Source organism: Lysinibacillus sp. NPDC096418, from assembly GCF_044762775.1.
Taxonomy (GTDB): domain Bacteria; phylum Bacillota; class Bacilli; order Bacillales_A; family Planococcaceae; genus Lysinibacillus.
Map to the genome: position 1 here is coordinate 57672 of NZ_JBIWEY010000010.1, position 57671 is coordinate 115342.

At 38.8% G+C, this 57671-nt stretch carries 32 protein-coding genes, 1 pseudogene and 1 riboswitch (2 of these 34 cut by a window edge); of the genes and pseudogenes, 23 read left to right on the forward strand and 10 right to left on the reverse strand.

Annotated features, from left to right (window positions below; translation table 11 throughout):
• A protein-coding gene (locus ACIQZG_RS10525; protein ID WP_402755137.1) for an immunoglobulin-like domain-containing protein crosses the window boundary here: on the forward strand, positions 1 to 1245 show its 3' portion. Its footprint begins 4047 nt before the window's first position; 1245 of the gene's 5292 nt are visible here — the last part of the coding sequence; the start codon falls outside the window, past its left edge; it ends in the stop codon at positions 1243 to 1245.
• A gap of 141 nt (positions 1246 to 1386) precedes the next feature.
• Complete coding sequence (locus tag ACIQZG_RS10530) at positions 1387 to 2202, forward strand: metallophosphoesterase (protein WP_402755138.1); 816 nt, start codon at positions 1387 to 1389, stop codon at positions 2200 to 2202.
• Between the two features lie 94 nt (positions 2203 to 2296).
• On the opposite strand, the gene ACIQZG_RS10535 is transcribed toward ACIQZG_RS10530, so the two are convergent.
• On the reverse strand, positions 2297 to 2695 hold the full coding sequence (locus tag ACIQZG_RS10535; protein ID WP_402755139.1) for a hypothetical protein: 399 nt from the start codon (positions 2693 to 2695) through the stop codon (positions 2297 to 2299).
• Positions 2696 to 2996: 301 nt separating this feature from the next.
• Between ACIQZG_RS10535 and ACIQZG_RS10540 the strand changes: the two genes are divergently transcribed.
• Positions 2997 to 4994: a methyl-accepting chemotaxis protein gene (locus ACIQZG_RS10540; protein ID WP_402755140.1), complete on the forward strand. Its 1998-nt coding sequence runs from the start codon at positions 2997 to 2999 to the stop codon at positions 4992 to 4994.
• A gap of 145 nt (positions 4995 to 5139) precedes the next feature.
• Here the strand turns inward: ACIQZG_RS10540 and ACIQZG_RS10545 are convergent, their stop codons facing one another.
• The gene (locus ACIQZG_RS10545) at positions 5140 to 6363 is read right to left on the reverse strand and encodes an alanyl-tRNA editing protein (protein ID WP_402755168.1); all 1224 of its coding nucleotides are present in this window, start codon (positions 6361 to 6363) and stop codon (positions 5140 to 5142) included.
• 100 nt (positions 6364 to 6463) lie between these two features.
• On the opposite strand from ACIQZG_RS10545, the gene ACIQZG_RS10550 reads away from it, so the two are divergent.
• From ACIQZG_RS10550 to ACIQZG_RS10580, 7 genes are all read left to right on the forward strand, one after another.
• On the forward strand, positions 6464 to 6751 hold the full coding sequence (locus ACIQZG_RS10550; RefSeq protein WP_402755141.1) for a DUF6509 family protein: 288 nt from the start codon (positions 6464 to 6466) through the stop codon (positions 6749 to 6751).
• A gap of 335 nt (positions 6752 to 7086) precedes the next feature.
• A complete protein-coding gene (locus tag ACIQZG_RS10555) occupies positions 7087 to 8238 on the forward strand; it encodes a VanZ family protein (protein WP_402755142.1) in 1152 nt (383 codons plus the stop codon).
• Position 8239: 1 nt separating this feature from the next.
• Positions 8240 to 9574, forward strand: coding sequence for an FAD-dependent oxidoreductase (locus tag ACIQZG_RS10560; protein ID WP_402755143.1), 1335 nt, complete (start codon positions 8240 to 8242; stop codon positions 9572 to 9574).
• Between the two features lie 11 nt (positions 9575 to 9585).
• Positions 9586 to 10059 (forward strand): glutathione peroxidase, encoded by a 474-nt coding sequence (locus tag ACIQZG_RS10565; protein WP_402755144.1) that lies wholly within the window; start codon positions 9586 to 9588, stop codon positions 10057 to 10059.
• 260 nt (positions 10060 to 10319) lie between these two features.
• Positions 10320 to 11087, forward strand: a complete 768-nt coding sequence (locus ACIQZG_RS10570) for an ABC transporter ATP-binding protein (RefSeq protein WP_402755145.1) — start codon at positions 10320 to 10322, stop codon at positions 11085 to 11087.
• Complete coding sequence (locus tag ACIQZG_RS10575) at positions 11074 to 12942, forward strand: FtsX-like permease family protein (RefSeq protein WP_402755146.1); 1869 nt, start codon at positions 11074 to 11076, stop codon at positions 12940 to 12942. The genes ACIQZG_RS10570 and ACIQZG_RS10575 overlap by 14 nt, the downstream gene beginning before the upstream one ends.
• 1 nt (position 12943) lies before the next feature.
• On the forward strand, positions 12944 to 13303 hold the full coding sequence (locus ACIQZG_RS10580; RefSeq protein WP_402755147.1) for a YxeA family protein: 360 nt from the start codon (positions 12944 to 12946) through the stop codon (positions 13301 to 13303).
• Between the two features lie 47 nt (positions 13304 to 13350).
• Here the strand turns inward: ACIQZG_RS10580 and ACIQZG_RS10585 are convergent, their stop codons facing one another.
• A complete protein-coding gene (locus tag ACIQZG_RS10585; protein WP_402755148.1) occupies positions 13351 to 14733 on the reverse strand; it encodes a sensor histidine kinase in 1383 nt (460 codons plus the stop codon).
• Positions 14734 to 14748: 15 nt separating this feature from the next.
• Positions 14749 to 15465: a response regulator transcription factor gene (locus ACIQZG_RS10590; RefSeq protein ID WP_402755149.1), complete on the reverse strand. Its 717-nt coding sequence runs from the start codon at positions 15463 to 15465 to the stop codon at positions 14749 to 14751.
• A gap of 281 nt (positions 15466 to 15746) precedes the next feature.
• Here ACIQZG_RS10590 and ACIQZG_RS10595 point away from each other — a divergent pair, with 281 nt between their 5' ends.
• The 4 genes from ACIQZG_RS10595 (at position 15747) to ACIQZG_RS10610 (ending at position 20635) form a co-directional block, all read left to right on the forward strand.
• Entirely contained in the window at positions 15747 to 16361 is a 615-nt protein-coding gene (locus ACIQZG_RS10595) for a PH domain-containing protein (RefSeq protein WP_402755150.1), read from the forward strand.
• A gap of 170 nt (positions 16362 to 16531) precedes the next feature.
• Entirely contained in the window at positions 16532 to 17839 is a 1308-nt protein-coding gene (locus ACIQZG_RS10600; RefSeq protein WP_402755169.1) for an acetamidase/formamidase family protein, read from the forward strand.
• Positions 17840 to 18159: 320 nt separating this feature from the next.
• Positions 18160 to 18645: an HPP family protein gene (locus ACIQZG_RS10605; protein ID WP_402755151.1), complete on the forward strand. Its 486-nt coding sequence runs from the start codon at positions 18160 to 18162 to the stop codon at positions 18643 to 18645.
• 514 nt (positions 18646 to 19159) lie between these two features.
• Complete coding sequence (locus ACIQZG_RS10610; protein WP_402755152.1) at positions 19160 to 20635, forward strand: hypothetical protein; 1476 nt, start codon at positions 19160 to 19162, stop codon at positions 20633 to 20635.
• A 214-nt stretch (positions 20636 to 20849) separates the two neighbouring features.
• Here the strand turns inward: ACIQZG_RS10610 and ACIQZG_RS10615 are convergent, their stop codons facing one another.
• Positions 20850 to 22034 carry a CaiB/BaiF CoA transferase family protein gene (locus ACIQZG_RS10615; RefSeq protein ID WP_402755153.1) on the reverse strand — a complete coding sequence of 395 codons (1185 nt, stop codon included), beginning with the start codon at positions 22032 to 22034 and terminating at the stop codon, positions 20850 to 20852.
• 412 nt (positions 22035 to 22446) lie between these two features.
• Here ACIQZG_RS10615 and ACIQZG_RS10620 point away from each other — a divergent pair, with 412 nt between their 5' ends.
• The 3 genes from ACIQZG_RS10620 to ACIQZG_RS10630 all read left to right on the forward strand — a co-directional run bounded on the left by ACIQZG_RS10620 (position 22447) and on the right by ACIQZG_RS10630 (position 34148).
• Entirely contained in the window at positions 22447 to 24027 is a 1581-nt protein-coding gene (locus ACIQZG_RS10620; RefSeq protein ID WP_402755154.1) for a sensor domain-containing diguanylate cyclase, read from the forward strand.
• A 552-nt stretch (positions 24028 to 24579) separates the two neighbouring features.
• Positions 24580 to 28965, forward strand: coding sequence for an S-layer homology domain-containing protein (locus ACIQZG_RS10625; protein ID WP_402755155.1), 4386 nt, complete (start codon positions 24580 to 24582; stop codon positions 28963 to 28965).
• 983 nt (positions 28966 to 29948) lie between these two features.
• Positions 29949 to 34148 (forward strand): S-layer homology domain-containing protein, encoded by a 4200-nt coding sequence (locus tag ACIQZG_RS10630; protein ID WP_402755170.1) that lies wholly within the window; start codon positions 29949 to 29951, stop codon positions 34146 to 34148.
• Between the two features lie 880 nt (positions 34149 to 35028).
• On the opposite strand, the gene ACIQZG_RS10635 is transcribed toward ACIQZG_RS10630, so the two are convergent.
• On the reverse strand, positions 35029 to 36963 hold the full coding sequence (locus ACIQZG_RS10635; protein WP_402755156.1) for an S-layer protein: 1935 nt from the start codon (positions 36961 to 36963) through the stop codon (positions 35029 to 35031).
• 100 nt (positions 36964 to 37063) lie between these two features.
• Positions 37064 to 42358 carry an S-layer homology domain-containing protein gene (locus ACIQZG_RS10640; protein WP_402755157.1) on the reverse strand — a complete coding sequence of 1765 codons (5295 nt, stop codon included), beginning with the start codon at positions 42356 to 42358 and terminating at the stop codon, positions 37064 to 37066.
• Between the two features lie 321 nt (positions 42359 to 42679).
• On the opposite strand from ACIQZG_RS10640, the gene ACIQZG_RS10645 reads away from it, so the two are divergent.
• Entirely contained in the window at positions 42680 to 43609 is a 930-nt protein-coding gene (locus tag ACIQZG_RS10645; RefSeq protein ID WP_402755158.1) for an AEC family transporter, read from the forward strand.
• Positions 43610 to 43747: 138 nt separating this feature from the next.
• A riboswitch (TPP riboswitch) is annotated at positions 43748 to 43862 on the forward strand.
• Positions 43863 to 44004: 142 nt separating this feature from the next.
• Positions 44005 to 45783 carry a phosphomethylpyrimidine synthase ThiC gene (gene thiC, locus ACIQZG_RS10650; protein ID WP_402755159.1) on the forward strand — a complete coding sequence of 593 codons (1779 nt, stop codon included), beginning with the start codon at positions 44005 to 44007 and terminating at the stop codon, positions 45781 to 45783.
• A gap of 59 nt (positions 45784 to 45842) precedes the next feature.
• Here thiC and ACIQZG_RS10655 read toward each other — a convergent pair whose 3' ends face one another.
• Together ACIQZG_RS10655 and ACIQZG_RS10660 are read right to left on the reverse strand one after the other, a co-directional pair.
• Positions 45843 to 47528: a methyl-accepting chemotaxis protein gene (locus tag ACIQZG_RS10655; protein WP_402755160.1), complete on the reverse strand. Its 1686-nt coding sequence runs from the start codon at positions 47526 to 47528 to the stop codon at positions 45843 to 45845.
• Between the two features lie 504 nt (positions 47529 to 48032).
• On the reverse strand, positions 48033 to 49538 hold the full coding sequence (locus ACIQZG_RS10660; protein WP_402755161.1) for a catalase: 1506 nt from the start codon (positions 49536 to 49538) through the stop codon (positions 48033 to 48035).
• A 613-nt stretch (positions 49539 to 50151) separates the two neighbouring features.
• On the opposite strand from ACIQZG_RS10660, the gene hutH reads away from it, so the two are divergent.
• The 3 genes from hutH to ACIQZG_RS10675 all read left to right on the forward strand — a co-directional run bounded on the left by hutH (position 50152) and on the right by ACIQZG_RS10675 (position 55505).
• Positions 50152 to 51666 carry a histidine ammonia-lyase gene (gene hutH, locus ACIQZG_RS10665; RefSeq protein ID WP_402755162.1) on the forward strand — a complete coding sequence of 505 codons (1515 nt, stop codon included), beginning with the start codon at positions 50152 to 50154 and terminating at the stop codon, positions 51664 to 51666.
• 12 nt (positions 51667 to 51678) lie between these two features.
• A complete protein-coding gene (gene hutU, locus ACIQZG_RS10670; RefSeq protein ID WP_402755163.1) occupies positions 51679 to 53349 on the forward strand; it encodes a urocanate hydratase in 1671 nt (556 codons plus the stop codon).
• Between the two features lie 302 nt (positions 53350 to 53651).
• Positions 53652 to 55505 (forward strand): SLC13 family permease, encoded by a 1854-nt coding sequence (locus ACIQZG_RS10675; protein ID WP_402755164.1) that lies wholly within the window; start codon positions 53652 to 53654, stop codon positions 55503 to 55505.
• Positions 55506 to 55545: 40 nt separating this feature from the next.
• Here the strand turns inward: ACIQZG_RS10675 and ACIQZG_RS10680 are convergent.
• Positions 55546 to 55899 (reverse strand): annotated as a pseudogene (locus ACIQZG_RS10680) (integrase core domain-containing protein); the annotation flags it as partial.
• Positions 55900 to 56177: 278 nt separating this feature from the next.
• Between ACIQZG_RS10680 and ACIQZG_RS10685 the strand changes: the two are divergent.
• Positions 56178 to 57671, forward strand: the 5' portion of a protein-coding gene (locus ACIQZG_RS10685) for a methyl-accepting chemotaxis protein (RefSeq protein ID WP_402755165.1). It continues 468 nt past the right edge of the window; the window shows 1494 of its 1962 coding nt (coding positions 1-1494); it begins with the start codon at positions 56178 to 56180; the stop codon falls past the right edge of the window.

The following is a 57671-nucleotide window of genomic DNA, read 5'->3' on the forward strand; positions in this document are numbered from 1 at the left end:
ACAGTGAAGGATAGAGTGACGTTAACTCTGCAAAGTGCGGCAGAAGCGATTGCGAAATTAAGAGAACAAGGAACAAACATAGCTCGAATTACTCTGCCTGATCAGCAGGATAAAGTGAATGAAATCCAGTTTTCGGTACCGAGGGACGTTGTCTCGATTCTGAAAAACGGTGAAGTGAATCTTGAAATTGTAACAAACAATGTCCGAATTATGATTCCTACAAGTTCATTAGAGACCTTTAATGAAGATTTATACTTCCGCCTAGTGCCGATTAAAGCAGAGGCAGAGATTTTCGACATTGAGGAACGTGCAAAAAAAGAAGTCATTGTACAGAAGAAGAATAGCACAGTTATCAACGTACTAGACCGTCCGATGAAAATTGAAACAAATATGCAAAATCGTGCGGTAGAAATCACATTACCACTACCAACAGATGTAACGCAGGAACAGTTAAATCACTTAGCAATCTTTATTGAGCATAGTGATGAAACGAAGGAAATCGTAAGTGGGAAAGTTGTAACGTTTGTAGATGGCAAATTGGGCATTCAATTTACCATTCAGAAGTTCTCAACGTTTGCTGTGCTGTATTTACCAGAAGAAATGGCAGTTGTAAAAGTGCCAGTGGAAGAATTGCCAATACCACAAGTGTATACGCAACCACCCTATATCCAAGGCTACGCAGATGGCACATTTCGACCAAATGCACAAATTACGCGTGCGCAAATGGCCGCTATGCTTGCGCGTAACTTAAGCGAGAATGATGTGCCTGTTTCATCAAAGGTGTCTTATTCGGATACAGCAGCATCATGGGCAAAAGAAGAGATTGAATATGTTCGTACACAAGGTATTATGAATGGACGTGAAGACGAAACGTTCGATCCAAACGGGTCAATCACACGTGCACAAATGGCGGCAATCGCAATTCGTTGGATTGATAAGCGATGTGCAGCAGATGAACCAGCAGCATATTGTACAGCAGATACAAAGAAACACACTTTCAATGATGTGAGTAACCAACACTGGGCGGCGCCATGCATTCAAAAAATAAGCGCATTAGGCATTATGGCAGGTGTGAATTCGTCTACATTTAATCCAGAAGGCTATTTAACACGTGCGCAGACGGTGAAAGTGTTGAATCGTTTGTTTGAACGAGAACCCAAAACAGCAAGTATAGAGCAATTCTTCTTGGATGTACCAATCGATCATTGGGCATTCAATGAGATTCAAGCTGCTGCAACTGAATAGAGCATGGCCAAGAGGCTGACGTGATACTTTGCGTCAGCCTTTTGGGTTTTCTGTGTGTTAGACTTACAATTTGATACTTTTTTGCTTATAATATAGAGAGACGTGTGTCTTAAATAGAAGCTGTGAAATGAGCGATTACGAGTGAAAAAATTATTATATATAGGCTTTTTTCTTATCTTTATGGTCGTCTTTTTGTACATAAACAATCATTGGATTGTAGTAAGTGAGCATGTTTATGAATCAGAGCGTGTTCCTTCAAGCTTCGATGGCATGCGCATTGTACAAGTATCAGATTTGCATGATGCTGTTTTTGGTAGTAGGCAGAAAAAGCTAGTGCAAAAGGTGAAGAATGCGAATCCAGATGTAATTTTTATTACGGGCGATTTAGTGGATAGCAATCGATATAATTTAGAACAGAGCTTGCAAGCAGTAAGGCAGTTTGTAAAATTAGCGGATGTCTACTATGTACTAGGAAATCATGAAGTGGCGACAAATAAGGTGAACGAAATTTATGAGGCGCTATCATCGTTAGGTGTACATGTGATGGCCAACACATCGACCGTGTTAGAGCGCAACGGGGAGCGCTTGTCGATTATTGGTGTCGAAGATCCGCTAATGGGTATGGAGACAAATGATATGCTTGCAATGGCTACTGCACATATCCCGCAAGAGCGTTTTACATTGCTGTTGGCGCATCGACCTGAAATGTTTGATGTGTATGGAGATAACAAAATTGATGTTGTATTTTCTGGCCATGCGCATGGAGGGCAAATTCGTATTCCTGGTGTTGGTGGGCTTGTAGCACCAGGTCAGGGACTATTCCCTAAATATACAGCGGGTATTTACGAGAAAGATGCAACAAGTTTGGTTGTTAGTCGGGGATTAGGGAATAGTACTGTCCCTTATCGTATATTTAACTTGCCGGAAATCGTTGTGTTTGAATTGCATAATAAATGAACAAAGCACTGCATGGTGGAAAAATTCCTATGCAGTGCTTTGTTTTTTTGAAATTGGTTATTCAAATAATAAACGTAGAAAATATTCTTCGCTTTCACTTTAAACGAGTTTTTATAATGGTCCACATCAAGAAAATGAAAAATGGCAAGGATAGGCTGAGTCCAAGAACTATTGCAATAATTATATAGAATTTTACTTTTTCGAACGGTCCAGAAATTACGATTGGATGCCCAAGCGTGACAAAAGGAATCGTTAACAAGATACTGATGAAAAAGGCCAGAAACATAGCAATGACTTTAATAGTTTGTTTGTGAAGCACCGCAGTATGCTGTGTTTTTGATTCACTAGGAATATTCGGTTCTTCTACGACTACAACTTCTAGTATCGTTGCCTCATCGCAAACAGTTTTGACAGTAGTCTCTACAATTTTGAGATGAGTACTTCTTTTCTTACTCGGTCGACGTGCGTGTTTTTTGTGATTATATGGATCCATAGGAAACCTCCTACGAAACATTGTTTTCGATGATTTATCAGAACAACATTGTAGCTTAGGTAATGCTGTATTACATATTATGATTAACAAAAAAAGTGAATAGTAATCAGGAAGTAATAGATAAATATTTAGTGGAACTACACTGTAACTCCTGTGGAAATAGTGTTAACATACATTTTTATACATTTATTTAATTCGTTGGGAAAGTTCTATTGACAACCAATTCTAATAAACCTACTCTGAAGTAAGAAGGGGAGCGCAATATTTTATCAAATTCAGATGAAAAGTGGGCAGATTGAACATGTGGATAAAAGGTATTGGTGGTAAGTTAATTGTTGCAATCATTGCACTTGTATTAGTGACTTGTGGTACGCTTGGAATATTTACATGGGTCAACAGTACAAATGCTGTAGGCGAGCAAGTGAAATCTAATTTAGAGGCAAGAGCAGAAGATGTATCGAAATACATAGAAGAACATTTCAAGTTAACATTAGTAGAGGTTGAGGCGATTGCTGAGCAACCAGCGATTCAGAGTATGAACTTTGAGGAGCAGAAAAAATATTTAAATACTCGGTTAGAAGATGGCGAGAACTATTTGAGTTTTGGGATTGTTAAAGCAGATGGTACGGCACATTATTTAGATGATACAACTGCAGATTTAGGTGATCGCGATTATGTAAAGGCTGGTTTTACTGGCAAGTCTGTTATGTCAGAACTTACGATTAGCCGAGTAACAGGTGAGCCGGTTATTTTAATCGTGTCACCCATAGATACGGTGACAGGTGAAGATGCATTGTTACTAGCTCGTATTGATGGTTATTATTTATCAGAAATCGTTGAGGATATAACGGTTGGCAATAGTGGATACGCTATTATAGTAGATGCTAAAGGTACGGTTATTGGTCATAAAAATCGTACACTAGTGAAAGAACAAACAAATTCAATTTTAGTAGCTAGTGAAACGGGTGAATCAACAGGTGAAGCGTTAGCTGCTCAAGAAATGATTGATAATACTGAAGGTTACTTTACTTTTGATACGAAGGAAACAGGCACGAATTTGATGGGTTATCATACATTAAATAATGGTTGGAAAATGGGTGTAATTGCGATTGAAGATGAAATGTTCGCTGGACTTTCACGCTTGAAAAGTAATTTTATGTTTATGACCGTTATTGTATCGATACTTGGACTACTCATTTCGTTTGCTATTTCTCGTTCGGTAAGTAGACCGATTCGCCATGTTGTACGTATTAGTGAAGGCTTATCAGTGGGGGATTTTACACAGGAGATTCCCGAAAAATATTTAAAGCGTTTAGATGAGATGGGAACTGTGACGCGGGCACTTGATCGCATGACAGATAATATGCGTGAGATGATTTCACAGGTAGAAATAGAAGCAACCGCTGTGAATGATGCATCTTGTGATTTAATGGGAGATGTCATAGCTGTTACAAAACATTCAAAGCAAATAGCGGGGGCGATTGAGGAAGTAGATCGCGGTGCACAAAGCCAAACTGTCATGTCTGAAGAAAGTGCTTCGGCAATGGAACAAATGGCTCTAGGTGTTCAAAATGTTGCAGAGGTAGCTTCTTCCGTTGCCTCAAATGCAGATTTTATTTCAGAAAAAATAAGTGAAAGTAATGGTGCTGTACAACAGTCCATTTCACGTATGAATAAGATTCAAGTCGGTACCGATATTGAGTTAGACGTTATTCGTAAGCTCGCACAAGAGTCGAAGGAAATTGGATTGATATCAAAAATGATTGCCGATATTTCTGACCAAACGAACTTACTTGCACTCAATGCATCGATTGAGGCAGCACGTGCTGGTGATGCAGGAAAAGGGTTTGCAGTTGTTGCGGAAGAAGTGCGTAAATTATCGGAGCAAACAGCAGAATCCGCTTCGAAAATTAATGTGTTAATTGATAATGTACAAATGTATACATTAGAGGCAGTGAAGGCAGCAGAGTCGGGTGAGGCAAATGTAGAGCAAGGTCTTACAGCAATTCAAGCAGTGGGAGAACGCTTTGAAGAAATGGTGAGTGCAGTAGGATCGATTGCTAGTCAAATTGAAGAATTGAATGCTTCAGCCGAGCAAATGTCTGCTAATACGGAAGAGGTCTCTGCTTCAATGGAGGAAATGGCTGCAACCGCACATGCCGCAAGTGAATATGTCCATAAGGTTAAAAATGCAACGGATGAACAAATTACGACCGTTGCCGAAATGAATAATCAAACCGTGGAACTCTCTGAAATGGCGAAACGTTTATACAACGCCGTACAGAAATTTAAATTATAAAATGGAAGAACCTTGCGAGCGATAGTTTGCAAGGTTCTTTTTTCGTTTTGTAAGATTCATGTCGATAAATATAAATTGTTGGGCGATAAATGTGGAAATGTATCTGATAAAACTCGTACTCATGTGGATAAACTCACAAATGTGGTCAAATATTATACACGCCTTGCATCTCGATCAGTAGTTGTTCAGCAGACATAGTGAACTCACCGCCACCTTGTACCATTTTGTCGCTGCCCCCACCTTTACCGTTGATGAGTGGCAAAACCTTTGCGGCAATAGATTTCATGCTTGCCTCTACTTGGGTACCGCGTGCAGCAACAAATTGCAATTTCCCCTCATTTTCTGAGGCAAGTAATACAATGGAATCAGGACGTTCAGTAGCAGTGAAACGGGCTAGTTTTTGTAGTTCTTGTACGGAACGTTGTCTGAAATGTGCAGCTAAAACGAGACTATCTGAAATAGCTAGGGCTTTTGCTTCAAAAGTAAGTAATTCTTCTTTTACATGAGTAAGTGCCTTTTCTGTCGTTTTTTGCGCCGTTAATACTTTTGTTAATGCTGTTGAGGCTTCAATTTCTGGAACACTTAATTGACGAGCAACATCGCTTAATACTGTTTTGCGCATCGAGAGTTCTGCGAGTACGCGACGGCCGCAAACGAATGAGACTCGTATATTCCCCTTCATTTTTTCGGTGCCAAGAATTTTAATGGCACTGACTTGTCCAGTAGATGTGGGATGTATACCACCGCAACCATTGTAATCATAATCTGGAATAATAACGAGGCGAATATCGCCAGTTACTGCAATATCTTTACGTAAGTTATATTCACTGAGTTCATCTTCTGTTACCCATTTGGTGTAAATCGGACGGTTTTCTAAAATAATATCATTTGCGCGAGTTTCTGCTGCAGAAAGCTGTTCTTCGGATAAGGTATCTACAGCAATATCAATTGTTACTTGCTCGCTACCTAAGTGAAAGCTTACGGTCGGTGCGTCAAATAATTCTACGAAAGCGGCTGATAAAATATGCTGACCTGCATGTTGTTGCATATGGTCAAAACGACGTTGCCAATCTAGCTTGCCGTGAATATCATCTGTTAGGGTAGCGATATCACCATCTATATAATGACGGATTTCATCGTCAACTTTTTCAACATCTATTACGGAAATACCGTTTAATGTGCCTGTATCATGCGGCTGACCGCCGCCTGTTGGGTAAAAGGCTGTATTTGATAGTACGATAAATTTTCGCCCGTCTTCTTCAATTCCTGTACGTATCACCGTTGCATTAAACTCTTGTAGCATAGCGTCTTGATAGTATAAGTACTCTTTCAATTTGAGATGCCTCCTCTTAGTACATTGTGTTTCTATTTTGTCATAATTGCTAAAGGCTGTATATGAGTTTTCAATTGACCAACGCTGAAATTGCTTTATTATTAAAAGAACAGGTCATGCTAAAGGAGCTACAAATATGAACATTACACAATTTTCAGTTGAAGAAATTTTAGACCCAACAAATATTATAGAAGGCAAACGTTACGAATTTATTTTAGATGTAGAGATCGATGAAGAAGATGAATTATATCATGAGGCTGGTATCGAAATTCGCGTCTTACTTGGTGAAAAGGATGGCGAACCATTTATCCTAAATTATTTCATCATTGAAAAAGCAGAGAACGAGTATTTGGACTTTGAGTTAGAAGATGATGAATTAGCAACGATTTTAGCGTTCTGCCAAAAGGTATTAACAAAAGAATAAGCATAATGTGGAAACCGTTTCTTTCAAAAAAGAGGCGGTTTTACACTGTTAAGGAAACTATAAATTTTATTCCTGTGGATAGCCTAGAACATAGTCGTCTAGGTTAAAGCGCTACATCCTCGAGGTCGCTTCGATTCTTCGGACGAAAGTGGGGGAACGTTTACTTTCGTTTAGGGCTCGCAAGCAGCTGTTGGATGTGAACGAGTGCTTTAGCGCATTTGTTCTTTAAGGTTTTTTTAAGTTTATTGAAATATTGTTGTTGTATTGGTTGGTTATCCTAGTAGGTGGTTTGTAAATTACAAGATACGGAAATTTTATTTGAAAGTGGTGGTTTTATGTCGGTATATACGAATTCTATTTGGGTTGCATCGATAGTGACAGTTGTACTGTCGTTTGTGTTGTTTGTACCGTGGCTTATTTACACGTATCGTAAGTACAGTTTTTTATCGCTATCGAAAACGGTTATTATGTTCTCATTTATTTTTTATTTTTTGGCAGCGCTGTGCTTAGTGATGTTGCCATTGCCGGAAACACGTGATACATGCTCGCTACAGTCAGCGAATACAATACATTATAATTTGCGTCCTTTCCAATTTGTAGCGGATATTATGGAAGATAGCGGTATTGTGCTGACAAGGCCAACAACATGGCTCTATGTGATTAAACAGCCTGCGTTTTTTCAGGCATTCTTTAATTTTTTATTGCTTATGCCATTTGGGATATACTTGCGCTATTTCTTTAATAAAAGAAAGTACTGGAAGCGTGCATTAGCACTTAGTTTTTCGTTAACATTATTTTATGAGGTAACACAAGTAACAGGGATTTACGGCATCTACAACTGTGCATATCGTATTTTTGATGTGGATGATTTAATGCTAAATACTACAGGAGCACTACTTGGCTTCTTCTTAGCACCAGTTGTGTGGGCATTGTTTCCGTCTCATGCGGCAGTAGAAGCAAAGGCTGCAGAAATGGTGGAGAAAGATATTGTTAAGCCATTATCTACTTTGCTGGCACTGGTGATTGATATGTTTATTGCACATATATTGTGGTTCATTGTGAGTGTTGTGACAGGCTATACTGACATACTTGAATTTATTGTGAAGTTCGTATTATATATCATATTATTTGGCATTGTGCCAAGCTTCACGCAAGGTGCGACACTTGGGATGAAGATGATGGGCTTTACGATGACGAGCGAGGAAAACGTAGTACGTCGATCTTGGCGAAGATGCGTGGCGATTTTAGCGACAGTCAGTATTTTTGAGGTGATTCGAATATTAGGCCAAATTAAGCTGGATATGGATTCTCCATTTTATGTACTACAAATTGTGTTAACTTTAATGGCGTTTGTAGCCTTTGTCATTCTTTGGTTAGTTATTGTCATACATGTTGTGCGTGTCATTATGAGTGGAGGGAAACGCCGCCTGTATATTGATGAGTATGCGCAATTAGTGGCGACGAGGAAAAATAAAGGAGGCGTGTAGGATGAAATACGTAATTATCGGAGGAGATGCAGCTGGTATGTCAGCTGCTATGGAAATTTATCGTAATGTACCAGGTGCAGAAATCACATCGGTAGATCGTGGATTTATTTATTCATATGGGCAATGTGGTCTACCATATGTGGTGGATGGACGGATTTCATCCACCAAGCGCCTCATTGCCAGAGATGTAGCGACATTTCGTGATAAGTATGGTATTGATGCGCGAGTTGGGCATGAGGTCGAACGGGTCGATGTAGAAAAGCAATTGGTAACTGGTACTGACTTAGCATCTGGTGAACAATTTGAAATTCAATATGATAAGTTGCTCATTGCTACCGGTGCAGATCCTGTAATGCCAGTAGAAAAAGGTAGTGATTTAGCGGGAGTGCATACGGTCAAAACAATCCCTATGTTGGAAGATTTATTGGCTGATTTAACACCGAATATTAAGCATGCGACAGTCATCGGTGGGGGCTATATTGGACTAGAAATGGTGGAAACACTACGAGCAAGTGGTAGGGAAGTGCGGCTGATACAGCGTATTGGATATTTGGCGAAGTTTTTAGATAAAGAGCTTGCTCAGCATGTCCATGATGAAGCGAAGAAGCAAGGTGTGGAGGTTCTTTTAAGTACTTCTGTGGAAGCGTTTGAAGGCAATACTCGTGTCGAACGCGTGGTCACAGATAAAGGTACATTTGATACTGATTTAGTCATTGTGGCAGTAGGAATTCAACCTAATACAAAATTTTTGAAAGATACAGGCATTGCACTAGCAAAGAATGGTGGTGTCATTGTCAATCGCCATTTAGAAACGTCCGTCGAAAATATTTATGCTGCGGGCGATTGCGCGATGCATTTCAACATCGTGAAGGAACGTTTAGATTATGTGCCATTAGGGACAACTGCGAATAAGCATGGCCGTGTAGCGGGACTCAATATGTCGGGCAAATTTGCGCCGTTTCGCGGGATTGTTGGAACATCTATTATGAAGTTTTTTGATTTGACAATAGCTACGACTGGCATTAATGAAGGAACCGCAAAAGAACTTGGCTTTGAATTCGAGGCGTATAAATTATCAGCGCGACATATTGCAGGCTATTATCCAGGGGCACAGCGGATATTCATTAAAATTGTGGTGCAAAAGCGTGACCAACGGCTACTTGGTGCACAAATTATTGGACCAGCAGGTGTCGATAAGCGGATAGATGTCTTTGCAACAGCTCTATACAATAAAATGACTTTACCAGATTTACTCGATCTTGATTTGGCGTATGCCCCACCGTTTAATGGTGTATGGGATCCATTACAGCAAGTAGCGAGGATGCATGGGAAGTGAAAGGAATCTAGATGAGTATTTATGATATCGATGTAAAATTGGAGGACGGAACACAATACAGCTTGGAGCGCTACCAGGGCCAAGGTATGCTCATAGTGAATACGGCTTCAAAGTGTGGTTTTACACCACAATTCGAAGGATTAGAAGCATTATATAAGAAATATAAGGATGGAGGATTTGTCGTTCTTGGCTTCCCGTCTAATCAGTTTAAGCAGGAAGTGGCAACGGCAGAGGAAGCAGCTGCTAATTGTCGTTTGACATATGGTGTCACATTCCCTATGCATGAGGTAATAAAGGTGAATGGTAAGGATGCACATCCCCTTTTTGACTTTGTGACATCCCATTCAAAAGGGATTCTTGGAAAGAGTGTTAAATGGAATTTTACAAAGTTTCTAGTCAATCGTGAGGGTGAAGTTGTCGCTCGATTTGGTTCAACGGATAAACCAAGTAGCTTTGAGGAAGACATACAAAAAGTATTAGCTTAAGAAGATGAAGGGTTCATGCACTGATTGTGTATGAACTCTTTTTGCTGTTTTTTGTAAGGTGGATGTCGATAATTTAAAAAAGTTGGGCGATAAAATGCAAAAGTTGTCCGATAAACCTGAGAAATGTGTCGATAAATCTCAAGAGCTTTGCGATAACGGGGGAAACAATTTAAGGTTCTTGTAAGCTTGCCACAATTTTATTGTAAGTTTGGGTGGGTATACTGTAGTCAAATGCAAAACAAAGAAGAGGTGAGCGACAAATGACTCCATTATTAAAAGTACAAAATGTAGGGAAAGTTTACGGAAAAGGCGCAAACACATTTACAGCGCTTTCGAATATAACGTTTGAAGTAGAAAAGGGCGAGTTTGTAGGCGTTATGGGGCCTTCGGGTGCTGGGAAATCAACGCTACTGAACGTGCTTGCCACAATTGATACGCCAACATCAGGTGATATCGTAATTGGTGAGGCGAATTTGGCACATATGAAGGATGCGGAGCTAGCAGACTTTCGCCGTGATAATTTAGGGTTTATTTTTCAAGATTATAATTTACTCGATTCATTAACGGTACGTGAAAATATTGTGTTGCCACTTGCGATTGCGAAAGTATCAGCGAAGGAAATTAACACACGTGTAAATAAAATTGCAGAGTTATTTGGCATTAGCAATTTACTGGATAAATTTCCTTATCAAATATCGGGTGGACAAAAGCAGCGAACGGCATCTTCACGCGCCCTTGTGACAGAGCCGCAGATTATTTTTGCAGATGAGCCAACAGGTGCGCTCGATTCAAAATCGGCCACTGATTTACTCGAAAGTCTGAGTGACTTAAATAAATCGCAATCTTCTACAATTATGATGGTGACACACGATGCGTTTGCGGCAAGTTTCTGTCAGCGTATTCTATTTATTCAAGACGGGCAGCTATCAAAAGAAATTTACCGTGGGACACAAACACGCAAGCAATTTTTCCAAGAGATCCTGCAGGTGCTAGCAGGTATCGGAGGTGAGGTTAATGACGTTATTTAGTTTAGCGCAAAAAAATATTCAGCGAAATTTATCGAATTACTTTTTATATATTGCTTCAATGGTGTTCAGTATTGTTATTTATTTTACGTTTGTCACGCTGAAATACAATGATGAAATTTCGGCGTTGACTGGCACATCGCAAAAAATCGAAGGGCTGATGTCTGCATCGGCAATTATTCTTCTGTTTTTCATTGTTATTTTTATTGCGTATTCCAACTCGTTTTTTATGAAGAAGCGGAAAAAAGAAGTAGCACTTTACTCATTACTGGGAGTACGTAAGCAAAAAATTGGCTTAATGTTATTTTTTGAGAACCTTGTCATTGGATTTATGTCACTTGTGTTAGGAATTGTTATTGGATTTTTTATGTCGAAAATTTTACTAACAATTTTAGTGCGCTTAATGGGCTATGAGGTTGTGGCAAATTTAACGTTTTCGGGACAGGCAGTACTGAATACAGTAGTAGTTTTTGCTGTTTTGTTCTTGTTTACATCGTTTCAGGGCTATCGTGTCATCTATCAATTTAAGCTAATTGATTTATTTCACGCTGAGAAACAGGGCGAAAAAATGCCACGAGCATCAATTTTAATTGCAATAGTAGGTACTATTCTTGTCGTATGTGGCTACTACACTTCGATGTCGGATATTTCCACAAGTCCTATTTGGAAGTTCTTTGGAATCAGTACGCCTTTAGTGGTTATTGGAGTAACAATTACTGGAACGTATCTATTGTTCCATAGTGTGAGTGTATTCGTGTTAACGGCGTTGAAAAAGGCGACGGTATGGTCATGGAAAGGGCTTAATTTAATTGGCGTATCTCAACTACTTTACCGTATTCGTGCTAATGCAAAGTCGCTGTCAATTATTGCGATTTTAAGTGCGACGACGATTACAGCAGGTGGTGCATCGTTTGGTCTTTACTATAATGTTGAAAATTCAGTACGCCAGGCAATGCCGAATACATTCATGTGGAAGGGCGAAGCAGTTGAATTTTCACAGAAAGACGTTATCTATAACAATGCGTTAGATGTGAAGAATTTACGGGTCGATAATGAATATTCCCTTTTTGAATACACGTTATTGAAGGAATCAGATTACAATCATTTAGCAAAATTGCAAGGTGTAGAGCGTGAATTACATGTTGCAGACGGTTCAGCAATTTTACTTGATGTTACGTATGATGAGCGCTTTTCACATGATTACACAGGAGAAAAATTTACATTAGAAAACGGGGAGTCTTTCAATGTTGAAAAAATGTACACGGAAAGTGTACTGAATTTTTCCCCGGCAGGTACAGTACTTGTCGTAAATGATCAGGAATTTACGAAGACAACCGCTGAAGACATGGTCATGCAAGTGGTTGGTATGAAAGATGATTTAAAACAGCAAGAGGTGTCCAAGGTCATTTATGATCAGCTGTCATCAGAGCAACAACAATCATTTTCAAGTGTGCCTCGAAGCTATGAAGATAGCATGGCTAGTGTAGGCTCATTACTTTTTGTGGGTAGCTTCTTAGGACTTGTATTTCTAGCAGCTACAGGTAGTATTATTTATTTTAAAATATTAACCGAAGCGGAAGAAGACCAGGCAAAATATGCGATTTTGAATAAAATCGGGGTGAGTGGCAAGCAAATGATCAAAACAATTGCAGGTCAGGTAGCTGTTATTTTCGGTGCTCCACTTCTTGTTGGAATACTGCACAGTGCATTTGCTTTAACAGCACTTTCACAGCTATTTAACATGGATATTTTAAGACCTGTGATTATTTGGATGCTTGCATATACAGCAATCTATGCAATTTACTACATTTTTACGGTGCGATCTTTTTATAAAATTGTAAAACAAGGAGAGAAATAATTTGAAAAAAGTATATATTGGGGTGGGCGCTGTCTTTATCCTATTTGTGGGAGCGTTGGTAGTATTAATGACTGTCGATTTTAATCGTATAAATAAAGATACGTACTATGTACAAGTGACGACAGACGGCGAATTAGAAGAATATAAATTAAATACTGGTAAGATTGCCGAAACTTATTGGTACGAGCTACCGTCTTACGATGAGAGTGGAAAAGAGCGAACATTGAAATTTTCTGCTACTAAAAATTTACGTAAAGATGCGTATTTAAAACTGTATGTTAAAGGTGGCAAGGGGGTATCATCATATGATGAAGTACAGTTCGATGAGATACCAACAAAAGCGCAAGAAAAGTTGAAATAATGAATGAAGATGCCCCGGAGATTTCGGGGCATTTTTTTGTGGGAAAATTAAAGTGTTGCCAAATAAATACTAACTGTAGTTCCTTCATTTTCTTTTGAGGTGATTGAAACAGTACCGTCATGCGCTTCAATAATATCTCGGGCGATGGCAGTGCCAAGACCTGTGCCTATAGTATGCTCGGTATTTGTGCCACGGTAATATCGCTCGAAAATGTGCTCAAGATCTTCTTCTGCTATGCCCTTACCGTTATCGGATATGGTGATAGAATCTGTATCGACACGGACTTTTATCTCAACATCATGTGGATTGTGTAACAATGCATTCGATAAAAAATTCACTATAGCACGTCGCATAAAATGAACGTCTATGTTATGTGTAATGGTATCTGTAGTAGAATCAAACGTTATATTTGCCTGCTCGAATTGCGGCATATTGAGTGTATCTATTACAATTTCACGTACAAGCTGCACGATATTGGTATCTTGCAGTTGCAATGGTAATTGCTGATGGCGGAGACGCATTGTTAAATTTAAATCATCCAGTAGATCCTGCATATGAAGTGATTGTTTTTCGATAATGCGTGCATAATCTGCTTGCTCGCTTTTTGTTAAATTACCTTCACGTAATAGTTCAGAATAACCACGGATAGAAGTTAATGGCGTTTTCATATCGTGTGACACATTACTAATCCATTCCTCACGCATTATTTCAAGACGTTTTCGTTCCAGGTCATGGGCAGCGAGCTCCCGCGACACATCGTTTAAAGTAGAAACAACAGGTTTATATAACCCTTTTGGCGTTTTTACTTGTGTATGCTTGCGATTTTTTAAATGCTGAATTTGTTCAATTACCGCATAAAGTGGTTTCGTCAATGCACGACCAAAAAACCAACCAATAAGCGCTGTTACTAGTAAATCAGCGATAATAATAGCTAAGCCAAACTTTCCGAGAAGCTGTAAAAAGGATGAAGGTGAAAAATTCCATACCACGCGAGACACACTTCTATCTTGAATACCGATTAAATAGTTAAATTCATTATTTCCCCCAATATAAACAGTTGTGGACTGATCGATTTCTCGGTATTTGTAAGTTTGGATTAAATCGAGAGGCGAGTAGTGTTCTAAGGCATTGTCTGGCACATTATATCCGCCAATCATGTCACCATTTTGGTTTAGCACTTGTACCCACGAGTTATGTTCCTTCAATAGCTGTAAACCATTGGCATCAAAGGAAATATCGCCATTATGATATTGAATGTATTGCTCGAATTCCCGAGTGAATTGCTCGTTATTAGCAGCTTCATGTGTTTGGAAGTTTGTTGTTTGCTGGTAAATGAACAGGCCAATAAAAATTGTTGTATTAACGAAAATTACAATGATAGCGATGGATAACACAGATAATAAAAACTGAGCAGTGAGTCTCCATTTCATAGATGATGAGCCTCCTTACTGTGCAATAATAAATTTATAGCCTAAGCCTTTAACGGTAGTGATGAAATTTGGATTAGATGGGTCGCTCTCCACTTTTTCACGTAGACGTCGAATATGGACCATGACTGTATTATCAGAGCCATAAAAATCTTCGCCCCAAACGCGTTCAAACAAAGTTTCCTTACTTAAAATTCTGTTTGGATTGTGCATGAAGCAAGCCATTAAGCCAACTTCCTTAGCCGTTAGCTCTAGCAATACGCTATCTTTATGTACTTCGGTTTCATCAGCATTCATCGAAAAAGGACCTACTTTTAGTTCACCTTTCTTTGTATCAAGAATAGATGAAGTATCTTGAGTTTGATAACCCGCTCTTCGTAACTGTGCTTTTACACGATAAGCGACTTCTTTTGGACTAAATGGTTTGGTAATGTAATCATCCCCGCCGATTGCAAGACCTAAAATTTTATCGATTTCTTCTGTTTTAGCCGACATAAAAAGCACCGGTACATGGGAAATTTCACGAATGCGACGACATAAATCATACCCTTCACCATCTGGAAGCATGACATCAAGCAACACAATGTCTGGTGATTCCCTTTGAAAGTTTGTCCATGCTTCAGAAATGGTACCAGCTGTGTGAATATATTTGAAACCTTCCTTTTGAAGGCTTACTTTTAGGAGATTAGCTAAATCCGCCTCATCATCGACGACTAAAATGATTGGTTCTTGCATATCGTTTCGCTCCATTCCTTATGATATTTGATTATAAATCAAAATTTCCTTAAATACGAAGTGTAGACATAGTCTTGAATACATCCATCTAAAGTATCTCCTTTTTATATCTAAAAAATTAAAAAAGTGCAGGCAAGCTTCGCTCAACTAGGTCATGAAGTCGTCCTCATATATCCATCAAACCACTCTCAATCAATAAAAACATATACTTTTATACCGAAATGAAACTTTTCCCAATTTAAGAACGTAGAATTAGAAATGATAATTCAGGAGGAATAGCGATGTTTAAAAAACTAGCAGCAGATGCACTTGGGCTTTCGGATATAGGAATAGTAGTACCATGCGAGGACTACGATAAAACGGATGCAGATGATTTTATCCTACACGAGATCGATGAAAAAATATATTTTTTAATTAAAACAAAGGCAGATGAATACTGCTTTACTAACCGTGCCTTGATTCATGTAGATGGTGCAAATGCGATGAGTAAAAAACGTATGCTCCGCCGCTACGATTATTCAATGCATACAATTGGTGATGTTTTTCTGGAAACAGCAGGAACTATTGATCTTGATGTCGAAATTAAGTTTACAGTAGGCAATATTCCGCTTTCTATCGACATCCATAAGCGTTTTATTGACGACATTAAAGATTTATATAAGGCGTTGCATGCCATTAGTTATGAGCAAAAGCAAAATGCCTACAAGTTAAGCGTTGCGGAGAAAAGTTTATCAATTGCGTCAGCATCACTTGGTCGAATAGGGAACGATAATATTACACCAGCGGCTTCATTCAAGGAAATCACAAGCTTTTCAAACAAATGGATGGTCGATCATAAGGATAAATATGCGAAGGAAGATTTTTCGCACATCTTTGATTTATACATCAATAATTAATCGACGTGGCTCTCTGCTTTGGAAGTAGAGGGCTCTCATTTTAGGTTCTAGTCAGACGTATTTGAAACATCTACATATGTAAAATAGAAATTACACTATTAGGAGCGTGTCGAAAAATGATAAACGAATTGCAAGAGCTTGAAAAAAATCAACCAATTGAACGTGATGAAATGACAGAGCCACCGCAAGCCGTCGAAACATTGTTCGTAAATGAATATATAGATGGCATTTTAGATCCATATCAGGAAATGCTGGGACCTGTAAAGAATGGCGGTACAATTATTGCTAATACAACGCCAGGATGCTGGGGGCCGATGATTACACCGACGATTCGAGGAGGGCATGAGGTAACGAAGCCGGTATTTATCGAAGGTGCAGAAGTAGGGGATGCAATCGTCATCAAGATCCAGTCCATTCAAGTTACTTCTATCGCTACTTCTTCAGGGCATGATGAGGCGATAAGAGATCGTTTCATAGGGGATCCATTTGTATCCGTGAAGTGCCCTGGTTGTGGAAAATTGCATCCACGTACAGTTGTTAATGGCATTGGTGCACAGGCCATTCGTTGTGCGACATGTAATACAGAAACCTCGCCATTTAAAATGACAAATGGTTATACAATGGTGCTTGGTCATCAGAGCGACATCGGAGTAACAGTGGGGCGTGAAGGTGCACGCCGCATTGCACTAGATGCAAAAAAATATATGCGTACACCTGAAAATTCTATTCAGAATCCAATTGTGGCATTGGCACCGAGTGATTTAGTAGGTGTTATGGCGAGAATGCGTCCTTTCTTAGGACAGCTTGGTACAACACCTTCAAAGGCAATGCCAGATTCGCATAATGCAGGAGATTTTGGTTCATTTTTAGTGGGTGCTCCGCATGAATATGCATTTACACAAGAGGAGTTAGATATTCATCGTACTGATGGACATATGGATATTAGTCGTGTTCGTGAGGGAGCAACAATTATTTGTCCAGTGAAGGTGCCGGGCGGTGGTGTTTATATTGGTGATATGCACGCGATGCAGGGTGATGGAGAAATTGCTGGTCATACAACAGATGTAGCGGGCATTGTGCAGCTACAAGTAAGTGTTTTGAAAAAGGTAGCGCTAGAAGGTCCAATCCTTCTTCCAAATGAAGAGGATTTACCGTATACAGCAAAGCCATTTACGAAGGAAGAAAAACGCCGTGCACGTGAATTAGCAGAGGAATATGGTGTGAAGCAAGTTGAAGATGTATTCCCAGTGTCTGTTGTTGGATCAGGAACGACGCTAAATGAGGCAACAGATACTGCGCTTGCACGTGCTGCTCGCCTGTTTGAAATGACAGTGCCAGAGGTCATGAACCGTGCTACAATTACCGGTTCGGTTGAAATTGGTCGTCATCCTGGTGTTGTGACAGCAACTTTCCAAGTACCGAAAACAATTCTAAAAAAAGCGCGTATTTTTAAGCCGGTGAAAAAACAATACGATTAATTATTTCAGCCTATTCACACTTGTGGATAGGCTTTTTTTTTTTTTTTTGTTAAGGATTTCACTGGTGGATAACCTAGGACATTATCTCTCTTTCTTTGGCTTAGTAGTGCGCAAGCAGTTGCTATATTTGGCAAAAATGCGTAATACGAAAATTGAAATCTACTAAAACATTGGTATAATAAGAGGAATATTCATAATAGACTGTAAAATGCGCATATAAGACAGAATTTAGTATATAAGGGGTGGCGATCCGTGAGAGAAGTTGCACACTTACAGGAAAAAGTGGATAAAAAAATTTACTGAAGAGATATATAGCAAAAATGTATGGTGGTGGACATGCTCCTTCCCGGACTAATTTTGCAGATGCTGTAACAGGCGCTGTAGGTGGATTGGTTTGTATTTTTTTATTGTTATGTTTGACGAATTATACAGGATCCCCATGGTTAATGGCGTCACTTGGCGGTAGTTGTGTGCTCGTTTTTGTTGTTTGGAATGCTCCGTTATCGCAACCTCGGAACATTATTGGTGGACACTTTATTTCGGCCTTTATCGGCTTGACGATGTACTCAATGTTTGGAACAAGCACGCTTTCGATTAGTTTAGGCGTGGCTTTGACAATTTTCTGCATGGCATTTATGGGTGTTATTCATCCACCTGCTGGAGCAAATCCAATCATCATTATTCTTGGGGGATATGGCTGGAGTTATTTATTGATACCAGTGCTAATTGGCGCCGTATTGATTGTTGTTTTGGGGATGCTCATTAATAATCTGCGCGGGACAAGGAAATATCCAATATTTTGGTGAGAACTTATAGCTTATATGACAAAAATGGTGGCCATTTTCTTTCCTAAAAAATATTAAAAAGAAAAAATTTTTTTGTAACTTTTTTCGAGTTGATGCGTCTACTGTTGTAGGATGCGGGAAGAACTATAGTTTACTTCGCTCCATAAGATAAATGGCACTGATGAGATTCACCATGTAATTCACATACATGTAATTATATGTTATAAATTTTCTTGAGAGATAGTATCTTAAGAGGCTGACCGTTTGTTAGCTTAGATAAATGGACATTCTACATGGCAGCGAACTCAGGCTACCAACCAAGGGAATAACTGCTTGCAGTATGTGTCGTTTGTCTACTAACAGATCGGTTGATGTAAGGGCCATCTAAGAAAGTGAGTAAATATCATTTTCTTAGATGGCTTTTATGTGTGTATAAATGTAATTATCCTTATACATATCAATTATTTTCTCGCATATTCTGGATAGAATTTGTTATATTGAAGAAAGAGTGTTGTGTAAAGGAGGCACTAGTTGTATGTTGCTGCGTTGTGATGAGCAATTATTAACTGCGTATCGTCATAATGGTGAAATGGGTGCTGAGGCGTTACTGTCGAAATGGGCGGAGGATTCAGTTAATCCACAAAATAATCCACAGATTTTTGGACAAACCTTATCACCTGATTTGTTTTTGGTTAACGAGGAAGTGGCAATGAATGTCGCGTTTTCAACTTCCCGCAAATATTGGGGGCGTGTACCTAAGGAAGCCCAAGCTTTTTTTGAAAATCAAGGCTTAGATTTAGTGTTTATGAATGAACGGTTCGATTCTTTTTTTTATTCTCAGAAAGGGAAGGAGACGTTCTTTGAGCAACTTTATGCACAGCATACAATGAGTGTAGAGCAACTAATATGGTTAATCTTTGGGAAACGCCGAGACGTAAATATACAAACAACAGAATTACAGACCATTTATTTATATAAAATCGAAAATGAATATCTTTTACACATGATCTATAAAGAGGACAGTCAATTTTGGCAGTGGCTTTTTATGAAAAAAGTTTATTCACTACTTATCCACAAACCTTTAGAACAATTAACATTTATCCATGAAATTATGCGTCATTTTGAATATTCTGCTCAAGAAAGTTATACACATGTGCATAACTTTTCGCATAATTATAAAAAAAATCTGGATAAGTGTATAACTTATGTGGATAATCAAAATCCTTCGTGTTTAGCAAAGAAGCAATTGCAATTATATCAAATTGTTGTACATTATAGGTTGGTAGAAAATGATTTTAGGAAAGTAAGGGAGCTAATTGCTTCTTTTGAAATAGAGTGGCGTTATTCGATGTATGCAATGACGGAAAAGGAAAAAGTGTTAATTGCTTATATTTTATTAAATGTTGCACATCAAGAAGAACATGCAGAGGAAGTTATTCAATACGGGGAATATTTATTAGATGATGAGCGCCTGAATAATTATGCAATTGAAATTATGTTGGAGTATAAAGAGCTTTTGCCGAATATAAAACCAACACCCCAAGCAATTGTGAAAAACTATGCAAATAATTATTTAGAAAATTTATATGCAATACTATTACAAAATTATGTGCTGACCGGAAATTACTCGAAGGGATTAAAATTGTTAAAAGAACAGGCACTTGTCTCCAGTAAGAAAATCCATGAAGCATTGGTGCAGAAGAAATATAGCGATGAACAGTTCATAGCGATTGAGTCGGCCATTCAAAAGGATATCGCGATCCAGGTGAATAATTCACTGCAACAGATTGGCGCATCGTTGGAGGAATGGCGTCGAACCTACCGTAATCCAGAGGCGCCGTATTATTTTGCTGCGCAAAGTAGTTCTTTGAATATGATGAATATCTTGAAAGTATTATTTGTTACGGAGCAGTATGAATTATTTGAAAAATTAATGGGGATGTATAAAAAATATTTGCTCGTCGATGAACATTTTGAAGAAATGCGCTTATTTATTAGTGCTTATGTATGAATAGTGCATAAAAATAATGGGATGGCTCAACTTTTTATTGAGCCATCCCGTTTCATTTTATGAATCATCACTATTTCTTGGGGATGATTTCTATTTTGGCTGGGCGTTGTCACAGGACGTGACAACGCCTTCGCTCCGCTACAATCAACGAACATTCTTAAATCAATATACTTTTTATTAATTATCTTCTCTGTCTTTTACTGACTAACCTGTTTTATTCCAAAACACCTTTTTCTTCTAATGCGGCGATTTGTTCGGCGCTATAGCCTAGAGACATTAGCACTTCCTCGTTATGTTCGCCAAGTTTGGCACCGACATGCTTATAGACAGGCTGCGCATCACCAAATTTGAAGGCAGAAGCAATTTGCTTTTGCGTTGTCCCGTCATTTTTCGGAATATCCACAATCATGCCCCTCGCTACAAGCTGTGGATGCTCACAAGCCTCTGGGAATGTTAACACAGGCTCAACGCAACCTTCGAAATCATCATTGAAAATTTCGAGCCATTCCGCATATGTTTTCGATAAAAATGCATCGTGTACAGCCTCTTTAAAGCGTGTTTGAGTATAGAATGAATCATTAAACGTATTGTCGATAAGCTCTGGTATATCGAGCGCTTCGCACAGCAGTCTACGGAATTGTGGCTCCAAACTACCTACAGAGAAGAACCGCCCGTCTTTTGTTTTATAAAAATCGTAGTAGCTACCGCCATTTAAAATTTCTTGCTCGGGCTGTGGAATACGCCCTCCTCCGATATAAGCGGAGCCATACATCGCATTAAGCGAAAATACTGCATCTGTCATGCTGATGTCTACATACTGGCCTTCACCCGTTTTTTCACGATGCAGTGCAGCAGCAAGTATCCCGATTGCCGCATGCATTGTGCCGCCTGCCATATCGGCAAGTTGAATTCCCATTGAAACAGGTTTTTTATCCTTATGGCGTGAATAGTCGAGCACACCAGCAAGTGATAAATAGTTGTTATCATGTCCAGGACGATTACTAAACGGCCCTGTTTGTCCGTAGCCTGTAATAGAGCAATAGATCAGCTTCGGATTTACTTTTTTCAACGCCTCGTAATCGATACCAAGACGTTGCATCACACCAGGTCGGAAACCTTCAATAATAATGTCATACTCTTCTACAAGTGACTGAACAATTTCTACAGCTTCCGGCGATTTTAAGTTTAATGTTAATGACTTTTTTGAGCGATTCAAATGCTGATGAATATATGCTTCACGATCCTCATCATAAGGCGGCATAATGCGTGTTAGATCAACGCGCTTGGAGGATTCCACATGAATAACGTCCGCCCCTAAGTCAGCGAAAATCATTGTTGCCATTGGTCCTGGTAATAATGCAGAAAAATCGAGAATTTTTAACCCCTTTAAAATACCCAAATCTCCTCAACCCCTTTTGTTTAGGCACCCAGCTCCAACTCTTTTAGAGAGTGTGTTGCGAATGCACTTTTCTAATATCCCCATATTATAAAAGCATATAGCAAACCATCTGTATTAATACAGAATTTATAAAATTTAACAGTATTATAACAGAATGAGCCTCTATTTGACTATGTATTTTTCATTATAATGCAAGTTATCTGAAAATTATATGTTGTAAAAATATAAAAATTTTGAATATAGCTTTTCTGTCAAATTTCAGACAACAACAATCGGTTATAAGAAAATTCTGATAATAAAATGCGAAGTTAACTCAATTTTCTATAACTTATGTTAGAAGATAATAAAATTTATTGTAGTAATGCTATGATAAAATGTATGAACGCATATAAATAGGAGATTGGGATGGATAATGGCAAAATATCAATATCTTAAGCTTAAGCATTTAATAATAGGAGTAGCATTAGTAGCATTTTTAATCACGCTTGTTAGTAGTTTATGGAGTGGCTATCGTGTGAATGTGAATACGCTAAAAGAAAATTCGCTTGAAACGAATCGTGTTTATGCACAAAAGCTTGCAGAGACGGCGAATGCATATTTAGAAGAATCGTTTCAAATACTAGGGTATAGTGCTGAGACGATAGCCGAAGAGATGGACGATAAACAGGTACTCATTGAAGAAACTGAACGCATTAAAATGCAAAATGAAATGTTTAATTTGGTAATGATTACAAATGCAGACGGACTGGTGTTATCGGTTTCTCCACCATCAATTGAAGTTCAAGGAGAGTTGTTAACCTCTGAAGGAGCGACCGAAGCGTTAGCACAAAAAGTTCCACTAGTATCAAAACCGTATGAGGGAATCACAGGGCGACTACTTATTTTTATTTCACATCCCATTTTCAACGATGCGGGTCAGTATGTCGGTTTAATTGGTGGCACCATTTATTTGAAAGAAGAAAATGTGTTTAATAAGTTATTAGGCAAGCATTATTACGATGATGGGTCCTATGTATATGTCGTTGATGAGGATGGGCGCATTATTTACCATGAAGATACAACACGTATCAATGATAAAGCGATTGAGAACAAGGTCGTGCAAGCTGTGGTTGCTGGTAATAGTGGTGCACAGCAGATTGTCAATACAAAGGGTGTGGAGATGCTCGCTGGTTATAGTGCGATTCCATTACCTAAGTGGGGTGTGGTATCTCAAAGACCACTTGAGGTAGCGTTGAGGCCGTCGATGGATCATGTGAAGAATATGATATTTGTCGCGATGCCATTGCTTATATTTTGTTTAGTTTCGGTACTATGGGCAGCAACAAGAATTGCTCGTCCATTGCAACAACTTGCTACTTTCACGGAAGAAAGCTTAGATGCCAAAAATGTAAACAGTTTAGAGTCGGTATCAGGGTGGTACTATGAAGCGTCCAGTTTAAAAGGTGCGCTTGTGCGTAGCTTGTCGTTTTTGCAGGGACAAGTATCTTTCTTTAAGGATCAGTCAAAAACGGACCCTTTAACTGGTGTAACGAATCGTCGAACGATGGATGCGTTGTTAGCAGAATGGGCCGAACAAAAGATACCGCATTCTATTATTTTATTAGATTTAGATCATTTCAAGAGCGTAAATGATACGTATGGACATGCTGTTGGCGATAAAGTGTTGAAGTTTTTAGCGGAAAATATGCAAGCTGTTGCACGTAATGGGGACATTTGCTGTCGTTATGGTGGAGAAGAATTTATCTTGTTATTACCAGAGACAACTGCAACAGAAGCAGAGATTGTAGCAGAACAACTACGTGAAACGTTAGCAAATACATTGAGTCCATGTGGCCGAGCTGTGACGTTATCTGCGGGGGTTGCAGAATATCCGTTAATGACTGATACGACAGAAGGGCTGATTGAAGCGGCGGATGTTGCTTTATATCATGCAAAACAAGTAGGGCGAAATCGAGTGATAGTTGCAGGGCAAGAACAAACGCAAAATCAATAAATTCTACTTCGTAATTGGTGAATACTTCAAACGGAAAGATGGTTAAATAGGTTTTATTAGCTTTTGTTTAGAAAATATGCATAATGATGTGTCATGATGGGCAAGCTACTATAGAGTTACTCATTAAGAAAAAATTGAAGGCTAAAAGTTACGTAAACTCGGGACACATCATTCATCGACCTGAACAGATTTAAGGTTACCCCCCTTTCCCTTATGGCAGTTCAAGTACGGTGTAGATGTATGCCTATATATTGTAGAAGCCAAGAGAGCAATGATGCTCCTTGGTTTTTTATTTTTTGATTAGTTTTGTGAAAAGTATGTATGGTTGTGCGATGAACAGTTTGGTATGCCACAGGAGGCAGTGTCCAAACTTTTTTATTGCCAATACAAAGCATTATTTTAGCGTTATCTATGAAGGTACTCTACTAACCTGTCGATATAAAGGGTATGATGAAAATAGAAAATATTGCTTATCTTTTTTCGGAAGATTTCCAAATGCCCGCTGAATGAAGATAAAATCTGGTATCAGTCAGATAGGAAAGGAAGAGTGAGATGGATAAAACTAAAATCCAAAAGGTAAACAAGGCACTTATTGCAACTGTGTTTGCAACTAGTGGGATCGCAGTTGTTGTACCGCCACCACAAAAGGCTGTAGCAGCAACTTCACCATTCAAAGATATCGATCAATATAACAGTCACTATGACAATATCCTGAAATTATACAAACAAGGTGCAATTGGCGGTTTTCCTGATAAAACTTTCCGCCCAAATCAAAATGTAACGCGTGGGCAAGCAGCTAAAATGCTGGCAACGGTACTAGACCTTGATTTGAAAAATGTTGATAATCCATATTTCACAGATGTACCTAAGAGCAATGAATACTATAAATACATTGCAGCCTTAAAAAATGCGGGCATTATGTCGGGTTATTCCAATGGTACATTTATGCCAAATGAAGTTATTACACGTGGGCAATTATCAAAAATGCTAGTGCTTGGCTTTAAATTTGAAGTTGCCTCTAGCTTTAATCACAACTTCAAAGATGTGAATAGCCAAACGAGTAATGCGGCTTATATTCAAACATTAGTAGATTTGAAAATTACGGAAGGGACAACTCCGGTCACATTTTCTCCGTATAATGCGGTAACGCGTGGACAAATTGCATCGTTCATTGTACGTGCGCAAGATAAAAAAGAAAATGTCACGTCTTACAAAATTACGAGCATTGAAGATGATGTTGTTTACATAAACGCAGTGCCTTATACCGTGCCTTCTAACCTTGCAAATATTTTCAATGAGGATAATGAAGAAGTACTTAAAGGGGCTGTTATTGAGGGGACACTCGTGGGTGGCCAGTTAAGCTATGTTTCAAAGCTGACATTAAATGCGAGTGGAACGTATACAAAATATTTAGAGCTAAATGGTGGTAACGGCTCTTTTGGTGCTTCGATAGTTGTGAACGGCAATTACATTCGGTTTGCAGACGTAAAATTAACAGGTACGGTGTTCATCAATGAAACAGTGCGTCCACCGTTACATATGAATGTATCAGCGGGCAACAGTATGCGATCTTTAGGACGTATTGCTAGCACGAATCTAGGATTTATCAACTGGTCAAACCCTGATCAGCCAGAAGATCAACCATCTAAAGAAGACTCTTCAAATGGACTGCAGAACTGGACTAATAACAGCCAGAATCCTGGTGTTAAAGATGAGCCTAAAAAAGATGATCCATTCGTGAACTGGTCGAAGGACCGAGTTGTGATGAAAAATGTGGAGAAGTATGTTGAATTTTATAATAGTTCTACACCGCACTTAATTGTGTCACAAAATGCGACAAGAATCGAAACAAATACGACATTGCCACGTGTAGACATCCGAGGATACGTACGGGAATTCGAAATTATAGGCAATATTACAACGTTAAATTTAATTACAGAAACAGACCTAACTATTTACGGGGAAAGTAATATTTACTGGATTAACAAATATAGCTATACAAATTTACAGCTATACTTTGATGGTCGAGTGGGTACATTATTTGTCGATAACGCATACGGTTGGATTGATATCGGTGACTATACGTATATTGATAGAGTCATTTTACCGAAAGATGAAGGACCAAATAATATATTTGATGATTTCCTAAATGATAAAGACAATATCGGTGGCATTACGGATCCAGATGGCAAACCAGTTGATAAAGATGATATTGAAAACCAAAAACCAGCGGATAAAACAAAGCCAATTGTGAATATTACAAATCTTGAACTACTAAGTGGCAGTGATATTAGTTTCGATTTCACGTCTACTGAAGTCGGTACGTATTACTACATTATTCGTGAAAAAGATGCTGATCCACCGACAAAATCTGAAATGGTAAATCGCGTATCTTCTGACAATGCTGCGCATGGTACAGGATCAGCCGTAGTTGGAAAAAATACGGTCAAAGTTTCAAACCTAGGCGAAAAAACAGAATATATTCTTTATGTAATGGTCGTAGATGGTGCGAAAAACGTCTCTGATCTTGCAACTAAATCGTTCCAAATGAAGGATGGTTCGCCACCGTCAGTAAAATCATTAACAGTTTTACCTTTACATGGTGGTAAGCGTGCCGAAATGAAATTCGTTGCGAGTGAACCAGGCGAGTACTACTATTATGTACGTCCAAAAACATCGGCTCCTGATCCAACAACGAAAGACATCATCGCGAACCCTACAGGCAAAGGGGAAGCGAAATCAGGCGAGTTAGCGATAACTGAGATTTTAAAAGATTTAACACCTGAAACGACATACCAAGTCTATGTTGTCATGAAGGATAAATCAGGAAACTTATCGATTGATCCACCGATGTCGAAAGAATTTACAACAACTGCACCAGATAATGAGCATCCATATGTAGAAAATGCGAAACTTGAGCGAGCGGGTAAGGAAAACCAGTTTTATGTATATTTTAGCGAAGCTTTAGACCCTGAAACGGCTAGAAACGTGCAAAATTACGATTTATCAGGAACAGTTATTGTCAACACAACTGGCCAACCACGCATTAAGCCATCTTCTGTGGAATATAAAGAGGGCGATAAAAAAATATTATTAACAATTCCTTCAGAAACAGGGTTTGTCTACGGAGATACATTACGTGTAACTGTATTACCAGGTGTGAAGGATTTAGCAGACAATGAATTTGAAAATGCGAGTACAGTTAAAGAAAATGACCCTGTTCGTAACTTCGCTGAATACTTACATGACAAGTTAGATTTACCGGTTATGTCTATCGAAAATGTCGTAAGTAAGCCAGACCAATCAGATGGATTTAATCGAGTGGAAGTCGAATTTAAACCAAGTAAGGCGGGGACTTACTATTATATGGTGCTACCTGACACAGTTATGGACGGAGGCGACTCAAAAACCTTTAAGAAATATTTAGAGGAAAAGGGGATTACGCAACGAGATTTCGTCAATGAGTTCGAATCGAATACGAGCCTACACTCCGGTTATTTCCAACTTGGCGGCAAGGATCTCTATGTTGTAAAAGGCAACGGGCCGGCAACTTTAGAGGATAAGACGCAAAAGTTCCCAATTTCTATACCAAAGGATCAATTAAATCCATTTGTGAGTTATTCGGTATATATGGTATTAAAAGACCGTGGTGGAGAACTGTCTATTATTAACTCGAAATCCATTATTGGAGATTCAAAAGCACCGCTTATTAAGAATTTAGAAATTAAACCAAAATTAAATGATGATACAAAGGCTGAAGTGACATTTAGTACAGATGAAGGTACGTTATTACATTACTGGGAAGTGCCAAAGAAAAATGCAGATGGTACACCTAATCCAGATGCTAATTTATCAGTTACAACAGAAGCGGATCGTAAGGCATTAGAAGCGACATTAAAGGGCAAGCCGTACTTTGAAACTACTGGTTCAGGTGAAAGTGGAGTTAAAGAGATTAAGGGCTTAACGCCACATACTGAGTACGTTGTGTATTTTGGTGCGGAAGATACGTATGGTAATATGACTATCTATAGTGCCAATGCTGCTGGTAATGACCATGATACATCGGCGACTGGCTGGATGAAGAAGAATCTATATTCAGATGGTACACCACCGCGTATTGAAATGACGGTTGATGGTAAAAAGAAATCTAATATCGTGTACCGTAATCCAGATAATACGTTTACGATTACTTTTAGTGAAGCGATTATGCGTGATGTTGATGGCAACTCGTCGCTTAGCGATTTAAGTCTGCTAACAATTACAGATGAAAGTGGTGCAGACATTTCATCACAATATCAATTTGTATCTTATACAAAAGGTACTAAAACAACTGATGAAAGTAAGTTAATCATCAAGCCGGCTGGTTCGGGAACAGCTGACAAAACATTTACTGTGAAGATGAAAGATACTGCTGTTGACTACAACATTACTGGCTACACAGGTAATAAGTTCGATATTACTGATTTTGGTAAGTACGTATATCAAAGTTCAGGTGTGGCATTCAAATCAGCTACATTAATGGGTAATATGTCTGTTGGTGCAGTACCATCATACCGAGAGCTTGAATTTATGTATCAAATTGCAAATGCTAAAGATGATTTAGAATTCTATTATGCGGTTCGTGTTGATATTGTTGCGGGTGATTTAACAGCAGAGGAAATTATCTTTGCAGGTAAACATGCTTCACAAATCGCTGCTGGACAAGCAGTACCTGGTATTGCAAATGGTATTACCGTTGCTGGTATAGGAAAACCTGAAAACTCATCTGATAATTCACAGAGATCTATATTAACAACAAATTCAACTAACCCGAATAAAGTATTCATGGAAAACGACCGTATTTACTTTGCAACAGTTGATAAGTACGGAAATATTTCTCAGGGTGTGTTGGATTCCAATACGGCACAGAAATTCATTAAAATTGTTCGTCGTCCATAGGGATGCTTTGTACCAAAATTTTTTAGCAAGTTAGTAAAATTTTAAAATGTTGCAGGACAACAATCCATTATAATCAAATATCGTTTACCTTAATTTCTTGCAATTACTGAGTGAACAAAGTATTGAAAAACACCAGTTTTGAAATTATCCCCCTTTAAGTAGACAATGTTAAAAAACCTACAGTACGCTGTAGATAACATCTCACTTAAGGGGGATTTTTGTATGGCAAGAAAAAATCGTACGTATTCGAATGAATTTAAATTACAGGTTGTTCAGGTTTATTTAGCTGGCGAAGAAAGTATGCAAGAGATTGCGACAAAATAAGGTATTCGCAATGTTTCACAAGTGAAAGCTTTGGTGAAAAAAATTAAAGAAGTAGGTCAATTGAAGCTTTTTACCGCTTGCTCTCTATAGGTTCAGGGGCAAGAGGTGTGAAGAATCCATCAAGTGCAACAATTCAACGAATTTAACAAAAAACATGTGAACTATAATGAGGTGGTGAAGGAAGGAGACAAAATAAAATTGTTATATTTTTGTAGAAAATAGTTGTTTTAATTTAATGAAAGTCTCTAATTTACTGATCAATAACGTTGCAGTAGAACGAATTGAAGAAATAGAAGAATGGGTGATGTCACAAGCCGCTGTTTTGGGTTGAGACTCGCCCATTTTGTTGTTTGATTATAAATGGTTTGTCAAGATGATATGGGCGATTGTGAATGTAATTCAAGCGATTTTTAAAATTGAATATAATACTTGATAATTTTCCGAATCATTAAATTTATTGGACAAAAATACTGGTTTAATATTATTGATAAATACTAAATAGGTATAAAAGTACTGATTTATTCCTTTTTATATAGAAAAATATAAAACTTTTATATCATTCCGACGTATACATCCTTAATTTTGAAAAGTATACTTATTTTTATGGAGATATTCACAATATTTACCTAATGATGAATTGAAGAGGAGTAGGTTTTTTGATGAAGAAAATTGTGACAGCATTTACAGCAACTGCGGTTGTGGCTTCGGCGGTTGTACCAGCACCGACACTAGCGGCACCATCATTTACAGATGTAAAAACGACAGACTACTATGCAGAAGCGATAACAAGCCTTGCGGAGCGTGGCATTATTAAAGGTTATTCTGATAATACATATCGACCAGGTAATTCAGTAACACGCGGTCAAGCAGCAAAAATTATCGCGGGTGCACTTGGATTAGACACAAAAAATGTAACAAATGCCAACTTTAAAGATATTTCTACTTCAGATGAGTTTTACGGCTCAATCACAGCTTTAGCTAACGAAGGAATTATTAATGGTTTTTCTGATCGAACATTCCGTCCATGGGAACCAATCACGCGTAATCAAATGGCGAAAATCATTGCGGGGGCTTTTACCTTAGAAACGCTAGATAATACTACGCCGTTTACAGATTTAAATAAAGAATATGCGGGTGACATAGCGGCACTTTATACAAATGATATTACAACGGGACGAACAGCGACGACGTTTGATGGTAGCTCTAGGGTGACACGCGGTCAATTGGCAGCGTTTGTTCACCGTGCAGAAAATATACCGGCACAAGATGAAGAGCAGCAAGAGGAGCAACAAAAGGAACAACAAGTGAATGGTGACATTTCTGCAATTACAGGTGACAAGTTGACAATTGGGGAAAATACATACACGATTCCGGCTAACCTACAGCCTCTATTCAATGAAAGTAATAAAGTAGCGTTGGCAAAAGCTAAAATCGAAGCAACAGTAGTTGGTGATGCATTAGTTGAGGTAAATGCACTGACAATTACAGCTGAAGGAACACAAGATAATCCAGTAGTTCTTGTGGGTCATAGAAGTTCATCTCCAGTAGCAAGTTTAGCAACTGTAGCGGTTGTTCCATTTGAGTTAACAAGTAAATTAACTGTGGCTTCGTCGTATTTTGAAATAAAAAATATAAATGTCGGTGAATTGGTTGTAACACCTAAAGTAAAGAGTCTTAAATTAAGTCAAACAATTGGTAAACTATCAATTGAAAAAGACGCAACAGTAGATATTTTTGGTGATGCGACAGTTAAACTAGCTGAAATCGCAACAGAAAAACCGATTACTATTGATTTGAAAGGCATAATTGAAAAATTAAATTTCACAGTCTCAAAAGCAGCGATTAAATTTGGGATGAATACAAAGATTTCAAATGTTGTAACAAACGGTACAGATGTGTCGAAGCTCATTTCAAATTATAGTTTAGTACGTATGAATATTAGTTCAGTAAATGGGGCAATACCACCGTCAGTAGGTTCTAATGAATCGACTTCAAATGGAGGTTCTAATGGATCATCTTCTAATGGGGGTTCTAACGGGTCGGGGGGAAGTGTAACACAGCAAATTTCCGGCAAAATAACAGCGGTTACAGCAAATTCAGTTACGATAAATAACATTGTATACAAGGTGGATCAGCAGGTCGCTGGATTATTTACTGTAGCAAATATGAGTGTTTTACAAAATGCCGATATTAAAGTAACTGTAGTGGACAACAAGGTTATGAAAGTAACGGCTTTAACAGTGAACAATGCTGGTACGTTAAATGGTGGAAATTCCACAATCAATGGTAAGTTAACCGTAAACATAGATGGCTTAAATATTAAAGAACTAACAGTTACAGGTGATGTTCATTTAACAATTGCTGTTACATCTGCAATTGACTTTGTAAAAGTAGTAATCCAAGGCAAGTTAACAACTGAAGAGGTGCCGGCAATTGCCGATTCACGTAACTTTAGAGTTGCTTCGACTGAACCTATTTTAGCAAGTGAGAAGCCTGTAACACGTTTAAAAATTACATTTGCTGATTCAACTGTGGCATTTGTAGAAATCAAAAAAGTGGATACAACTTTAAGTATTTATGGTGGGACACAAATTTCAGTAGTTGCATTACAAGCGAACGGTTCTATTTACGCAGATCCGGATGTTATTTTACCAAACTTGAAAATTGAAGATGGTGTAACAAAAATAGAATTAAATGCATCGATTGCATCTGTAGAAATCGAGTCAAACGATGATATCGAGATTACAGGAAAAGGAAATTTTGATAAAGTACTAGTAAAAACAGATAAGTCAGTAACGTTAGCTACTACAGGAACAATTAAACAGCTTGGTTCGGATACAGGGAATATCACATTAGGCAAGGATGTAAAAGTAGGAGCTACTACATCATTATCGGGTGAAAAGAAGCCAGCGGAAGAGCTAATTTCAAACATTGAAGATGTAAAAGACAATGTCAATGTTGATATTAACGATAATGATTTAGAAGATTATGTTGCAGCGAAAGTGTTACCAGTGGAAGGTCGTTTTGGCTATGCAACACTGTCCGTACTGAATGCAGAGGGGGCTACGATTAAATATCGTTTAGTAAAAGCACGTACAAATAACGATATAGTAGCAGTTGGCCAAAAGGCACCTGACAATGCGATTGTTTACAATAAAGGGGACCAATTCATTCCTTGGTTCACTAGCGATATCCAAGTGTACAAAGTAGATGAAAACGATACGATTCTAGACGCGTATGAAATTCAAAACTGGGGTACCTCGAACATTGGTCTCTCGAAGATGACTGTCGAAAATAATACAATTATTCATAAAACTATTTTTGGACAATTACCAGTGACATCAGAATTTATGTACTTTATCAATGGAACACAATTCTTTATGCCGGAAAATTTATCAAGTTATACATGGAAAGTAGATGCGGATGGTATCCCAACATTAGAAATTCCATTGCCAAAGGATTTTACATATAATGCAGATGAGTTTAGCCGTATTCAACACCATTTATATGTAAAAGATAATGAACAGCAAGGTGCATCAGGCTTATATGCGAATGATATATTAGGAGACTATAAGAAAAAGGATGTGGCCCATTTTGAAGCATTATATCAACTGGCCCAACTTTCATCGACAGGCAATGACGAGTTCAAACGTAGCCTTAAGCATGCGATTGAAACGTTGTTATCTTTCTATGCGTACGAATTAGAGCCAGTATACGATTTAAGCGGCAAGTTTTTATATAACCAACATAAGTCTCTTGTATCGAAAATTGATTCAGTTATAGACAGTTATTTAGCGGAACTAAAAGAAAAGAGATACACAACAGCTGACGAAGTAAAAGCAATGGTGTTAGAAGTAAACGAGCAAAACCACTCGCTTATCGAGCAAATAAATATAGCAACGGAAGCGGTATTTGCATTATTTGTGGAAGATTTTAATAATTACACAGGTCCAGATCGATTAGCTTCTACTACAACATTAGAAGCGATTGAGAAAGCAAGAGCGCTCGTGAATAATCTTCCGGAAAGTTACAGGGATAAATCGCACTTAACATATCTTGTAAATAACGCAAAAGAGCTCTATGCGCAATTGAACGGTAGAAGTAGTGTAACAGTACAATCGGTAGGATTTGGGGGGATAGTGAAATTAAATAATATTATTTCCGTAAATACTAATAAAATTGTTTTTGAAAATGATGCAACGCAGATTTTTATTGATGAAGAGCAAATCTCTTTTGAGAGTATTGAGCAATTAGCGACAGTCTTGTCAGAAGAAGGCTATAGTGTTACAACTAACGATACAGTGTTTATAGCAACACTGGCAGACACGGTTAGCCCAAAAGAGATCTTATTAAAAAATATTAATGAAGTGATTTCAACTACAACTGATGGAGTAATTGAAATCGAAATAGCTAAATTAAAGCAAGCTACGCAAATCGAGATTGGTGGACAAACACAATCGTTTGCTACTGTAGATACTTTCATTGAAGAACTTAAAAAACTGTATACGTCAGCTGTTGTAGAAGAATTGGACGGTAGGATTACTTTTTCTTCACCTACATTAACACAAGCAGATGTATTTGATCCTAGTTTAGCAGAGTATACTGAAAATGGATCTGTTCAAGAAATAACGATAACGTTCACAGATGTTATTAAAGAAAGTGGCAATCTTCAATTAACATTTGGTGGAACGGTTGCAAGTAGTGAATATGCAGAATCCTCGGCGGCTATTAAAGATGTAAACACACTGAAAATCTATGTTCGTACAAAACAATCTGAAATGCCGACAAGTGTAACTGTAACAGGATTGGTAGATGCCAATGGCAAAGTGATTTTAGTAGACGATGTTTCAATTAAATAAAATATAACTCTAATCATATAAAATAGTTCACTTCTATAGATAGTGAGATGAATGTGGTATTGGGCATTTTATAGCTAGTGTCAAAACGTTCGCCATATTAAATTATGATCGTAGCTTTACTTTGATTCCATGACTTAGTTAATATGAAAATACTTGAAGGTTAGCTTATATAGGTCAGTATTATCTGAGGGCTATTAAAAGTAAAGAAGCTGGAGAAAAACGTAACGTTTTTCCCGAGCTTCTTTTGTCGCTCGCAGTTTGGACTTACTGTGAGTGTCAGAACCAATGCTTCTTCGACGGCAAACGAAGCGGATAGGTAAAGTAGTCCCATCGACAACATAACAGTGTTGATAGAAAAGAGTTGTTAGCACAAATCGGTGGCAGGAAGGGTATTCTAACGAGAATGATGGATATTAGGGTTATTCAAGTGGGTGCATATTACTGTTTAAAGGGTGTATGTTTTATATAGAGTGTTTTTTACTTGGAACAAAGTGGGCAGGGGATACTCTACCGGCAATTAGATCAGGTACATCTTGTAATATGATATAGAGGTTTACAGGTAACTGAGTAAATTCAAATCTAAATAAGATTGAAAAGGACCCTGCACAGTAGCAGGGTCCTTTCAGACTGTAGACAAAGTCGATTTTTTCGACTTTGTCTATTATTTTTAAATTGAGCGGCTATAAGCACAATTCTTTTTAGATTTTCCAAACCCTTTATTTTCAAGGGGGCGGAAAAACGTTTGAACATAGAAAACTAAAATTAAATGCCCACATATGATAACTTTTTGATACGAATTTAGTTTGTCGACACTCTGAAAGGACCCTGCACAGTAGCAGGGTCCTTTTGATTATTGATGGGTGATGTTAGTGACGATTAATCACCATCCGTGATAACCTTGTTTTTGAGCTTTCTGGTAGGCCGAGATGGCGTTGCTTAAATTGCTATATGCATATGATATATCATTCTGTGTAGCATTAGAATTATTCATAACATTTTGAGCAGATGAAACAGCGTTCTCTATAGCAGTTCTCTCTGCTTGTGTAGTCCAAGCAACATGAGAAGCCAATCCATATCCATAATTATTAGAAACATCTACGTAAATAACAGACAAGATGAGTGATTGCAGTGATGATTTATCACCATTATATCCATTTCCATAATAATTATTTCTTATAGAGTTCTTATAAGTAGAGATGGCGTTGTTTAAATTGTTGATGGCATTAGTGATTTCATACTGTGAAGCGTAGTAATTATTTGCGACATTTTGAGCAGATGAAACAGCGTTCTCTAAAGCAGTTCTCTCTGCTTGTGTAGTCCAAGGTGTATTATAAGATATACCGGAACCATCCCAAGAAGTAGTTACATATATAGATTGAACGGAATTGATGAGTGATTGCAGTGATGATTGATCGCCATTGTACCCATTGTACCCATTATTCCCGTATTTTTGAGCGTTTTTATAAGTAGTGATAGCATTGTTTAAATTGTTGATGGCGTTAGTGATCTCATACTGTGAAGCGTAGTAATTATTCGCGACATTTCGTGCGGAAGAAACAGCATTCACTAGCGCATCTTTTTCTGCTTGTGTAGTCCAAGCTGTATTGTAGTACTGGTTACTGCCACTCCAAGAAACCGATACATATTGAACGGAGTTGATGAGTGAAGTCAGTGTATTTTTATCGCCAACATAAGATTTTTGAGCGGCTTTGTAGATAGCAATAGCATTATTTAATTGTGTAATGGCGTTGTTTACTTGCTCTTGTGTAGCTCTTGTATCATTGGCTACCGCTTGAGCGCTGTTAGCAGCAGATTCTATTGCTGTTCTCTCAGCTTGAGTAGTCCATTTTTCCGAAGTGATATTATAGTTAACATTATTGGATACCGGAACGTATTGAATTGAGGCAATTAATGCAGTTAATGCAGATTTATCCACCACAGCATAGGTAACTTTTGCATTTTTATCGTCCACCTGCACCTTAGCGATATGATGGGATGAGTCTAAAGCGACATTCGTGCCACCTTTTACTGTAGCTTGCTCAATATTTCCTTCTCCGCTAAGACTAAAATCCTTCTTAACATCGACTATAAGTTTTCCAACGTCCCCACCAACTTTTAGGAAAGGGACATCATCTGTTACTTGAATAATAGAAATAAGTTTATCTGAATCTAGATTAATTTTATTGCGTTGTACGTTAATTTCTGGTGTTACCATATCTTTTAGCGTAATGTTTAGCCAGTTTATTTTCTTCAGTCGTAGAGGTTGGAATGTAATCGTATCACCAACTGAGACGCTTTCGATTGTGACAGCTTTCTTTACGCGAGCAGTCACAATTAACTCTTTAGAAATTGTTAAATTTTTGATTTGATTATAATCAGCAGAAACTGTTACATTGCCTGAAATCTTAGCATTACCGCCATCGAATACCACTGGTTTTTTGCTAGTACCCATTTTACTTAATGTTAGGGCTTTAATGTCTGTCATTTGACCGTTTTCCACAATAACTGTAGCTTTCGCATTAGTAAGTGCCTGACGATTTGCTGTTTGAAAGATAGGCTTTAAAGAGTTAATAATTGTTACTTGCCCTTTTGAAGTACGGACTGTATTACCTGAAAAGCTTGAAATTGTTAGTGACACTTCTCCTGAAGGGATTACTTCTTCGGATGACGCTACTTTTCCAGCTGTTTGTACTGTAGTGTAATTTGATTGATTACTAGATAAATCATTCAAGGCAGCACTTGCAGTTGTTCCTGGTAACACGATGGAAGCAGTTAATGCTGTTGCCATTAAAGTAGTTAGTGCTTTATTTTTCAAAATGATCACTCCTAATTAATGTATTTAGTAACTAATATAACATATATTCCTATAATTTAGTAATGATTATAGAGCTCTACCCAGTAGAGCCCATAATTTTTCACAGCATTTCTGCAGATTGAAGGGCTTTGTATAAAATTTTCGCCAATTGTGAGCGAGTTAACTTGCCTAGAGGATCAAATGAGCCATTAGGTTTTCCTGATACAATGTCAAGACTTTGCATAAGTGCAACGGCATTAATGGCACTGTCTGCGATTAGATGAGAATCCGTAAACTGTGGAGATTCCCACACATTTGTATCCACGTTAACATAATCCAGCATACGTTCTACCATCATCGCAGCTTGTTGGCGCGTTAGGGTGCTATTTGGGTTGAACGTTGTCGCGTTGACCCCTTGAATAATACCAACTTCATAGAGTGCTTGTACTTCATTTTCATACGATTTGCCTCTAACATCGTTAAAGTTTGTATCAGTAGATGGTTGAATATCTAAAGCACGAGCCATCATTACGGCAAATTCTGCGCGTGTGATGTTTTGATTTGGATTGAATCTACCATTACCATCGTTTTGGATGATGTTGCGAGCAGCAAGCTCCTCGATGTATTCTCGATGACTATCATTTTGAATATCCGTAAACGTTGTAGTTGAACGAGTAATGATGAATGTATCAGAACCTTTAGTTTTAATCGTGTATTGATCACCGTCTACTGTGTATGTTGCAGGTACACGATTGCCGTATTGGTCGACACGTAGAACGACTGAATTTTTCGGTACGGATTCTAGGATGATGTCTACCTCTGTCGCAAAAGTGACAGGTTTCTTATCCATTGTAGCCTTAAACGAAACTCGACTCGATGTTGCCTGGATTTCAATTGCCATTGTGCCTGTTTTATCGCCGACAACTGTCACTGTTGGTGGGATAATAGCTGTTACATTAGCTCTTGTTGTCAGTACAAAGCGCTCCGAGTTACCAACCTCATTAGATACAAAGATTTTTGCTGTGTAAGTGTCACCTTTTGACGATTTAGTCATAGCTGTTCTTTCACCTGGGACAGCCGCAAAGTCTGGTAAAGGATTTATTTCTTCTGTATCTGTATTTGTATCATCTGTATCTACACCATCTGGAATACCGCTTGTATTGTAGCTTAACTTGCCCGTTTCAAAGTCTATAAGCGTTTGCAGATTCGTCACTAGCGGTCTTTGGAGTGCCGTTAAGTTGTTGTAAACACGACGTGCTCGCTCTATTTCCTTGAGAATGGAATCACTTGATAGCGAGTTTATAGCGTTTACTACTTTACGTGCAGCAGTCTTATCCTTTTCTACAAGCGCTTCGGCCTTCTCAAGAGCCTCCTCTAAATAAGCAGCTAAATAGACCCCGTGATTTTTTATGAGTGCATTATAAGCAGCGCGAGCGTTTGCTACATCCGCATGGAATGTAATCCTAGATGGATTTAGTGCCAAAATCATATTCGTCACGTTGCGTACTGCATCGATACCCGATTGAGCATCGTTTAAAAGCTTTACAGCATACTCAGCGACAAAGGCTTTTTGTGCTGCGTTGAAAGCATTGTACTCACTTTGCAATGCTGCTAATGCCGATTGATAGCCAGGACTTGTGTTACTTAAAGCATTAATCTTATCTTCTAATTTCTTTGCTTGCGCAGCATATGTGTCATAGGTTGCTAGGTGTTCCTTTAATACGTTGTAATTATTGATAAGTGCTTGCTGCTCTTCTGATAGTGCGGCATAAGCACTTTTTGCTGCCTCGACATCTGTTTTGAAAGAAGCACTTGTATTGTTGATAGCTGCGATTTGCGCAATTAATTTTTGCGCGATATCACTTGTGCCTGCAAGGTCAGCTACTAACTTCTCAGCATCTAAAAGGGCTTGGTAATTTGACACATATTCTTTTTGCTTGGGTGAGAGTTTATCATATGCCTCACGCGCTTTTTTTACATCAACAGCGAAGGTTTTCTTTGTTTCATCGAGTTTGTCGATCATTTTAATGACAGCCTCAGCCTCTTCTTTGCCGTTCGCCTTATCAATTAATGACTCTAGCTTCGAATAATTCGTCACAAGCTTCTTTGGGAATTCCTTTAGGTCATCGTACTTAGCCTTCACAGCTTCAATGGCTTCTTCTGTAGAATCTTTCGATAACGCATCAATGGCCGCAATTACAGCTTTTGCTGCATCGATGTTGGCCTTAAATAACGCAAGATCATCTTTGTTTGTAATAAAACGTTCTTGGTCGTCATCTAGTGCATCGAATAGAGCCTGCGCGGCTTTATATAGTCCCTCATACTTCGTTGGATCATCTTCAGACACGGCGTCGATAGCATCAACTACCGCCTGTAATGGCTTTACCTTTTCTTGTGCATTCTTTAACGTCACGTTATGCCCACCGTTGTCGACAATCGTCTTTGCCTGTGGGCTTAAATTATCATATGCCTCTGTTGCTTTACGGACATCTCCGACAAATGAATCCTTCGTAATGTCAATTTTCGTTATCAAATCGATAACTGTTTGAGCTGCAGATTTGTAATGAAGTGCTTCTAGGTCTGTTAGCTTTTTTATGTCGCCAACGAAGTGTTTCCCGACTTCGCTGAGATCAGTATATCTTTTTCGTATGTCCTCTGCTGTCGCATTGTCGGTAATTGGTGCATCTAGGCTGATAGCAGCTATGTCTATTTTCAATTTGTTAGAATTTACAATCGTTTCCTTCGCTTCCTCTAGCTTTTGCTTTTGGACATCGGAAAAATGCTTCTTGACATGGTCGTTCATTTTTAAATTAGTAGGGATTCTCTCAGGGTTACCATTAACATCAATCTCTGTAAGACCTTCCAAATCATCAATGCTGCCCTCGATTTTTTCGACTAATGCTTTATAGACAGCTTCATCTGTTGGTGCCGTTGTTGGAATACTATCAATATCAGTAATGATTTTTTTGATTTCATCTACTAACGCAACGGCTATTGCCAATTTTTCTTTTGCTGAGTCATAGTTAGTTTGGTCTGCTGGATCTATCTGTGTGCCTGCAGCATCGAAGGATTCAGTTGCGATTACAGCATTCTCAACATCTGGTACGAAGCTCTCCTTACTTGCATCCAAGTTATTTATTATGCTGATGACCGTACCTACATTATTGGTCTCAGCGAATTTTGCAGCAATTGCCGCCTTTAAATGATCGATTGGTTTAACTGAATTAATCTTTAGTTTATCAATCATTTCACGTTCGGCAGCGCTGAGTGCTGTATAGCGAGCGAGAAGTGCTTCTAGTGCTTCTTTTGTTGTATCGCTAGAAATTTTCTCAATTGCTGTATACAAGTTTTTTACAGTCGTTGTATAATTGTCCAACGTTTTAAGAGCTGCTTTGTAAATATCAATATTTGATATTAATGTTTGTTCAGCATCTGTTAATTTATCGATATTGATTTTTAAATCTGATAATATATCAGCAAAGTTAGGGGATTTCGGATTTAGTTGGCTTATTTTATAAACATAGTTACCAGCTGCTATTTTCGTTTCTGCTGCTTGAAGTGCAAGTAGTGCGTTATTTAATGCAGTTTGATGTGTAACTAAAAATATCCCTTGCTGTGCGCCAGTTAATGAATAATAGGCATCGAGTGCAGTTTTTATATTTGTATAGTAATCAGCTGTGTTTGGGCTTAGGTTACCAAATAATGTCCCAACTTTTCCAGCAACTGTTGCATTGTCCGCTGCTATATCCTGCAATAATATGAAATCAGGATCATAGTTAAAAACAATGTCTTTTTTTTCGTCTGTAAAGTCCTTATATAACTTTCTGATATCATTTACTTCTTTAGTGAAATTCATACTAGCAGAATCTAATAGAGCAATTCGTAGAGCGACTCCCTCAGGATCATCTTTCTTATCAATTTGTAGCTCGTCGATAGCATCGTTCAACTCAGTCCCGATATAATACTCTACAGCAGCTTTCTGAGAGGGAGTTAATTTTTTAAATTCTAGGTAAGTGTTGATTAACTTTTTTAACTCATTACCTTTAGAATAATCATGATACATTTTGATAACTTTTGCTACAGCTTCCTCATCTACTGCAATCGGGATGTTCGCTTCTGTTCCGTCTGCTTTTTTATATTTTAGCGTTGTACCTGTGATTACTAAATCACGGACGTACGTTGGAACAAGTAGCGTTAAATCAGTACCGTCAGTATTGACTTTGTATAAATAGTTTTTGTCCGTCACATTACTAAAATAAAGCCAGCCATTATCATGCACTAAATAAGCAGCTTCTACATCATTCGAGTTACTACCTTTAAAAGTAAACTCTTCAAATTTATCGGCACTTTCACCGATTGTCGGTAATGGTTTTAAGCTTAGTCGTGCTAGCACGCCATCTGTTCTTACATAGTAAAGCCAGCTATTTTCAGGAATAGGATTGAAGACGTTTTGTAACTTCGCATAACTTTCATGAGATGTTGTTTCAACAATTACACCTGAAGGAAGAGTGCTTAGGACTGTATGTGTAGAAAATCCACCCATACCTCTTAAGAAATATTCATAGCTAATAGCCTTGCCATCAGTAATGCTTGTATCGCGAATTGAAGGTTCATCCAATGCAGTATCGAGGTAGTAGTGCTTTCCTTTATATTCCACGACGTTCCAAGCATGTGGTGTGCCTGCGTATGTACCTGTCATGTAATAAGCTTTAATACCAGCCTCATTTAATAGATAGTAGGTAAGAAGCGCATAGGCTTGGCTTAGTCCTTTCTTTTCCATTAAAAGTGTATAGGCTGCGTGTGGGCTCCCCGTTGTATCTTTTGTAAACGTAGCATAAGTCACAACATAATCATGAATTGCTTTGATTTTTTGGAAATCTGTCATGTTTTCCGTAATGAGTTCGTTCTTAATAATCCTTTCAACTCTTGTTTTAAGGGTTTCCTCTGTGTTGAAATTCGTATTGTATTTGATTGTAAAATTAATCGTTACATTATTGACATAGCCTGAATACGTATAGTCACGAGAGATTGTGGCTGCTTTGTAGATGGCGTTGTCTGGGTCTAAATCAAACCTGTCATAAATAGCATTCAGATCTTCTTGGAGTTTTGCCGTTTCACCTGTGTATTTTACATTGAAGCTTTCCTCGTACTTCTGGAATTTCCCTTTTAGAATAGTTTCTAGTTCTGCAACACCTTTGGCAGTTTCTATAGTTGTAGTTGTTGCTGTGGGTGCACCCAGTGAAAATGTTTGTCGTTGTGGTTTCGCATCAAAAACATGTTGTGGATTGACCCAAGAACCTGAAACCTCAGGAATGGGTTGCTCTGTTGCTGCCTGAACGTCTACATCTGGAACCATCGTAATCATAGCTGGAATAGCTGCAACGGATAGTAGGGCAATTTTTTGTTTACGCTTCATATGAATAGATCTCCTTTTCTGGTAAATACGTTTATCAATATCCTTATTTTATCATTTATATTAATGCGTTGGATTTACTATTTGTCGAATTGGCTATTAATAAGCCTATAGTAGGAGACTGGTTGTGCATTTTTTTTTGCATTTGAAATAGCCAATTTCCGTTCGAAAATGTAATGAAATTAATTCATCTTTCAGAGAAATATATCGGCATTTAGCAGGAAAACTTAACCATATTTAACTTATTGCAACCCTTGCATGAGTATTGACCAAGCTAATGGACAGTTCTACTATTATAGATACAGATGAAAGGGGGACAACCATATGATGTATCTCGGCATGATTTTCTTCCAAATTGTTGCCCCGATTTTAGTGTTGCTCGTGTTAGGTGCTATTTTGCAGAGGAAGTTTCGTTTTAATTTAAAGGCACTATCGCAGTTGATTACGTATTGTTTTATGCCGGCAGCGGTGTTTTTGAATATATATGAAACGAGTATGGAGCTGTCGGTGCTAGGGCAGGTGGCGTTGTTTATTACGCTTTTTATCGGCAGTCAGATGGTGCTTAGTCACTTTTTAGCGAAGTTACTAGGGCTTGCGAAAACAGAAGCGGCAGTTTTTAAAAATAGCGTTGTGCTCATTAATTCTGGCAACTACGGTATTCCAGTGGCGCAAATGATTTTCGTGACGCAGCCGATTGGTGTGGCGATTCAAGTGATTCTTGTCATCTTTCAAAACATGACGACGTATACATATGGACTTTATAATCTCATTTCCTCCACGAAATCAGTACTCGCAATCGCGAAGGATTTCCTCAAAATGCCGATTATTCATGCGCTTATTATTGGGGTGACGATGAATTTCTTCGATATTGGTATTCCGCAATTTATCCGTATTCCAATTGACCATGTGGCAGAAGGTTTTATTGCAGTGGCTTTGATTACACTCGGTGCTCAACTATCACAGCTTGAAATTAAATCGATGTTCAATAAGACGGTATTGGTCAGCTGCATTACAAGATTGATTATTGGTCCAGCTGTGGCGTTACTTATTATTTTTGCATTAGGTTTAGATGGTGTCGTGGCACAGTCGCTCTTAATCGCGAGCTCGTTCCCAACGTCACGCAATAGCTCAAGTCTCGCTTTAGAATATGATGTAGAATCGGCAACAGCAGCGCAAACGGTATTATTCTCTACGATTGTGAGTTGTGTCACAGTGACAATTGTTATATATATGGCTGAAATGTTATTTGCTTAATAGTTGACGAGGGAAAGAATTGTGATTCTCATGTGTCGCGTGTGTGTCGAAAAACCGCTTCAATTGGATAAAATGAACCAATTATTTATTTATCTTCCATTTGGTGAGTAACTTTGCTACACTAACAACAAACTGAATAGCCTTAACTAGGGGAGTCCGATGAGTCGGGCTGAGAGGGAAACGCACTGAAGTTTCTTGACCCTTTGGACCTGATCTGGCTCATACCAGCGTGGGAAAGTTAATGATGACTGCATTGTTTTTTGTGGTCAATACAACCTTTACATTCGTAGCCGGATCCAATATTTTTTTGGATTCGGCTTTTCTTTTGTAGTAGCTCGTTGGAGTGAGCTAGGTTCGGTCCTGAAAATTTATTTTAAAAGGGAGCGGAAATGTTCATGACAACAGTTAACGAGAAAAACATTACCATTATGTCGAGCTTTGATGGCAGTAAAAAAGTATATGTGGAAGGGTCAAGACCGGATATTTTAGTACCGATGCGTGAGATTGCACTTAGTCCAACAACAGGCAGTTTTGGGGAAGGGGAAAACCCGCCAGTGCGTGTTTACGATACGAGTGGTCCCTATACAGATCCAACGTACAATATTGACATTACGAAGGGACTGCCAGCGTTACGTAGTGCTTGGATTAGAGAGCGCGGGGACGTAGAGGAATACGAAGGTCGTACGATTAAACCTGAGGATAATGGCTTCCGAAATGTAGATGATCCACGAATGAAAGAGAATATTTTTCCTGGTCTTTATCGTAAGCCAATCCGTGCGAAAAAGGGACATAATGTGACGCAACTGCATTATGCAAGAAAGGGTATTATCACGCCAGAAATGGAGTTTGTAGCAATTCGTGAAAACATGGATCCTGAATTTGTGCGTGCTGAAATTGCGGCGGGTCGTGCTATTATGCCATCTAATATTAATCATCCTGAAGCAGAGCCGATGATTATTGGGCGGAACTTTCATGTGAAGATTAATGCGAATATTGGTAATTCTGCAGTATCCTCATCCATTGCGGAGGAAGTCGAAAAGATGACGTGGGCAACACGCTGGGGCGCAGATAATATTATGGATTTATCGACGGGTAAACATATTCATACGACACGTGAATGGATTATTCGCAATGCGGCTGTGCCAGTAGGAACGGTACCAATTTATCAGGCGCTTGAAAAGGTCAATGGTGTTGCGGAGGACTTAACGTGGGAAGTTTATCGCGATACGTTAATCGAGCAGGCAGAGCAAGGTGTCGATTATTTCACGATTCATGCGGGGGTATTATTGCGATATGTGCCGCTGACAGCAAATCGTGTGACGGGGATAGTATCACGAGGTGGTTCGATTATGGCGCAGTGGTGCTTATTCCATCATCAAGAGAACTTCCTATATACGCATTTTGAAGAAATTTGTGAAATTATGAAAGCGTACGATGTTGCCTTTTCACTAGGGGATGGCTTACGCCCAGGTTCGATTGCAGATGCCAATGATGAGGCACAGTTTGCTGAGCTTGATACGTTAGGGGAACTGACGCAAATTGCTTGGCAACATGACGTGCAGGTGATGGTGGAAGGGCCGGGGCACGTGCCAATGCATTTGATTAAGGAAAATATGGATAAGCAATTGGAAGTATGTAAGGAGGCGCCTTTCTATACATTAGGGCCATTAACGACAGATATTGCACCAGGTTACGATCATATTACATCTGCTATAGGTGCGGCGATGATTGGTTGGTTCGGTACAGCGATGCTTTGCTATGTGACACCGAAGGAACACCTAGGTTTGCCGAATCGTGAGGACGTTCGCGTTGGTGTGATTACTTATAAAATTGCGGCGCATGCGGCGGACTTAGCAAAGGGTCATCCTGGAGCGCAAGTGCGTGATAATGCATTATCAAAGGCGCGTTTCGAATTCCGTTGGCGCGATCAATTCAATTTGTCACTAGATCCAGAACGAGCAGTGGAATACCATGATGAAACACTACCAGCAGAGGGTGCAAAAACTGCACATTTCTGTTCTATGTGTGGACCGAAGTTTTGTAGTATGAGAATTTCACAAGATATTCGGAACTATGCGAAAGAGAAGGATTTGAATACAACAGAGGCCATCCATCAAGGGATGCAGGAGAAGGCGAAGGAATTTAAAAAGGCTGGTAGTCAGATTTATCAATAATAAAGAGAGGCTTGTGTCTATGGGTAATTTCTTATCTTAGACACAAGCCTCTTACTTTATTAGAGTTTAAACTTATTGACTTCTTGTTGTACTTTTAGTGCACCATCCGTTAGTGATTTTGCAACGTCGCTAATTTCTTGAACTGTAGCAGACTGTTCTTCGGTAGCAGCGGCAATTCCTTCAGCTTCAGTGGAAGCTCGAATTGCGAGATTTGACATTTCGTTGATGGAAGCAGCAACTTCTTCAGTCGAAGCTGAGATTTCCTCAGTTGAAGCTGATACTTCTTGAATTTGGTTGGTCATATTCCTAATGGCTTGCATGATATTTTCGAATGAAACTTGTGCATCTTGAATGTAATTTACGCCATCCGCCACATTATGTGCAGTTGTCATTACAGCCTGTTCCACTTCTTTTGTATCTTTTTGAATAAGAGACGTTAGGGCGACAATTTGATGGGCTGATGCCTTAGATTCTTCTGCTAGTTTACGCACCTCGTCAGCGACGACGGCAAAACCTTTTCCGTGTTCCCCAGCACGTGCAGCTTCAATTGCAGCATTTAGTGCTAGTAAATTAGTTTGTTCTGAAATGTCTGTAATGACTTTCACAATACTTTCAATTTCAGCAGATTGTTTGCTCAACTGTTGAATCCGGTCGCTTGTTTCACTTGAAGATTGCTGAATGACCGTCATCTGCTGCTCCGCTGTTTGTAATGTTTGCTCACCAACAGTTGCCATGTCTTGTGTATCCATGGAGAGGGTATTTAATTCTTGTGTTGTTTCCGCAATTTTTTGCACAGCTTGCGCAGTTTCATCCATGGCTATTGAGCTTTCTTGGCCAGATGCAGCAGCTTGATTGGCACCTTCTGCTAGGCCGCCTGTACGTTTTGCAACATCTAAGGAGGCAATTGCTACTTCCTCTGTGCTAGCTGTTAATTGTTGTGCAGCTGCGGTTGTTTGTTCAACGTTTACTGTGACACTTTGAATGAGCGTATGTAAATTAATTTTCATGGTATTAAAGGCAATCGCCAAATCTTGAATCTCGTCCTTCAACTTCACTTCGATATCTGCTTGTGTTAAATCACCTTCAGCAATGCTCGTCGTAGCGGTTACTAAACGTTTTATAGGACTAGTAATCGAACGTGTGGTGAAAGCTGCAATAAGTATCGCAAAAATTATGGAGAAGATGGCAATGGCAATAATGAGTTTTGAACTGACTTCAGCTATCCTTTGTACGTCCGCATGCGCAAGGTCAATCTCAGACACTTGGAACTCTGAAATGGTATTTGCAGCGTCTTGAACGCCCTCATTTGCAAGGCGAGCTTTTGTTGATAATAAGTCGATGGCCCTTTGAGTATCACCACTATTAAACATAGCTAAGATTTCCTGCTCTGCGTCTTCAAATTTTTGCTGATGTTCGAGCAAAAGCTGAAGTTGTTCTTTAATAACGGGCACAGGAACGAGCATATCAATTTTTTCTACTAGACTATGAATGGTATTTTGTTGTTCATGTAATTTATCTAAGGTTGCATTATTCGGTTCAAGTAAGTAGGAACGAATATAAACACCTTGAAGTGATGAAGCATTGGTGATTCTATCGACGATGAAAGCTTTATTAATACTATCATCAATTAAAAATGTGTTTTCTTGGCTAATCTTATTAATTTGTGAATAAGAGATGATGGAACTAACAAGTAAAAATATAATAATGACGCTAAATGCACTGCCTAACCTTTTACGAATGGACATGTATTATACCTCCAGAATTTTCAGTTATTAAATGGTGAATAAGTATATATCAATAGTTAATTTACACATCTATCTATAAAAGGAAGATCTGTTCGACGTATAATAGCATATTTTACATTATCTTCATAGTAGAAACGAAAAACATAAGGTTAATTTACAAAAAAGAATACATAATTATTAGTGAATTAAGTAATTTCATTCGCGTAAAAAAATAGGTGGTTATACTGGATTTAATTCTATTGTTCGAATATCCCTGTAGGCATACAGCAACTTGTAGTGAGGTAGAGACATTAGTAGGACTATAAAAAACCCATGTGAAATATTAATTTCACATGGGTTGATTTATTGGATTTGGATATCAATAAAAGTAAATCAATAGCGCCTTGACGTAATTGCGTCCAGATTTTGAATTGTGCTTGCACAATTATCTTCTTTCAAAATCTGTGACATCCGCCGGAGGCTTTAGCTTTATACAACTGGCGGTAATGCGGTAGTTGTATAAACTTAAACGTTTGTTGTTTGTTTTGTGTATGGGTTTGAAAGGTCCATACCGTCTAAAGAAAGACCCATGGCTTTGGCTACGCCTTCACCGTAAGCTGGATCAGCTAAGTAGCAGTGCAAGATGTGACGACGCTTGATGAACTCTTCAACTGGCGCCATATCCGCAGCAGTGTTTTCAAATAGACGTTGTTGCTCTTCAGAACTCATTAAGCGGAATAGCTTACCTGGTTGCTCGAAGTAGTTGTCGTCATCTTCACGGAAGTCGTGGATACCAGCATTGCCGTCGATACGTAATTCAGGCTCTTTTTGGTCTAGGCTGTGTTCCCACTCACTGTAGCTATTTGGCTCATAGCTCATTGTTGAGCCTAAGTTGCCATCAAAACGCATAGCGCCATCGCGGTGGAATGTACGGAATGGGCATTTTGGTGCGTTTACAGGTAGCATGTAGTGGTTAACGCCTAAACGGTAACGTTGTGCATCTGCATAAGCGAAGATACGCCCTTGTAACATTTTATCTGGAGAGAAGCTAATACCAGGCACAATGTTAGAAGGTGCGAATGCTGCTTGTTCTACTTCTGCAAAGTAGTTGTCTGGGTTTTTGTTTAATTCGAATTCACCAACTGGAATAAGTGGGAAGTCTTTTTTGTACCAAACTTTTGTTAAGTCGAATGGGTTATACGATAATTCACGAGCTTGTTCCTCGGTCATTACTTGAATGTACATTTTCCATTTCGGGAAATCGCCTTTTTCGATTGATTCGTAAAGGTCACGTTGTGAAGATTCACGGTCTTTTCCGATCACTTCAGTTGCTTCTGCACCTGTTAGGTTTTCAATGCCTTGTTCTGTACGGAAGTGGAATTTCACCCATACACGTTCGTTTTCTGCGTTGATGAAGCTGTATGTGTGAGAACCGAAACCGTGCATATGACGGTAACCGTTTGGAATACCACGGTCAGACATAACGATTGTTACTTGATGCAATGCCTCTGGAAGTAAAGTCCAGAAATCCCAGTTTGAATTTGCGTTTTTCATATTTGTACGTGGGTCACGTTTTACCACGTGGTTTAAATCTGTAAAGTGTAATGGATCACGGAAGAAGAATACAGGTGTGTTGTTACCAACTAGATCCCAGTTACCTTCTTCAGTGTAGAATTTAAGAGCAAATCCGCGGATATCGCGCTCTGCATCTGCTGCACCACGTTCACCGGCTACAGTTGAGAAACGTGCGAACATTTCTGTTTTCTTACCAACTTCAGAGAAGATTTTTGCTTTTGTATATTTAGTAATATCGTGCGTTACAGTAAAAGTACCGTATGCGCCTGAACCTTTTGCGTGCATACGACGCTCAGGAATTACTTCACGGTTAAAGTTAGCTAATTTTTCAATCATCCATACGTCTTGAAGTAAAAGTGGGCCGCGTGGACCTGCAGACATTGAGTCATGGTTACTTACTACTGGTGCGCCACCTGCTGTTGTAAAGCGACGGCTACGATCATTTGTGTTTGTCATAATGGTTTTCCCCCTAAGAATTATTGAGTCAAACTCTTCGTTAATAACTATATCAAATCTAAAATAGAATTGCTAGTACATTATAATAATTATTGTTAAAGAATTTATATCCATAAATATTTTCCGTTGGAAGAAGCGTAGTTACGCTAGTTTTTATAGAAATTCCATATGAATAAAAAAAGTTTTCGAACAATGAAAACAAGAGTAGTTGTCTTGAAACGTTGTTATAAAGCAGTTTATATCTATAGATTTATTTAGTTAAAGAGATTTTACGAACTTTTAAAATGAATGTAAGTCAAGTGATAAGTCCTATATCCTACAGGAGGATATTTTTGTTTACACTACAAGCGTGTTGAAAATGAGTGTTGTTAATTGAAAATGGATAAGTGGATTCGGTTATCACATTTGATTTCAATTTACTCAATTATAAAATGTTTTTCTTTAACTAATTTTTTTCGTATTACTATAATAGGTTCTTCAAATTACTCGAAACTCCTTTTAGAATTTGTGAAAATCTAATGGCAAAAATGAGTTTTCGCATAGCCTTTAAAATTAATCATATTCTTTTAGTAAGGGCTTTTTTGCGAATGACAGAAGAATAGGGTGATGGAAGATGACGGGTATCATTAAACTGGACGGTCATACATTGACTAGGCAGCAAGTAAAGCAAATTGTGAAGGGAACTGCCGTAGTTGAGCTATCTCCTGAAAGTGAAGAACGTATTAAGCTAAGTAGAGCACGCGTTGAAAAATGTTTGGCTGAAGGACAAGTGATATATGGTGTCAATACGGGTTTCGGCAAGCTAAGTAATATACGCATTAAAGAATCGGATAATGAGTTGCTCCAATTAAATTTACTACGCTCAGATGCAACAGGCGTGGGTGATCTGTTTCCAACTGAAGTTGTGCGGGCGATGATGGTTCTACGTGCCAACGCATTAGCACGGGGGTTTTCGGGAATTCGTCATGAAACGTTGCAACTGTTACTCGATTGCATCAATAAAGGTGTGCATCCTCTAGTGCCATCACAAGGCTCTGTCGGGGCAAGTGGTGATTTAGCACCGTTATCGCATTTAGCATTAGTGCTTGTAGGGGAAGGTAAAGCGGAGTTTGAAGGGGCTATTGTGAGAGGGGATGTGGCGTTACAGAAAGCGGGGTTAGTGCCCGTACGCTTGCAGGCAAAAGAAGGTTTAGCACTTGTGAATGGTACGCAAGCAATGACAGGTATAGGTGTAGTGACGTTGAATGAAGCAGAGCGTATCGGGCTGGTGGCGGATATGGCAGCTAGTCTCTCATTAGAGGCGCTAAGAGGCATTATTTCGGCATTTGAACCGGCGCTTTTAGCGGTAAGACCACATCTGGAATTAGAGCTTGTCGGTGGGCGTATTCGTAAATGGCTGGATGGAAGTAAGCGCGTGACGAAGCAAGGGGAGGTGCGTATGCAGGATGCCTATTCTTTACGTTGTATTCCCCAAGTGCACGGAGCTTCGTGGCAGTCTTTTTTCTATGCGGAGGAGCGTGTGCAAATCGAGATGAATGCTACAACAGACAATCCAATCGTGCTAGAAAATGGCGAAATATTTTCTGGCGGGCAATTTCATGGTCAGCCAATTGCGTTTGCCATGGACTTTTTAAAACTCGGTGTTTGCGAATGGGCCAATATTTCAGAACGTCGAACAGAACGAATGGTTAATTCGCAACTTAACGATGGTTTACCACCTTTTTTAGCTACGAATCCTGGGATTGAGTGTGGTTTAATGATTGCCCAATATACAGCTGCTTCAATCGTGTCGGAGAATAAAGTATTGGCACACCCTGCAAGTGTAGACTCTATTCCTACATCGGGTAATCAAGAAGACCATGTCAGTATGGGTACAATAGCTGCTCGTCAGGTCCGTCAAATTGTCCGTAATACAGCTAGGGTTATTGCGATTGAACTAATTTGTGCGTCGCAAGCTATTTATTTGGAAAAGGCAGAAGAACAGCTTGCGCCAACGACGAGTGCATTTTTAAAGAAGGTACGCGAATTTTGTCCGCCGCTGACAACAGATCAGCCAATTGGAGATGAAATAGAAGCATTGGCAAAGTATCTTTTAGAATCCGATGAGCTAGTTGAATTCGCAGATTAAAGGGGATGGCATATGGAGAAAAAAAGAATAATTCGTGCACCGAGAGGCACAGCGCTGTCTTGTAAAGGGTGGACACAGGAAGCGGCGATGCGTATGTTGATGAATAATTTAGATCCTGAAGTAGCGGAAAATTCAGATGAATTAGTTGTCTATGGCGGCATCGGAAAAGCGGCTCGGAATTGGGAGAGTTATGAGCAGATTATTGCATCATTGAAGGAATTAGAGGATACAGAAACATTACTCATACAATCAGGAAAGCCTGTCGCGATATTTCGTACACATGAAAATGCCCCTCGTATTTTAATTGCTAATTCTAATTTAGTGCCCGCTTGGTCTAATTGGGAGCACTTTTATGAGTTAGCGGATCGGGATTTAATGATGTACGGTCAAATGACGGCTGGTAGCTGGATTTACATTGGTGCACAGGGGATTTTACAAGGGACATATTTAAGTTTTGTTGAGGCGGGAAAAAAAGTATTTGGTACAGCAGATTTGCGAGGTAAGTTCATTTTGACTGGTGGTATGGGCGGCATGAGTGGAGCGCAGCCACTAGCTGGGAAAATGGCTGGGGCTGTTATTTTAGTTGTAGAAGTGGATCGTGCTCGTATCGAACGTAAAATGAAGGAAGGGTACTGTGACTACATCGTTGAAACGGTAGATGAAGCCGTGAAGTTAGTAAATGAGCTAAGGGAAAAGAAAGAGCCATCATCCATTGGGCTTGTAGGTAACTGTGCTGATATGCATCGGGAGCTATTTCAACGTGGCATTATTCCTGATTTTGTGACCGATCAAACATCGGCGCATGACCCTATAAATGGTTATGTTCCAAATGGTATGACATTTGAAGAAGCATTAGAGTTGCGTAAAAAAGATGTGAGAATGTATGAGCAAAAAGCAAAAGAAACGATGGCGCAGCATGTCCGTCTTATGTTGGCATTCCAACAGGCGGGGGCGGAGGTGTTTGACTATGGTAATAACATCCGTGCCTATGCGAAAGAAATGGGCGTTGCTAATGCATTTGATATCCAAGGATTTGTCCCAGCCTATATTCGCCCACTATTTTGCGAGGGGAAGGGGCCGTTTCGCTGGGCTGCACTTTCAGGTAATCCAGAAGATATTATAAAGGTGGATGCTCTTGCAAAAGAGATGTTTGGCCAGGATGTCGGCTTAGTAAACTGGATCGATATGGCGCAAAAGATGGTGAAGTGGCAAGGGTTGCCTGCCCGTATTTGTTGGCTTGGCTACGGTGATCGCCACCGCTTTGCTTTAAAAGTTAACGAGATGGTTGCGAAGGGTGAATTATCTGCACCGATTGTCTTTGGTCGAGATCATTTAGATTCTGGCTCCGTTGCCTCGCCAAACCGTGAGACGGAAGGTATGATAGACGGCTCAGATGCTGTGTCTGACTGGCCAATTTTAAATGCCCTCATCAATACCGCGGGTGGTGCAAGTTGGGTAAGTGTGCACCACGGAGGTGGCGTAGGGATGGGGTTCTCACAACATGCAGGTCAAGTATTGGTAGCTGATGGTACAGTGCTTGCAGCAGATAAAATTAATCGAGTGTTAGTGGCAGATCCGGGAATAGGCATCGTACGACACGCAGATGCTGGCTATGATATTGCGATTAAAACAGTACGAGAAAAAGGTGTACGCATGCCAATGCTAAAGGATGGAATGAAGTGATTTAGAATGGCCACCTAGCTATGAATCTTTGAATGCTATTAAGGTATTGGCAAATATAATGAATTTAGCCTGTATACATGAATTATAGGATAAAAGTATTGAAAATGGGTAATTTATATTTTGTTGATATTTCTATGTTCTTTGCAATAATGAGTTAAAAATATAATATTTTATCGTTAAAATGTAATTGTGTCGTGAATTGTGTAGTTGAACTTAATAGTAGGACGCAAATAGACAGGAATTTCGTTATTTGTGTCCTTTTTCGTATAGAATGGAACTGTTACTTCTTAGGAAAGGAAATTATGGATGTGCAACTTACTTTAACATTTTTTATTTTAGGGGCTACGATTTTTGCATTTATGACAAATCGTGTGCGATCAGATCTTGTAGCAATCCTCTCACTACTTGCGTTTGTCATTACGGATATTTTGACACCAGCTGAAGCACTCGCTGGATTCTCAAACTCTGTTGTTCTTATGATAGCAGGGCTTTTTGTAGTCGGTGCAGGTATTTTACGCACAGGGCTTGCTGGGATGGCAGGTCGGCTATTGCTCAAATGGTCGGGCGATAGTGAACTGAAATTATTTGTGTTACTTCTTGTCATTGTTGGCTCTGTCGGTGCTTTTATGAGTAATACGGGTACTGTGGCACTCATGATGCCGATTGTAGTGAGTATCGCGATTAGTATGAAGGAAAGTCCATCAAAGTTTTTACTACCCCTTTCTTACGTAGCTAGTTTATCAGGGTTGATGACTTTAATTGCGTCTCCACCGAATCTCATCGTCAGTCAATTACTTGTAGACCGAGGCTATGATAAACTCAGTTTTTTTGAAATGACACCTATAGGTATTGTTGGCATGATTGTTGGGATTATGTATTTGGTGCTTATTCGTAATGTACTGTTGCCGAATGACAAAAGCCGTACACAAACGAATGCTGGTTATAAATTATCACCAAAGAAAATTATTAAGCAATATGATTTAGGGAATCGTCTATTTAGAGTATATGTGCCGGAGAATTCAGCGATTATCGACATACCTTTAGCAAAGCTGAAGTTACCGGCGAAATATTCACTCTTTATTATAAAAATTCACCGCAAGTCGCAAGAAGGCATTAATTTATTGCCGATGACGTATCAGGAGATGGCAGGTCCGACTAGTGTTATACATATGTCTGATGAGATATATGTACAGGGCGAAGAATCAGATATTAAACGTTTTGTAGCGGATTTCGGTCTGCAGATGGAAGAGCTGATTGAAGGTGAAGAAGACGAGCTTGTATCGAAGGATCTGGGGATTGCGGAAGTATTATTGACACCAAACTCAAGCTTCATCAATGAAACAGTAAAGTCACTTGGCTTTCGAGAAAAGTATAATCTCAACATTTTGGGTATTAACCACAGAGGTGACTATAAATTAGAAGCTATGGCTAGGCACAAGCTGAAATTCGGAGATGCCATTTTAGTACAAGGTGCTTGGGATGAAATTGTGCTACTAGCACGAGAGACACAGGATGTTGTAGTTGTCGGTCAGCCAAAGGAGCATGCTAGCAATGCGGCCGCAACTGGTAAGGCAGGGATAGCAGGTGTTATTATGCTACTTATGATTGGCTTAATGGCATTTGAAGTTTTCCCAGCGGTTATTTCGGTCATGATTGGTGCTGTATTGATGATTTTGACTGGCTGTCTCCGCAATATGGAGGATGCTTATAGCAATATGAATTTTGAAAGTATTGTTTTGGTAGCAGCAATGCTCCCGATGGCGACGGCACTTGAAAATACAGGTGGTATGGTCGTTCTGTCAAACGGTATTATTGATGTGCTCGGAGGTTATGGACCTTATGGCGTTTTAATTGGAATTTATGTGTTAACAGTAATTTTTGGTCAGTTTATTAGTAATACAGCAACAGCTGTTTTGTTTGCACCAATCGCGATGAATGCGGCAATTGCGATGAATGCCTCGCCGACAACGTTTATGGTGGGTGTAGCTGTAGCAGCGAGTATGGCGTTTGCAACCCCAATTGCTTCACCGACGAACTCGCTAGTCATGACGGCGGGTAACTATAAGTTTATGGACTTCGTAAAGGTCGGTGTACCGTTGCAAATTGTGATGTTCATCGTAATGATGCTTGTAGTGCCATTTTTCTTCCCATTTTAAAAAACTCGGCATCTAAAGTGTACCCTTTGTAAAGGCCATTTTAAAAAACTCTAGCAACTAGAAGAAGCTGATGTCTGTATTGTGCAGACATCTTCTTTTTTAGGTTCCGCTGACCCCGATAATGGTTGTAATAGGTCATATCACTTTTGATTTCTTGTTTAATATCTTCCAGTGTTTCACATGATTTTATATCTGTTTTATCTTTAGAATGCCCAAAGAAAGATTCTTATGGGGCGTTATCCTAACAGTTGCCTCGACGTGACATGGACTGATTTAGTCCCGTTTTCTTTACAAACTTTTGGAATTTAGGAAGGGTATTTTGAAAGCCTTAATCCGAGCGCATGAATGCACCTTCTATTAGTTTGATACCATTCTTTTTTAAAATTCTTATTGTATTCAGGGGGGATGTAGAGGCTCTATCTTTAGTTGAATAATGAAGAAGTGCAAAAATAAAAGGTTTTATGTTAAGGAAATCAAAAAAATGAAAAAAAGAGTTTGGATTTAAGTATTTCGTCCGATAAAAGCTTAGGGTGAAATACTTAAATTCAAAAGGCAAAAGAAGGGAAGGTTGTGAACAGAGTAGGGGTGGTATTCTTTTTGAGTCAAAAATACCAAGATTGAACCAAAAATACATTTAAAAAACTAATAAAAAGACAAAAAGGAGAGCTGATTTTGAAAAAGATATTTGGAAGCTTTAAGGGTAAGTTGTACGCATTATTTGCTTTTATCTTACTAATTCCAGTTATTACTGTAGGGAGTTTATCGTATCTTTCAGCAAAAAGTTCTATAAAGGACGAAATACTTTTAAGTGCAGATGAAAGTGTTAAAATTTTAAATATGTTAATTGATAGTACCATTAGCGTAAAAATAAACGAAATCAAGACCTTTAGCGAGGAAATAGATTCTTCTAAGTATGAACAGAAGGAAACTAAAATACTACCAAATTTTCATGAATATATGAAGCTGAGTCCAGATGTTTTAAGTATTTATATTGGAACAAATGACGGAGCATTTATTCAAGAACCAAAAATAAATAGTGCGGATTATAATCCTTTGGAAAGGGATTGGTATAAAGAGGCTAAGGCATTAAAAGGCGAAACTTTAATTACGAATCCATACATAGATGCAGGGACTGGAGAAATGGTCGTTACAGTTGCTCGTCAGGTAAAAGATCAATCTGGGGTAGTTGCAATTGATATAAAAATGGCAGACCTTCAAAAAGTTTCGGATTCTATTAGTATTGGAAAAGAGGGATATCCTTCTATTTTTGGCGAAGATAAAATGATTATTTCACATCCGACTTTAGAACCGGGTGGTGAAATAAAAGAAAGCTTCCTCGACAAAATATATGACGGCAAATCGGGAACATTTGAATATGTTTTTGAAGGTGAAGACCGTACTATGTTCTTTACAACCAATGAATTGACGAATTGGAAAATTACTGGAACATTTTTTGCGAAGGAAATTGACGAATCAGCATCATCCATTCTGAAAAAAACGTTTCTCGTACTAATTGCTGCGATTGTAATCAGTTCGATTGTATTCTTTTTTGTTATGAAGACAATCCTGAAACCGATTAGGTTGCTAAGAGATAGTGCGGTAACCATTAGTAAAGGTGATTTAACAAAGAAAGTAACGATTACCTCTAAAGATGAGATTGGACAGCTAGGACAAGCCTTTAACGATATGCAAGAAAGTTTAAGGACACTTATTCAAAAAATAGAACAAAATGCTGAGGAAGTTGCATCGTCTGCAGAAGAATTAACAGCCAATGCTAATCAAACGAGCATCGCTACAGAAAAGGTTGCCATTTCAATTCAAGATGTTGCTTCGAATGCGGATACGCAAACAACGAGCGCTAATAAGAATGCGGAATCGTTACATGAACTTTCTAAGGCCATTCTTCATATTGCTGAAATAACTTCTATTGTGACGGATCTTTCACAGCATGCGACCCTACAGGCAGATGAAGGTGGAAAGGCAGTCCGAAATACAAAAGATCAAATGCATTCTATTCATTTATCAGTGACAGATTCAAACACAAAAATTCAAACATTACATGAACGCTCTCAGCAAATTACGTCCATTTTAGATGTAATTACAGGCATTGCAGATCAAACTAATTTACTTGCTCTCAATGCAGCTATCGAGGCGGCAAGAGCAGGG

Excerpts from the sequence above, each read along its gene's own strand:
- ACIQZG_RS10535 (WP_402755139.1), bottom strand. The coding sequence starts at position 2,695 with ATGGATCCATATAATCACAAAAAACACGCACGTCGACCGAGTAAGAAA.
- ACIQZG_RS10540 (WP_402755140.1), top strand. The coding sequence starts at position 2,997 with ATGTGGATAAAAGGTATTGGTGGTAAGTTAATTGTTGCAATCATTGCA.
- ACIQZG_RS10550 (WP_402755141.1), top strand. The coding sequence starts at position 6,464 with ATGAACATTACACAATTTTCAGTTGAAGAAATTTTAGACCCAACAAAT.
- ACIQZG_RS10555 (WP_402755142.1), top strand. The coding sequence starts at position 7,087 with ATGTCGGTATATACGAATTCTATTTGGGTTGCATCGATAGTGACAGTT.
- ACIQZG_RS10560 (WP_402755143.1), top strand. The coding sequence starts at position 8,240 with ATGAAATACGTAATTATCGGAGGAGATGCAGCTGGTATGTCAGCTGCT.
- ACIQZG_RS10565 (WP_402755144.1), top strand. The coding sequence starts at position 9,586 with ATGAGTATTTATGATATCGATGTAAAATTGGAGGACGGAACACAATAC.
- ACIQZG_RS10570 (WP_402755145.1), top strand. The coding sequence starts at position 10,320 with ATGACTCCATTATTAAAAGTACAAAATGTAGGGAAAGTTTACGGAAAA.
- ACIQZG_RS10575 (WP_402755146.1), top strand. The coding sequence starts at position 11,074 with ATGACGTTATTTAGTTTAGCGCAAAAAAATATTCAGCGAAATTTATCG.
- ACIQZG_RS10585 (WP_402755148.1), bottom strand. The coding sequence starts at position 14,733 with ATGAAATGGAGACTCACTGCTCAGTTTTTATTATCTGTGTTATCCATC.
- ACIQZG_RS10590 (WP_402755149.1), bottom strand. The coding sequence starts at position 15,465 with ATGCAAGAACCAATCATTTTAGTCGTCGATGATGAGGCGGATTTAGCT.
- ACIQZG_RS10595 (WP_402755150.1), top strand. The coding sequence starts at position 15,747 with ATGTTTAAAAAACTAGCAGCAGATGCACTTGGGCTTTCGGATATAGGA.
- ACIQZG_RS10600 (WP_402755169.1), top strand. The coding sequence starts at position 16,532 with ATGACAGAGCCACCGCAAGCCGTCGAAACATTGTTCGTAAATGAATAT.
- ACIQZG_RS10605 (WP_402755151.1), top strand. The coding sequence starts at position 18,160 with ATGTATGGTGGTGGACATGCTCCTTCCCGGACTAATTTTGCAGATGCT.
- ACIQZG_RS10610 (WP_402755152.1), top strand. The coding sequence starts at position 19,160 with ATGTTGCTGCGTTGTGATGAGCAATTATTAACTGCGTATCGTCATAAT.
- ACIQZG_RS10620 (WP_402755154.1), top strand. The coding sequence starts at position 22,447 with ATGGCAAAATATCAATATCTTAAGCTTAAGCATTTAATAATAGGAGTA.
- ACIQZG_RS10625 (WP_402755155.1), top strand. The coding sequence starts at position 24,580 with ATGGATAAAACTAAAATCCAAAAGGTAAACAAGGCACTTATTGCAACT.
- ACIQZG_RS10630 (WP_402755170.1), top strand. The coding sequence starts at position 29,949 with ATGAAGAAAATTGTGACAGCATTTACAGCAACTGCGGTTGTGGCTTCG.
- ACIQZG_RS10640 (WP_402755157.1), bottom strand. The coding sequence starts at position 42,358 with ATGAAGCGTAAACAAAAAATTGCCCTACTATCCGTTGCAGCTATTCCA.
- ACIQZG_RS10645 (WP_402755158.1), top strand. The coding sequence starts at position 42,680 with ATGATGTATCTCGGCATGATTTTCTTCCAAATTGTTGCCCCGATTTTA.
- thiC (WP_402755159.1), top strand. The coding sequence starts at position 44,005 with ATGACAACAGTTAACGAGAAAAACATTACCATTATGTCGAGCTTTGAT.
- ACIQZG_RS10655 (WP_402755160.1), bottom strand. The coding sequence starts at position 47,528 with ATGTCCATTCGTAAAAGGTTAGGCAGTGCATTTAGCGTCATTATTATA.
- ACIQZG_RS10660 (WP_402755161.1), bottom strand. The coding sequence starts at position 49,538 with ATGACAAACACAAATGATCGTAGCCGTCGCTTTACAACAGCAGGTGGC.
- hutH (WP_402755162.1), top strand. The coding sequence starts at position 50,152 with ATGACGGGTATCATTAAACTGGACGGTCATACATTGACTAGGCAGCAA.
- hutU (WP_402755163.1), top strand. The coding sequence starts at position 51,679 with ATGGAGAAAAAAAGAATAATTCGTGCACCGAGAGGCACAGCGCTGTCT.
- ACIQZG_RS10675 (WP_402755164.1), top strand. The coding sequence starts at position 53,652 with ATGGATGTGCAACTTACTTTAACATTTTTTATTTTAGGGGCTACGATT.